General features: G+C 55.1%; 61 protein-coding genes, 1 tRNA gene and 2 pseudogenes (1 of these 64 only partly in view). 43 read left to right on the plus strand and 21 right to left on the minus strand.

Annotated elements, in window-relative coordinates:
* The 4 genes and pseudogenes from ACP7D9_RS28670 to ACP7D9_RS28685 all read right to left on the minus strand — a co-directional run.
* Positions 1-134: pseudogene (locus ACP7D9_RS28670) on the minus strand (IS3 family transposase); the annotation flags it as partial.
* 109 nt (positions 135-243) lie between these two features.
* The gene (locus tag ACP7D9_RS28675) at positions 244-933 is read right to left on the minus strand and encodes an endonuclease (protein ID WP_024012402.1); all 690 of its coding nucleotides are present in this window, start codon (positions 931-933) and stop codon (positions 244-246) included.
* Between the two features lie 4 nt (positions 934-937).
* Complete coding sequence (locus ACP7D9_RS28680; protein ID WP_101159978.1) at positions 938-1,207, minus strand: DUF1654 domain-containing protein; 270 nt, start codon at positions 1,205-1,207, stop codon at positions 938-940.
* A gap of 198 nt (positions 1,208-1,405) precedes the next feature.
* Positions 1,406-2,494 (minus strand): asparaginase, encoded by a 1,089-nt coding sequence (locus ACP7D9_RS28685; RefSeq protein WP_101159977.1) that lies wholly within the window; start codon positions 2,492-2,494, stop codon positions 1,406-1,408.
* A 337-nt stretch (positions 2,495-2,831) separates the two neighbouring features.
* On the opposite strand from ACP7D9_RS28685, the gene ACP7D9_RS28690 reads away from it, so the two are divergent.
* From ACP7D9_RS28690 to ACP7D9_RS28725, 8 genes are all read left to right on the plus strand, one after another.
* On the plus strand, positions 2,832-3,278 hold the full coding sequence (locus ACP7D9_RS28690) for a hypothetical protein (protein ID WP_426160331.1): 447 nt from the start codon (positions 2,832-2,834) through the stop codon (positions 3,276-3,278).
* 197 nt (positions 3,279-3,475) lie between these two features.
* Entirely contained in the window at positions 3,476-4,432 is a 957-nt protein-coding gene (locus tag ACP7D9_RS28695; RefSeq protein WP_313003682.1) for a sugar ABC transporter substrate-binding protein, read from the plus strand.
* A gap of 54 nt (positions 4,433-4,486) precedes the next feature.
* Positions 4,487-6,040, plus strand: a complete 1,554-nt coding sequence (locus ACP7D9_RS28700) for a sugar ABC transporter ATP-binding protein (RefSeq protein WP_426160332.1) — start codon at positions 4,487-4,489, stop codon at positions 6,038-6,040.
* A complete protein-coding gene (locus ACP7D9_RS28705) occupies positions 6,037-7,014 on the plus strand; it encodes an ABC transporter permease (protein ID WP_426160333.1) in 978 nt (325 codons plus the stop codon). The genes ACP7D9_RS28700 and ACP7D9_RS28705 overlap by 4 nt, the downstream gene beginning before the upstream one ends.
* A 3-nt stretch (positions 7,015-7,017) precedes the next feature.
* Positions 7,018-8,037 carry a LacI family DNA-binding transcriptional regulator gene (locus ACP7D9_RS28710; protein ID WP_101159970.1) on the plus strand — a complete coding sequence of 340 codons (1,020 nt, stop codon included), beginning with the start codon at positions 7,018-7,020 and terminating at the stop codon, positions 8,035-8,037.
* 24 nt (positions 8,038-8,061) lie between these two features.
* Positions 8,062-8,979 (plus strand): ribokinase, encoded by a 918-nt coding sequence (rbsK, locus tag ACP7D9_RS28715; RefSeq protein ID WP_426160334.1) that lies wholly within the window; start codon positions 8,062-8,064, stop codon positions 8,977-8,979.
* Entirely contained in the window at positions 8,976-9,380 is a 405-nt protein-coding gene (gene rbsD / locus ACP7D9_RS28720) for a D-ribose pyranase (protein ID WP_101159966.1), read from the plus strand. The genes rbsK and rbsD overlap by 4 nt, the downstream gene beginning before the upstream one ends.
* Positions 9,381-9,411: 31 nt before the next feature.
* Positions 9,412-10,440, plus strand: a complete 1,029-nt coding sequence (locus ACP7D9_RS28725) for a nucleoside hydrolase (RefSeq protein WP_101159962.1) — start codon at positions 9,412-9,414, stop codon at positions 10,438-10,440.
* 34 nt (positions 10,441-10,474) lie between these two features.
* On the opposite strand, the gene ACP7D9_RS28730 is transcribed toward ACP7D9_RS28725, so the two are convergent.
* Positions 10,475-10,675 carry a hypothetical protein gene (locus ACP7D9_RS28730; RefSeq protein WP_101159959.1) on the minus strand — a complete coding sequence of 67 codons (201 nt, stop codon included), beginning with the start codon at positions 10,673-10,675 and terminating at the stop codon, positions 10,475-10,477.
* A gap of 130 nt (positions 10,676-10,805) precedes the next feature.
* On the opposite strand from ACP7D9_RS28730, the gene ACP7D9_RS28735 reads away from it, so the two are divergent.
* Both ACP7D9_RS28735 and ACP7D9_RS28740 read left to right on the plus strand, forming a co-directional pair.
* The gene (locus tag ACP7D9_RS28735) at positions 10,806-11,108 is read left to right on the plus strand and encodes a hypothetical protein (protein WP_101159945.1); all 303 of its coding nucleotides are present in this window, start codon (positions 10,806-10,808) and stop codon (positions 11,106-11,108) included.
* Between the two features lie 166 nt (positions 11,109-11,274).
* Positions 11,275-11,592: an I78 family peptidase inhibitor gene (locus ACP7D9_RS28740; RefSeq protein ID WP_426160335.1), complete on the plus strand. Its 318-nt coding sequence runs from the start codon at positions 11,275-11,277 to the stop codon at positions 11,590-11,592.
* Positions 11,593-11,656: 64 nt separating this feature from the next.
* Here the strand turns inward: ACP7D9_RS28740 and ACP7D9_RS28745 are convergent, their stop codons facing one another.
* Together ACP7D9_RS28745 and ACP7D9_RS28750 are read right to left on the minus strand one after the other, a co-directional pair.
* On the minus strand, positions 11,657-11,869 hold the full coding sequence (locus ACP7D9_RS28745) for a cold-shock protein (RefSeq protein ID WP_003179963.1): 213 nt from the start codon (positions 11,867-11,869) through the stop codon (positions 11,657-11,659).
* Positions 11,870-12,159: 290 nt separating this feature from the next.
* Positions 12,160-12,462 carry a hypothetical protein gene (locus ACP7D9_RS28750; RefSeq protein ID WP_101159941.1) on the minus strand — a complete coding sequence of 101 codons (303 nt, stop codon included), beginning with the start codon at positions 12,460-12,462 and terminating at the stop codon, positions 12,160-12,162.
* 370 nt (positions 12,463-12,832) lie between these two features.
* Here ACP7D9_RS28750 and thrS point away from each other — a divergent pair, with 370 nt between their 5' ends.
* The 9 genes from thrS to ACP7D9_RS28795 all read left to right on the plus strand — a co-directional run bounded on the left by thrS (position 12,833) and on the right by ACP7D9_RS28795 (position 20,285).
* A complete protein-coding gene (gene thrS, locus ACP7D9_RS28755) occupies positions 12,833-14,755 on the plus strand; it encodes a threonine--tRNA ligase (RefSeq protein ID WP_024012407.1) in 1,923 nt (640 codons plus the stop codon).
* Positions 14,755-15,306 (plus strand): translation initiation factor IF-3, encoded by a 552-nt coding sequence (infC, locus tag ACP7D9_RS28760; protein ID WP_169432615.1) that lies wholly within the window; start codon positions 14,755-14,757, stop codon positions 15,304-15,306. The genes thrS and infC overlap by 1 nt, the downstream gene beginning before the upstream one ends.
* 60 nt (positions 15,307-15,366) lie before the next feature.
* Complete coding sequence (rpmI, locus tag ACP7D9_RS28765) at positions 15,367-15,561, plus strand: 50S ribosomal protein L35 (protein ID WP_002553160.1); 195 nt, start codon at positions 15,367-15,369, stop codon at positions 15,559-15,561.
* A 27-nt stretch (positions 15,562-15,588) separates the two neighbouring features.
* Entirely contained in the window at positions 15,589-15,945 is a 357-nt protein-coding gene (gene rplT, locus ACP7D9_RS28770) for a 50S ribosomal protein L20 (RefSeq protein ID WP_002553161.1), read from the plus strand.
* 109 nt (positions 15,946-16,054) lie between these two features.
* Positions 16,055-17,071, plus strand: a complete 1,017-nt coding sequence (gene pheS / locus ACP7D9_RS28775) for a phenylalanine--tRNA ligase subunit alpha (protein WP_101159939.1) — start codon at positions 16,055-16,057, stop codon at positions 17,069-17,071.
* Between the two features lie 26 nt (positions 17,072-17,097).
* Positions 17,098-19,476: a phenylalanine--tRNA ligase subunit beta gene (gene pheT, locus ACP7D9_RS28780; RefSeq protein WP_426160336.1), complete on the plus strand. Its 2,379-nt coding sequence runs from the start codon at positions 17,098-17,100 to the stop codon at positions 19,474-19,476.
* A 3-nt stretch (positions 19,477-19,479) separates the two neighbouring features.
* Positions 19,480-19,782 carry an integration host factor subunit alpha gene (ihfA, locus tag ACP7D9_RS28785; protein WP_002553164.1) on the plus strand — a complete coding sequence of 101 codons (303 nt, stop codon included), beginning with the start codon at positions 19,480-19,482 and terminating at the stop codon, positions 19,780-19,782.
* On the plus strand, positions 19,763-20,119 hold the full coding sequence (locus ACP7D9_RS28790; RefSeq protein ID WP_003179985.1) for a MerR family transcriptional regulator: 357 nt from the start codon (positions 19,763-19,765) through the stop codon (positions 20,117-20,119). Before ihfA ends, ACP7D9_RS28790 begins: the two co-directional genes overlap by 20 nt.
* Before the next feature lie 89 nt (positions 20,120-20,208).
* Positions 20,209-20,285: transfer RNA gene (locus ACP7D9_RS28795), tRNA-Pro, on the plus strand.
* A gap of 669 nt (positions 20,286-20,954) precedes the next feature.
* Here the strand turns inward: ACP7D9_RS28795 and ACP7D9_RS28800 are convergent.
* From ACP7D9_RS28800 to ACP7D9_RS28810, 3 genes are all read right to left on the minus strand, one after another.
* On the minus strand, positions 20,955-21,377 hold the full coding sequence (locus ACP7D9_RS28800; protein WP_426160337.1) for a hypothetical protein: 423 nt from the start codon (positions 21,375-21,377) through the stop codon (positions 20,955-20,957).
* Between the two features lie 109 nt (positions 21,378-21,486).
* Positions 21,487-22,221 carry a GIY-YIG nuclease family protein gene (locus ACP7D9_RS28805; protein WP_426160338.1) on the minus strand — a complete coding sequence of 245 codons (735 nt, stop codon included), beginning with the start codon at positions 22,219-22,221 and terminating at the stop codon, positions 21,487-21,489.
* A 260-nt stretch (positions 22,222-22,481) separates the two neighbouring features.
* Complete coding sequence (locus ACP7D9_RS28810) at positions 22,482-23,558, minus strand: helix-turn-helix transcriptional regulator (protein ID WP_426160339.1); 1,077 nt, start codon at positions 23,556-23,558, stop codon at positions 22,482-22,484.
* Positions 23,559-23,677: 119 nt separating this feature from the next.
* On the opposite strand from ACP7D9_RS28810, the gene ACP7D9_RS28815 reads away from it, so the two are divergent.
* The 18 genes from ACP7D9_RS28815 to ACP7D9_RS28900 all read left to right on the plus strand — a co-directional run bounded on the left by ACP7D9_RS28815 (position 23,678) and on the right by ACP7D9_RS28900 (position 40,091).
* Positions 23,678-24,043: a hypothetical protein gene (locus ACP7D9_RS28815; RefSeq protein WP_426160340.1), complete on the plus strand. Its 366-nt coding sequence runs from the start codon at positions 23,678-23,680 to the stop codon at positions 24,041-24,043.
* A gap of 68 nt (positions 24,044-24,111) precedes the next feature.
* Positions 24,112-24,657, plus strand: a complete 546-nt coding sequence (locus ACP7D9_RS28820) for a hypothetical protein (protein WP_426160341.1) — start codon at positions 24,112-24,114, stop codon at positions 24,655-24,657.
* 332 nt (positions 24,658-24,989) lie between these two features.
* On the plus strand, positions 24,990-25,988 hold the full coding sequence (locus ACP7D9_RS28825; protein ID WP_426160342.1) for an ATP-grasp domain-containing protein: 999 nt from the start codon (positions 24,990-24,992) through the stop codon (positions 25,986-25,988).
* An 81-nt stretch (positions 25,989-26,069) separates the two neighbouring features.
* Complete coding sequence (locus ACP7D9_RS28830) at positions 26,070-27,209, plus strand: trypsin-like peptidase domain-containing protein (RefSeq protein ID WP_426160343.1); 1,140 nt, start codon at positions 26,070-26,072, stop codon at positions 27,207-27,209.
* 72 nt (positions 27,210-27,281) lie between these two features.
* Positions 27,282-28,409, plus strand: a complete 1,128-nt coding sequence (locus ACP7D9_RS28835; RefSeq protein WP_426160344.1) for a phosphoribosyltransferase domain-containing protein — start codon at positions 27,282-27,284, stop codon at positions 28,407-28,409.
* Entirely contained in the window at positions 28,399-29,157 is a 759-nt protein-coding gene (locus ACP7D9_RS28840) for a trehalose phosphatase (RefSeq protein ID WP_426160345.1), read from the plus strand. Before ACP7D9_RS28835 ends, ACP7D9_RS28840 begins: the two co-directional genes overlap by 11 nt.
* Positions 29,150-30,244 carry a cysteine protease StiP family protein gene (locus ACP7D9_RS28845; RefSeq protein WP_426160346.1) on the plus strand — a complete coding sequence of 365 codons (1,095 nt, stop codon included), beginning with the start codon at positions 29,150-29,152 and terminating at the stop codon, positions 30,242-30,244. The genes ACP7D9_RS28840 and ACP7D9_RS28845 overlap by 8 nt, the downstream gene beginning before the upstream one ends.
* Positions 30,244-31,194 carry an HpcH/HpaI aldolase/citrate lyase family protein gene (locus ACP7D9_RS28850; RefSeq protein ID WP_426160347.1) on the plus strand — a complete coding sequence of 317 codons (951 nt, stop codon included), beginning with the start codon at positions 30,244-30,246 and terminating at the stop codon, positions 31,192-31,194. The genes ACP7D9_RS28845 and ACP7D9_RS28850 overlap by 1 nt, the downstream gene beginning before the upstream one ends.
* Positions 31,191-31,877, plus strand: a complete 687-nt coding sequence (locus tag ACP7D9_RS28855) for an HAD-IB family hydrolase (RefSeq protein WP_426160348.1) — start codon at positions 31,191-31,193, stop codon at positions 31,875-31,877. The genes ACP7D9_RS28850 and ACP7D9_RS28855 overlap by 4 nt, the downstream gene beginning before the upstream one ends.
* 73 nt (positions 31,878-31,950) lie before the next feature.
* Entirely contained in the window at positions 31,951-32,535 is a 585-nt protein-coding gene (locus ACP7D9_RS28860) for a TerD family protein (protein WP_426160349.1), read from the plus strand.
* Entirely contained in the window at positions 32,535-33,716 is a 1,182-nt protein-coding gene (locus ACP7D9_RS28865) for a TerD family protein (protein WP_426160350.1), read from the plus strand. Before ACP7D9_RS28860 ends, ACP7D9_RS28865 begins: the two co-directional genes overlap by 1 nt.
* Positions 33,717-33,761: 45 nt before the next feature.
* A complete protein-coding gene (locus tag ACP7D9_RS28870) occupies positions 33,762-34,211 on the plus strand; it encodes a tellurite resistance TerB family protein (RefSeq protein WP_426160351.1) in 450 nt (149 codons plus the stop codon).
* Between the two features lie 44 nt (positions 34,212-34,255).
* A complete protein-coding gene (locus tag ACP7D9_RS28875) occupies positions 34,256-35,254 on the plus strand; it encodes a TerC/Alx family metal homeostasis membrane protein (RefSeq protein ID WP_426160385.1) in 999 nt (332 codons plus the stop codon).
* A 32-nt stretch (positions 35,255-35,286) separates the two neighbouring features.
* Complete coding sequence (locus ACP7D9_RS28880) at positions 35,287-35,862, plus strand: TerD family protein (protein ID WP_426160352.1); 576 nt, start codon at positions 35,287-35,289, stop codon at positions 35,860-35,862.
* A gap of 83 nt (positions 35,863-35,945) precedes the next feature.
* Complete coding sequence (locus ACP7D9_RS28885; RefSeq protein ID WP_426160353.1) at positions 35,946-36,524, plus strand: TerD family protein; 579 nt, start codon at positions 35,946-35,948, stop codon at positions 36,522-36,524.
* Positions 36,525-36,696: 172 nt separating this feature from the next.
* On the plus strand, positions 36,697-37,704 hold the full coding sequence (locus ACP7D9_RS28890; protein ID WP_426160354.1) for a hypothetical protein: 1,008 nt from the start codon (positions 36,697-36,699) through the stop codon (positions 37,702-37,704).
* Between the two features lie 101 nt (positions 37,705-37,805).
* Positions 37,806-38,759 (plus strand): lysozyme inhibitor LprI family protein, encoded by a 954-nt coding sequence (locus ACP7D9_RS28895; protein ID WP_426160355.1) that lies wholly within the window; start codon positions 37,806-37,808, stop codon positions 38,757-38,759.
* A gap of 138 nt (positions 38,760-38,897) precedes the next feature.
* Entirely contained in the window at positions 38,898-40,091 is a 1,194-nt protein-coding gene (locus ACP7D9_RS28900; RefSeq protein WP_426160356.1) for a DUF4236 domain-containing protein, read from the plus strand.
* Positions 40,092-40,143: 52 nt separating this feature from the next.
* Here the strand turns inward: ACP7D9_RS28900 and ACP7D9_RS28905 are convergent, their stop codons facing one another.
* The 5 genes from ACP7D9_RS28905 to ACP7D9_RS28925 all read right to left on the minus strand — a co-directional run bounded on the left by ACP7D9_RS28905 (position 40,144) and on the right by ACP7D9_RS28925 (position 45,005).
* Positions 40,144-40,272 (minus strand): VWA domain-containing protein, encoded by a 129-nt coding sequence (locus tag ACP7D9_RS28905; protein ID WP_426160357.1) that lies wholly within the window; start codon positions 40,270-40,272, stop codon positions 40,144-40,146.
* Positions 40,257-41,783, minus strand: a complete 1,527-nt coding sequence (gene tnpC / locus ACP7D9_RS28910) for an IS66 family transposase (RefSeq protein WP_426160358.1) — start codon at positions 41,781-41,783, stop codon at positions 40,257-40,259. The genes ACP7D9_RS28905 and tnpC overlap by 16 nt, the downstream gene beginning before the upstream one ends.
* 62 nt (positions 41,784-41,845) lie before the next feature.
* Positions 41,846-42,181: an IS66 family insertion sequence element accessory protein TnpB gene (gene tnpB / locus ACP7D9_RS28915; RefSeq protein WP_426160359.1), complete on the minus strand. Its 336-nt coding sequence runs from the start codon at positions 42,179-42,181 to the stop codon at positions 41,846-41,848.
* A gap of 750 nt (positions 42,182-42,931) precedes the next feature.
* Positions 42,932-43,300: a VWA domain-containing protein gene (locus ACP7D9_RS28920; protein WP_426160360.1), complete on the minus strand. Its 369-nt coding sequence runs from the start codon at positions 43,298-43,300 to the stop codon at positions 42,932-42,934.
* A 451-nt stretch (positions 43,301-43,751) separates the two neighbouring features.
* A complete protein-coding gene (locus ACP7D9_RS28925; RefSeq protein ID WP_426160361.1) occupies positions 43,752-45,005 on the minus strand; it encodes a TerD family protein in 1,254 nt (417 codons plus the stop codon).
* 435 nt (positions 45,006-45,440) lie between these two features.
* Between ACP7D9_RS28925 and ACP7D9_RS28930 the strand changes: the two genes are divergently transcribed.
* The 6 genes from ACP7D9_RS28930 (at position 45,441) to ACP7D9_RS28955 (ending at position 51,872) form a co-directional block, all read left to right on the plus strand.
* Complete coding sequence (locus tag ACP7D9_RS28930) at positions 45,441-46,700, plus strand: hypothetical protein (RefSeq protein WP_426160362.1); 1,260 nt, start codon at positions 45,441-45,443, stop codon at positions 46,698-46,700.
* Positions 46,701-46,722: 22 nt separating this feature from the next.
* Positions 46,723-47,583, plus strand: a complete 861-nt coding sequence (locus ACP7D9_RS28935; protein WP_426160363.1) for an SH3 domain-containing protein — start codon at positions 46,723-46,725, stop codon at positions 47,581-47,583.
* 2 nt (positions 47,584-47,585) lie between these two features.
* The gene (locus ACP7D9_RS28940) at positions 47,586-49,568 is read left to right on the plus strand and encodes a hypothetical protein (protein ID WP_426160364.1); all 1,983 of its coding nucleotides are present in this window, start codon (positions 47,586-47,588) and stop codon (positions 49,566-49,568) included.
* Positions 49,569-49,580: 12 nt separating this feature from the next.
* Positions 49,581-50,792: a hypothetical protein gene (locus ACP7D9_RS28945; protein WP_426160365.1), complete on the plus strand. Its 1,212-nt coding sequence runs from the start codon at positions 49,581-49,583 to the stop codon at positions 50,790-50,792.
* Positions 50,793-50,868: 76 nt separating this feature from the next.
* Positions 50,869-51,345 (plus strand): hypothetical protein, encoded by a 477-nt coding sequence (locus tag ACP7D9_RS28950; RefSeq protein ID WP_426160366.1) that lies wholly within the window; start codon positions 50,869-50,871, stop codon positions 51,343-51,345.
* A 101-nt stretch (positions 51,346-51,446) separates the two neighbouring features.
* Positions 51,447-51,872: a hypothetical protein gene (locus tag ACP7D9_RS28955; RefSeq protein ID WP_426160367.1), complete on the plus strand. Its 426-nt coding sequence runs from the start codon at positions 51,447-51,449 to the stop codon at positions 51,870-51,872.
* Positions 51,873-51,998: 126 nt separating this feature from the next.
* On the opposite strand, the gene ACP7D9_RS28960 is transcribed toward ACP7D9_RS28955, so the two are convergent.
* The 6 genes and pseudogenes from ACP7D9_RS28960 to ACP7D9_RS28985 all read right to left on the minus strand — a co-directional run.
* On the minus strand, positions 51,999-52,538 hold the full coding sequence (locus ACP7D9_RS28960; RefSeq protein WP_426160368.1) for a DUF1523 family protein: 540 nt from the start codon (positions 52,536-52,538) through the stop codon (positions 51,999-52,001).
* A gap of 191 nt (positions 52,539-52,729) precedes the next feature.
* The gene (locus ACP7D9_RS28965; protein ID WP_426160369.1) at positions 52,730-53,905 is read right to left on the minus strand and encodes a hypothetical protein; all 1,176 of its coding nucleotides are present in this window, start codon (positions 53,903-53,905) and stop codon (positions 52,730-52,732) included.
* A gap of 209 nt (positions 53,906-54,114) precedes the next feature.
* A complete protein-coding gene (mvaT, locus tag ACP7D9_RS28970) occupies positions 54,115-54,531 on the minus strand; it encodes a histone-like nucleoid-structuring protein MvaT (protein ID WP_426160370.1) in 417 nt (138 codons plus the stop codon).
* Positions 54,532-54,910: 379 nt separating this feature from the next.
* Positions 54,911-54,994, minus strand: a pseudogene (locus tag ACP7D9_RS28975) (DNA repair protein RadC); the annotation flags it as partial.
* 24 nt (positions 54,995-55,018) lie between these two features.
* Positions 55,019-55,573 (minus strand): hypothetical protein, encoded by a 555-nt coding sequence (locus tag ACP7D9_RS28980; RefSeq protein ID WP_426160371.1) that lies wholly within the window; start codon positions 55,571-55,573, stop codon positions 55,019-55,021.
* Positions 55,570-55,668: the 3' end of a RecQ family ATP-dependent DNA helicase gene (locus ACP7D9_RS28985; RefSeq protein WP_426160372.1), read on the minus strand. 4,587 nt of this gene lie beyond the right edge of the window; the window shows 99 of its 4,686 coding nt (coding positions 4,588-4,686); its start codon lies beyond the right edge, outside the window; the stop codon is at positions 55,570-55,572. Before ACP7D9_RS28985 ends, ACP7D9_RS28980 begins: the two co-directional genes overlap by 4 nt.

The following is a 55,668-nucleotide window of genomic DNA, read 5'->3' on the forward strand; positions in this document are numbered from 1 at the left end:
GTCGACCGACCCTGGATCCCATAACGTCGTTGAGCCTCTTTATAACTCAGTTCGCCCTTTTCAACCTGATCGACGACCGCTAATTTAAAGCCCAGCGTGTAATCACGTTGACTGCGCCTGTTTCCTGATTCCATTGGTTCCTCCTGAGGATAGGTCAGAAGGTGTAAACCTTATTCAGGACGAGACACGGACATGAAAAAGGCCTCGAGCATAACGCTCGAGGCCTTTGTATTTGTGCTGCGATCAGCCGCAGGCTTTCAGATTCACCGAGCCGACAAATTCATTGCCGCGCCCCATCACGCACGCCACGCTTTGGTTGCGCTGGCGCTCCCAATCCTGCACCGGGTAAGTCTTGTCCCACGCTTCGTACAACTGCCGATCCTGCTTCGACAGACGCAACCCGTATTGTTTGCTCATATAAAAATACGTACGGGCTATCATGCCGCGAATCGAAGGGCGGGGCATGACCTTCTTGGCCTTGAAGTCGACCTGAGTCAGGCAGGATCCATACTGGCCGGATTGTACCGGCAGCCAGCCGTAGCTGAAGTTACTGCGGTCGCCGTTGACCTCCCCAATGCTCGGCACCAGGTTGTGCAAGTCAGCTTCGGCTTTTTGATACACCGGATCGTAGCGTGTGCAGTTCTTGCGTCCGCCTTGCTGCCAGCATTGTCGCTGGTGACCGATCTGCCAGGCCGGCACGATGTGCTCCCACTCGATTCTTGAAGCGCGCTTGGCGTTCTTGCGCGGCACGTAACCGCAAGCTTTCAAATCGACCTTGTTGCCGGTGTACTTGCAGCCGCAGTAAAACTCGGTTGACTGCGGAGCATAAAGTTTCCACGCGGCTTTCTTGGCTTCCGAAAAGGTTCGTGGGGCGCCAGCCTGGGCGCCCATGGCGAAAAACAACAACAGCAAAGCAACACAGCGGACACTCATTGAATCAATCTTCCTTCGGCACAACCCAAAAAATCTGCACGCCACCGTCATCGCGATAAGCGAGGGTGACGTTGTCGTTCTCGTCGATCTCCTCGAGCAGGCGCTCCCAGTCATCCATCGGCTCATCCGGTAAACGGAAAATCAGTGCGGCTTTGGCCTTTTGCGCGGTGGGGGAATTGATGATTTTCTGAACGCGCATACCCATGCGTTCGTAAGCGTCAGGAGCAGCAGGAGAGGTGACCACGAGGTTATCCTTATTAAGCTGTACGTGCATACAGTATTTAACTGTAAGCAATTTCGCAACCGCTTAAAATTCAAGAAAATCCTCTGACACCAGGTTTCCGATTTTGGTGTAAGGCTTGGCGAGTTTTTCGTGGGAGAAATGCTTGAGGGTGTAAGCGAGGCACCACCTGCCAAGTCCGGGCAGGTGGTGAGCAATTGCCTGATCAAGGACTGATCAGGCGAAGATCAATCAGTATTCCCAGAACATCCGTTGCAGTTCTTTGCTGTCGTTGGTCTTGGTCAGCGCGACCATTGCCAGGATGCGGGCTTTTTGCGGGTTCAGATCGTGAGCGACAACCCAGTCGTATTTGTCGTCAGGCTGTTCGGCGTTACGCAGGACAAAACCGCCGGCGTTGACGTGGGACGAACGAATGATCTGTACGCCATCCTTGCGCAGTGCTTGCAGGGACGGAACCACGCGGGAGGAGACCGAGCCGTTGCCAGTGCCGGCGTGGATGATGGCTTTGGCACCGGATTGCGCTAGTGCCTTGTAAGCGGTATCGCTGACATTGCCGTAGGAGTAGGCGATTTCTACATCAGGCAGGCTTTTGATGTCCTTGATGTCGAATTCCGAGTCCATGGTGTGACGCTTGGCCGGCATGCGGAACCAGTAGGATTTGCCTTCGACCACCATCCCCAGCGGACCCCAGGCGCTTTTGAACGCTTCGGTCTTGATGTTGATCATTTTGCTGACGTCGCGACCGGACTGGATCTCGTCGTTCATGGTAACCAGCACGCCTTTGCCGCGCGCTTCTTTGCTGCTTGCTACGGCGACGGCGTTATACAGGTTGAGCATGCCGTCCGCCGACATCGCAGTGCCTGGACGCATCGAGCCGACGACGATGATCGGCTTGTCTGTCTTCTCGACCAGATTCAGGAAGTACGCAGTTTCTTCGAGAGTGTCGGTGCCGTGGGTGATGACGATACCGTCGACGTCCTTGCTGTCAGCCAGTTCCGAAACGCGACGACCCAATTGCAGCAGGTTGTCATTGGTGATGCTTTCCGAAGCGATCTGCATCACTTGTTCGCCACGTACGTTGGCCAGTTTGCTCAACTCGGGAATGCCGGCGATCAGTTGTTCGACGCCGACTTTCGCTGCCTGATAGGTGGCGCTGTTTGCGGCACTCGCACCGGCGCCGGCGATAGTGCCGCCCGTGGCCAGGACAACGACGTTGGCCAGTTTGGTCTGGGTTTCGACTTCTTTTGCCTGAATGGCAGTGGGCAGGAGCAGGAGGAGGGCCAATGCGCCCGGAATAAAGGTATTGAAAGCAGATTTCATTATTTTTCTCTCTAGTTGTGAGACGGTGCTGGTGCAGGTTCATCTAGATGCGCCCCAAGCCGATCTGAACGCTTGAGGTGCAGGGAGGAGAGCAGGATTCATACCATGCGTAATGTGCCAGCGGAAATTGTTTAACTCGATGATTTACATCAACATTTGTCGAGGGTCAGGGTCTTGCTGCGGGCTCGTCCATCCGGGATTCCGAACAACAGGCGGATTCTTGTTCGGCTCGCCGATAGGCAATATTTTGAATTGCCGGCCGCGTGACAAATTACCGCTAAAGAAATGTGGCTTCAGGCCGATGCGTCCTCAAGGAAACCAAATCTTAGGAGCTCACATGTCACTGACGGTCGGTTTTGCCAATCCTGCTGCAGTCATCATCGGCGGTAAAACTGCAGCGACGATCACCACCCTGAACGACGCGACCAATGAGGCATCGAGTCAAGCGCTGGGTACCGAGAAGACTGAAAAAAATCAGGTCAGAACCGGTGGCGGTCCTGTTCAGGAGGACAGCAAGGCCGAGAGCGACGGGAATCAGAGCGTCGCCGTTAAAACACTGCTCAAGCGCATGCAGGAACTGCAGAAACAGCTTCAGGAACAGCAGCAGCAACTGGCAGCAGCGCAGGCTGCAGGCTATCCAACGCCCGAAGCCAAGGCCCAGGCAGTTATGTCCATTCAGGGGCAGATCGCGCAGACCAGCGCGGCAATGATGGAAGTCGCCGGTGCACTGGTGAGGGAAATGTCCAAGGGCGCCAGTGGTGGCCTGGTCAACACCACCGCATGATGTCGATGGGGCCAATCGGCAATTAGCCCTGCGATAAATGACGATTTCTGATTATTGACAAATGTCGGCGGGATTCCCATAGTTCGATCTACGCAAACGTTTGCGCGGCTTTAGCGGGTCGGATGCCCATGCAGCCGTGATGTAGCTTACGTCAGCGCAAACGTTGCTCACAATAATCATAAGATCGGAGTGAATCCATGAAGCTGCCCTTCGCCGCACGTCTTCTTGCTGTCGCTATGCTGGCTACTACAGCCGCTGCACTACCTGTCTCCTCGGCATTCGCCGAGTCCCCGGAAAAACCCAAAGTCGCGCTGGTCATGAAATCTCTGGCCAACGAATTCTTCCTGACCATGGAAGACGGCGCCAAGGCCTACCAGAAAGAACACTCCGCCGATTTCGATCTGGTGTCCAACGGCATCAAGGACGAAACCGACACTGCCAACCAGATCCGTATCGTCGAGCAGATGATCGTCTCGAAAGTCGATGCTCTGGTGATCGCGCCGGCTGACTCGAAGGCCATGGTGCCCGTAATCAAAAAGGCCGTTGACGCCGGTATCACGGTGATCAACATCGACAACCAGCTCGACCCGGCCGTGGTCAAAAGCAAAAACATCAATGTGCCTTTCGTAGGTCCGGACAACCGCAAGGGTGCACGCCTGGTTGGTGAATATCTGGCCAAGCAACTGAAGGCGGGCGACGAAGTCGGCATCATCGAAGGTGTGTCCACCACCACCAACGCGCAGGCGCGTACGGCCGGGTTCAAGGATGCGATGGAAGCCGCGCAGATCAAAGTAGTCTCGCTGCAATCCGGTGATTGGGAAATCAACAAGGGCAACCAGGTTGCCTCCTCGATGCTCAGCGAGTACCCGCAGATCAAAGCGCTGCTTGCCGGTAACGACAGCATGGCAGTCGGCGCCGTTTCCGCAGTCCGCGCCGCCGGTAAGGCTGGCCAGGTTCAGGTCGTAGGTTACGACAACATCAATGCCATCAAACCAATGCTCAAGGACGGTCGTGTGCTGGCGACGGCTGACCAGTTTGCAGCCAAGCAGGCCGTGTTCGGCATCGAAACCGCACTGAAGATCATCAAAGGCGAAAAAGTCGACAGCGGTGCCAACGGCGTGATCGAAACACCGGTCGAGCTGGTCACCCAGTAAGTCATCTGCGACACAATGGCGCTCGTCCGTCCGGGCGAGCGCATGGAGATTTCTATGTCAGTTTCCGCCCCGAACGCTGTCCTCTCGGTCAGCGGTATCGGCAAGACCTATGCGCAACCGGTGCTCACCGGCATCGATCTGACGCTGATGCGCGGTGAAGTACTGGCGCTGACCGGCGAGAATGGTGCCGGCAAAAGTACCCTGTCGAAGATCATTGGCGGTCTGGTTACACCTACAACCGGCCAGATGCAATTTCAGGGCAAGGACTACCGTCCGGGCAGCCGTACCCAGGCAGAAGAGCTTGGCGTGCGCATGGTCATGCAAGAACTCAATCTGTTGCCGACGCTTTCGGTGGCGGAAAACCTGTTTCTGGATAATTTGCCGAGCAGCGCTGGCTGGATCAGCCGCAAGCAACTGCGCAAGGCGGCGATCGAAGCCATGGCGCAAGTCGGCCTCGACGCAATCGACCCGGACACGCTGGTCGGTGAGCTGGGTATCGGTCATCAACAGATGGTCGAAATCGCGCGTAACCTGATCGGCGATTGCCACGTACTGATCCTCGATGAGCCCACGGCGATGCTCACGGCGCGCGAAGTCGAAATGCTCTTCGAGCAGATCACGCGTTTGCAGGCTCGCGGCGTTTCCATCATTTATATTTCCCACCGCCTCGAAGAACTGGCGCGGGTGGCGCAGCGTATCGCCGTGCTGCGTGACGGCAATCTGGTCTGCGTCGAGCCGATGGCCAACTACAACAGCGAGCAACTGGTTACCCTGATGGTCGGTCGCGAGCTGGGCGAACACATCGACATGGGGCCGCGCAAGATCGGCGCTCCGGCGCTGACGGTTAGGGGCCTGACGCGTTCGGACAAAGTCCGCGACGTCTCCTTCGAAGTGCGAGCCGGGGAGATTTTCGGCATTTCCGGGTTGATCGGGGCAGGGCGTACGGAGTTGTTGCGGCTGATCTTCGGGGCCGATGCCGCCGACAGCGGCACCATCGCGCTCGGCTCACCGGCGAAGCTTGTAAACGTTCGCTCGCCTGTCGACGCTGTGCGCAACGGCATCGCTCTGATCACCGAGGATCGCAAGGGCGAAGGGCTACTGCTCAGTCAGTCGATCAGCGCCAACATCGCCTTGGGCAACATGCCTGAAATCTCCAGTGGCGGCTTCGTCAACAATGGCGATGAAATATCCCTGGCACAGCGTCAGATCGAGGCCATGCGCATCCGCAGTTCGAGCCCGACGCAACTGGTCTCGCAACTGTCTGGCGGCAATCAGCAGAAGGTCGTGATCGGCCGCTGGCTGGAGCGCGACTGTTCAGTACTGTTGTTCGACGAGCCCACTCGCGGTATCGACGTCGGCGCCAAATTCGATATTTATGGCTTGCTCGGCGAATTGACCCGTCAGGGCAAGGCGTTGGTAGTGGTGTCCAGTGACTTGCGCGAATTGATGCTGATCTGCGACCGGATCGGCGTGCTCTCGGCGGGGCGTCTGATCGACACCTTCGAGCGCGACAGTTGGACCCAGGATGATTTGCTTGCTGCCGCATTCGCCGGCTACCAAAAACGTGATGCGTTGCTCAATGAAGCAGCGCCTAGGGATCTCCCATGAAAACTGCATCCTCTGCCAGTAAACGTAGTGGCAACTTCTTCGGCCTGGGTACTTATCTGGGTCTGGCCGGTGCCTTGCTGGCGATGATTGCGCTGTTTTCGGTCCTGAGCAGCCATTTCCTCTCGTACAACACTTTCAGCACCCTGGCCAACCAGATTCCTGACCTGATGGTGCTCGCGGTGGGCATGACCTTTGTGTTGATCATCGGCGGCATCGACCTGTCCGTCGGCTCGGTGCTGGCGCTGGCCGCGTCGACCGTCAGCGTTGCGATTCTCGGCTGGGGCTGGAGCGTTTTGCCGGCGGCTCTGCTCGGCATGGCGGTGGCGGCTTTGGCTGGCACCATCACCGGTTCGATCACCGTGGCCTGGCGAATCCCGTCGTTTATCGTCTCCCTCGGCGTGCTTGAGATGGCCCGTGGTGTGGCGTATCAGATGACCGGGTCGCGTACTGCGTACATTGGCGATGCGTTTGCCTGGCTGTCGAATCCGATCGCGTTCGGCATTTCCCCATCGTTCATCATCGCTTTGCTGATTATCTTCATCGCGCAAGCAGTTTTGACCCGTACTGTTTTCGGCCGCTACCTGATCGGCATAGGCACCAACGAAGAGGCTGTACGTCTGGCCGGGATCAATCCCAAGCCATACAAGATTCTGGTGTTCAGTCTGATGGGTCTGCTGGCGGGCATCGCTGCGCTGTTTCAGATTTCGCGTCTGGAAGCGGCTGATCCGAACGCAGGTTCGGGCCTGGAACTGCAAGTGATCGCAGCGGTGGTTATCGGCGGTACCAGCCTGATGGGTGGGCGCGGTTCGGTGATCAGTACCTTTTTTGGCGTGTTGATCATTTCCGTGCTCGCGGCCGGACTCGCACAGATTGGTGCGACGGAGCCGACCAAGCGCATTATCACCGGTGCGGTAATTGTTATCGCCGTGGTGCTCGACACCTATCGCAGTCAACGCGCCAGTCGCCGGGGTTGAACCATGGCAACGATCAAGGATGTAGCGGCGCTCGCGGGCATTTCCTATACAACCGTGTCGCACGTGGTGAACAACACCCGGCCGGTCAGTCAGGAAGTGCGGCGCAAAGTGGAGGCGGCGATCAAAAGCCTCGACTACGTACCCAGTGCCGTGGCGCGCTCGCTGAAAGCCAAGACCACCGCCACCATCGGCCTGCTGGTGCCGAATAGCCTCAACCCGTACTTCGCTGAACTGGCGCGGGGAATCGAGGATTACTGCGAGCGTAACGGCTACTGCGTGATCCTCTGCAACTCCGACGATAATCCGGACAAGCAGCGCAGTTATTTGCGCGTGTTGCTGGAAAAACGCATCGACGGTTTGATCGTCGCCTCCGCGGGCGGTGACAGTGGTCTGGCGGAAGGGCTGGCGGGGGTGAAGACGCCGATGGTCATCGTCGACCGGGGCCTGGAAGGTGTGAATGCCGATCTGGTGCGCATCGACCACGAATACGGCGCTTATCTGGCCACCCGTCACCTGCTCGAGCTGGGGCACCGCGACATCGCCACCATCGGCGGTCCGGCCAGTACCAGCGTGGCGCAAATGCGTCAGGCCGGTTACTGCCGAGCGCTGCAAGAGGCGGGGATAGAGGTGCGCGAAGAGCGCATGCTGGACAGCGATTTCACCAGTACCGGTGGTTACAACGCCGCTGCCCGGCTACTCGAAAGTAGTCCGCCCAGCGCGATTTTTGCCGGTAATGACATGATTGGCATCGGTGTGCTGCGCGCAGCGGCCGAACGAAACGTGCGGGTGCCGGCTGAGCTGTCGGTGATCGGCTTCGATGACATTCAGATGAGCCGTTATGTCTATCCGGCGCTGACCACGGTAGGCCAGTCGATCCTGCAACTGGGCGAGATGGCCGCCGAGGTGCTGTTGCGCAGAATCGCTGCGCCTGACTCAGGTGCCGATCAACGCATCGTAACCCCGAGCATTGTGCTGCGCGAATCGACTGCGCCGCTGTCCGGCGTGTTCACCGAATATCGCTGAAACCGAATTGATGAGTAGTGATGTATGCCAGCAAATGTAGTGGTAATAGGTAGCCTGAACATGGACCTGGTCACCCGGGCGCCACGGCTGCCACGCGGCGGTGAAACGCTGATCGGTCATTCTTTTGCTACCGTGTCGGGCGGCAAGGGCGCCAATCAGGCGGTTGCTGCTGCGCGCTTGGGCGCGAGGGTGGCGATGATCGGTTGTGTGGGCAATGACGACTATGGCGTGCAACTGCGCGAGGCGTTATTGACCGAGCACATCGACTGTCAGGCCGTCAGTGTCGTAGAGGATTGCAGTGGCGTGGCGCTGATCGTAGTCGATGACAACAGCCAGAACGCCATTGTGATTGTCGCCGGTGCCAACGGGGCGATGACCCCAGCAGTTATCGACCGCTTTGATGCAGTCTTGCAGACTGCCGATGTAGTGATCTGTCAGCTTGAGATCCCCGATGCGACAGTCGGGCATGCGCTCAAGCGTGCGCGTGGGTTGGGCAAAACCGTAATCCTCAACCCGGCGCCGGCCAGTCGTCCCTTGCCAGCAGACTGGTTCGCCGCGATTGATTACCTGATTCCCAACGAGAGCGAAGCGGCTGCATTAAGCGGGTTGGCGGTCGACTCGCTGCAGACGGCTGAAACGGCTGCCACTCATTTGATTGCCATGGGTGCCGGCAAAGTCATCGTCACCTTGGGCGCGCAAGGATCGTTGTTCGCCAATGGCGAGGGCTTCGAGCATTTCCCCGCAGCGACGGTGAAGGCGGTAGATACCACGGCAGCGGGTGACACTTTTGTTGGCGGTTTCGCCGCGGCGCTGGCCAGTGGCAAGTCTGAGGCCGAGGCGATTCGCTACGGTCAGATCGCCGCTGCGCTGTCGGTTACCCGTGCCGGTGCGCAACCGTCCATTCCAACCATGTCCGAAGTACAGGCGTTCAGACCCGCATGAAAAAGACTCCTCTGCTCAACGTCGCGCTGTCGCGACTGATCGCGTCTCTCGGTCACGGTGACATGCTGGTGATCGGTGACGCCGGTTTGCCGGTGCCACCGGGTGTTGAATTGATCGATCTGGCGCTCACCCATGGCATCCCTGAATTCGTCAGCACACTGAAAGTCGTGCTCAGCGAAATGCAGGTGGAAAGCCATGTACTGGCCAGGGAGATCTTCGACAAGCAACCGACGGCGCTAGCTGATCTCGATGCATTGAATGAAGAGGGTGCGCTGGGGCGCAGGGACCTGCTCACCCATGAGCAGTTCAAAGTGCTTAGCCGACAGGCAAGGGCGATCATTCGTACAGGAGAATGTCAGCCGTACTGCAACATCGTTCTGGTCGCCGGGGTTACATTCTGATTTCCGATTTCACCTGCACAAGGAATGCGCCATGCAACGCTATGCTGAAAAGTTCCACCAACTGATCCGGAGCCTGCTGCTTTTGTCCGTGATAACTGCGACCGGCGCTCAGGCGGCGGAAAAGATCGACCTGATTATCGACACCGATCCCGGCGCTGACGACGTGGTCGCCTTGCTCTTTGCTCTGGCGTCACCTGATGAACTGAATATCCGTGCGCTGACGACCGTTGCCGGCAATGTGCGACTGGACAAAACATCCCGTAACGCACGGCTGGCTCGCGAATGGGCGGGGCGCGAAGACGTGCCGGTTTACGCCGGCGCGCCGAAACCACTGATGCGCACGCCGATCTACGCCGAGAACATTCATGGCAAGGAAGGCTTGTCGGGCGTCACGGTTCACGAGCCGAAGAAAGGCCTGGCGAAAGGGAATGCGGTCAACTATTTGATCGACACCCTGAAGTCCGCCAAGCCGCACAGCATCACCATTGCCATGCTCGGTCCGCAGACCAACCTGGCGCTGGCATTGATCCAGGAGCCTGAGATTGTTCAAGGCATCAAGGAAGTGGTGATCATGGGCGGGGCGCATTTCAACGGTGGCAACATCACCCCCGTTGCCGAATTCAACCTGTTCGCTGATCCGCAGGCTGCTGAAGTGGTTCTCAAGAGCGGCGTGAAGCTTACGTACCTGCCGCTGGACGTGACGCACAAGATCCTCACCAGTGATGCGCGGCTGAAGCAGATTGCTGCGCTGAACAACAATGCAAGCAAGATCGTAGGCGACATTCTCAACGAATACATCAAGGGCGATATGGAGCACTACGGTATTCCGGGTGGCCCGGTGCATGACGCCACTGTTGTGGCGTATCTGCTCAAACCGGAGCTGTTTACCGGACGAGCGGTCAATGTCGTGGTGGATAGCAGGGAAGGGCCGACATTCGGGCAGACCATCGTTGACTGGTACGACGGATTGAAAGCACCGAAGAACGCGTTCTGGGTTGAAAATGGTGACGCCCAGGGTTTCTTTGATTTGTTGACCGAGCGCCTGAAACGCCTTAAATAAGCCTGCTAACCGGCAGGCCACGGCCTGCGGGTTTTCATTGTGCCTGCTCGGCCGGTACGATCGGGTATCGTTCGAATACCTGATTGATAAATTGCTGCGCCGCCTCGATTCCCAGCTCCTTGACCAATAGATCAATGCCGATCAACGCCAGCTCTTCCGTCGTGCCGGGGCTGTAAGAGCTGTGTCCGTCTGCCCATTTGGCGTTAATGGCGGCGTCGATACTGAGGCTGGTCATGAGGAGGCTCGAAAGGTCGGGATGTATGTTTTCGAGTTAACCATTTTGCGCGTCGTTAGGCACTGCGACTTAGGCATGAGCGGGGCACTATGCGACACTTGGTCTTTCACGGTTTTTCAGGGACACCGCTGTGCAGATTGACTTGAATTCTCCCGATGGCCTGACTCTTGAGGCTGTACGCCAACTATTGGCCTCGGCCAGCGATGACGTACACAACCAATTGCGCGTGACTAAAGGTGGCATCGCTTATCTGTCCACCGTGACCGGCGGACAGGATATCGACGGTCTGTTGTTTCGCCTGGAAACGTGGGCGAAGGGCTCGGGCTATGTGGGCAATGTCGCAGCCAGCGATGAGGTCTGGGTTATGCAGATCTTCAACGCGCTTAAGGACAACTGGCCAAATCCGTCCGATGACTACATCGACGTTTATTGAGCTGCATTAATATTCAGTCACGATTGTTTGCTGAGTCAGGCGGTGCTGCTCAGGCACACTCGGCATTTTTCCGCTCGTGGGGCAGACATGGCTTCGGCAGTGAAACCAAACGCCGAGCTGGCGGTCGCACGATCTCTGCTTAAACATTTGAAAACAAGGAGGCTTCATGCCTTTGAAGTTCGCGACACTGGGTGCACTTATGGCCGCTGCTCTGTTGGCCGGTTGCAGCACAACCTCCAGCGAGTCGGCAAAGGAGCCCGTGACGGCTGTTTCAGGTAATAGCCGCTGCGAAGCATCGGCAGCACAATTTGCCATCGGCAAAAAGGCGTCCCCTGAGTTGCTGGATCAGGCGCGCGCCAAGGCTGGGGCGCAAAACGCGCGCTTCCTCAAGCCAAACGACATGATCACTCTGGAATATCGCTCCGATCGCCTGAATCTGAACACTGACAACAATCTGGTGGTTACCCGCGTCAACTGCGGCTGAGCACTTTGTTTCAGGCATAAAAAACCCCGTCACCAGGACGGGGTTTTTTTAGTGCGCCAAGAAATTACTCTGGGCGGACTTGTGCAGCTTGCATACCCTTTTGGCCTTTCTCAGCCACGAAAGAGACGGTCTGGCCTTCTTTCAGGCTTTTGAAACCGTCGGATTCGATAGCTTTGAAGTGTACGAACAGGTCGTCACCGCCACCTTGAGGAGTGATGAAGCCGAAGCCTTTTTCATCGTTGAACCATTTAACGGTGCCGGTTTGGCGATTAGACATGGTGTATCTCCAAGAAACATATATTTTCAGTAGTACTGTGCTGCTCAGGCCAACTGGGCACACCCGGGTATCATAGTCGAAATGTTCGCTTTGGTAGCCCCCCGGACGTGCTGTTTGCCAATCAGTCGTGTTTTCTTCACCGCCTGTTTTTGCTGTAAGCCCCGGTTTGAAAGGCTTGCAGCGAAACGTAAAGACGATAAAAAAACCTGTAAAACCTGCATAAATCGTCTGAAAAGGCTCATTTCCAACACTTTTTTTCGCCTTTCAGCCGATCAGAATGCTCGGTTTGATTATTTTTTCGCTGGGGTATTTGCCTTGCATTTGGCGATCTGGCCAAGGGCTTTCTGTTGCAGTTCAGGCGTTGCCTTGTTGTCCATCAGTGCCTGAATATCGCTGGCCGGATAGGACTTGATAGCGTCAGCACCGCAAGCGCAGTGGGACTTCGCTGCGGCAGCACCGATCTGTTGGGTGGCAGCCTGGGTGCACTGGGCCATGTACTTTTCGCGCTCGCCTTTGGGCCAGTCGGCATGGGCGCTCAGTGGCAGCAGCAGAACGACGGGGGCGACGACAGCGAATAAGCTTTTCAGACGCATGCGAGGATGCTCCTTGTGGGTCAATGTCTTGTTATCTGAGGGCGCAAGGGCCGATCAAGTTCAGCACTCTGGCATAAAAACGGACAATCTGCCTTCTGCCAAATCAGGGCGTAGGCGACCGCTCATCTGTGCTAGCATGCCGGGCTCAAGCGTTCTCAGGCTTCGGATGACCTTCAGTCACGAAGCGGTCGGCGTGCGAATATTTCCGATTTGAATCCCAGTCACTCTGGTTCGGTTTTCCGGTTGGCCGCAAGGCTCCTGCCGCTGTAAGGCAGGCGTTCGTCATTGAATGGCCTGGATCGGATCTTGTACTGGCTCATCCCAACCCACGTGACCTTTGGTAGGGGTCACCACTAGGAGAGGAGGCGCCATGCCAACTATTACTCTTCCCGACGGCAGTCAACGTTCATTCGATCACCCGGTTTCCGTAGCCGAGGTCGCTGCATCCATTGGTGCAGGGCTAGCCAAAGCCACGCTCGCCGGCAAGGTCAATGGCCAACTGGTCGACGCCAGCGACATCATCAGCAGCGACGCGACCCTGCAAATCATTACGCCAAAGGATGAAGAGGGGCTGGAGATCATTCGCCACTCTTGCGCGCACCTGGTTGGCCACGCGGTCAAACAGCTGTACCCGACTGCGAAGATGGTCATCGGCCCGGTCATCGACGAAGGCTTCTATTACGACATCGCTTACGAGCGTCCTTTCACGCCGGAAGACATGGCCGCCATCGAGCAGCGCATGCAGCAGCTGATCGAGAAGGATTACGACGTCATCAAGAAGGTCACTCCGCGCGCTGAAGTGATCGAAGTGTTCAAGGCTCGCGGCGAAGATTACAAGCTGCGCCTGGTCGAAGACATGCCGAACGAGCAGGCCATGGGTCTGTACTATCACGAAGAATACGTCGACATGTGCCGGGGGCCTCACGTCCCGAACACACGCTTTCTGAAATCCTTCAAGCTGACCAAGCTGTCGGGTGCCTACTGGCGTGGCGATGCCAAGAACGAGCAATTGCAGCGCGTCTACGGTACTGCCTGGGCTGACAAGAAGCAGCTGGCGGCCTACATCCAGCGCATCGAAGAAGCCGAGAAACGCGACCACCGCAAGATCGGCAAGCGTCTGGGCCTGTTCCATACGCAGGAAGAGTCGCCGGGCATGGTGTTCTGGCATCCGAACGGCTGGACGCTGTACCAGGTGCTTGAGCAGTACATGCGCAAGATCCAGCGTGACAACGGCTACCTTGAGATCAAAACTCCGCAAGTCGTCGATCGCAGCCTGTGGGAGAAATCCGGGCACTGGGCCAACTACGCCGACAACATGTTCACCACCCAGTCGGAAAACCGTGACTACGCCATCAAGCCGATGAACTGTCCGTGCCACGTGCAGGTGTTCAATCAGGGCCTGAAAAGCTACCGCGAGTTGCCGATGCGTCTGGCCGAGTTCGGTGCGTGCCACCGTAACGAGCCGTCGGGTGCTTTGCACGGCATCATGCGCGTGCGAGCTTTCACTCAGGACGACGCGCATATCTTCTGCACGGAAGAGCAGATGCAGGCCGAGTCCGCTGCGTTCATCAAGTTGACCATGGACGTCTATCGCGATTTCGGTTTTACCGAAGTCGAAATGAAACTGTCCACTCGTCCGGAAAAACGCGTCGGTTCCGACGAGCTGTGGGATCGCGCTGAAGCTGCATTGGCTGCAGCCCTTGATTCTGCTGGTCTGCCGTACGATCTGCAGCCGGGCGAGGGTGCCTTCTATGGGCCCAAGATCGAGTTCTCGCTAAAAGATTGCCTCGGTCGCGTCTGGCAATGTGGTACCTTGCAGCTCGATTTTAACCTGCCTGTCCGTTTGGGCGCTGAATACGTCTCCGAAGACAACAGCCGCAAACACCCGGTGATGCTGCACCGCGCGATCCTCGGCTCGTTCGAGCGTTTCGTCGGGATTCTGATCGAGCACTACGAAGGTGCGTTCCCTGCCTGGCTGGCGCCAACGCAGGCGGTGATCATGAATATCACTGATAAACAGGCAGATTTTGTTGCAGAGGTTGAAAAAACTCTCAACGAAAGCGGATTTCGTGCCAAGTCCGACTTGAGAAATGAAAAGATCGGCTTTAAAATCCGCGAGCATACTTTGCTCAAGGTTCCCTATCTTTTGGTTATCGGAGATAAGGAAGTCGAGATGCAGACTGTCGCTGTGCGTACTCGTGAAGGTGCTGACCTGGGCTCGATGCCCGTCGCCCAGTTCGCTGAGTTTCTCGCGCAAGCGGTTTCCCGGCGTGGTCGCCCAGATTCGGAGTAATTATTATTAAGCGTGAAATGAGACAAGATAAACGAGCTGCACCGAAAGCCCCGATCAACGAGAATATCTCGGCACGCGAGGTTCGGTTAATTGGCGCTGATGGCGAGCAGATTGGCATCGTCTCGATTGATGAAGCGCTTCGTATCGCTGAAGAAGCAAAGCTTGATCTGGTGGAAATTTCCGCAGACGCAGTCCCGCCTGTTTGCCGGGTGATGGACTACGGCAAGTCGATCTTCGAGAAGAAGAAACAGATTGCCGCGGCGAAGAAAAACCAGAAGCAGATTCAGGTTAAAGAAATCAAGTTTCGTCCAGGGACGGAGGAAGGGGATTACCAGGTAAAACTGCGCAACCTGGTACGTTTCCTGAGTGACGGGGACAGGGCCAAGGTATCCTTGCGATTCCGCGGCCGTGAGATGGCCCACCAGGAGCTGGGGATGGAACTCCTCAAGCGGGTTGAACAAGACCTGCTCGAGTACGGTTCGGTCGAACAGCATCCTAAGATGGAAGGACGCCAGCTGATCATGGTCATCGCCCCGAAAAAGAAGAAGTAATCAACAGGGCACGGCAGGCCTTCTGATTATGTTTATCAACTGAATGCGGAGTATCCGAACATGCCAAAAATGAAAACCAAAAGTGGTGCTGCCAAGCGGTTTCTGAAAACTGCTAACGGCATCAAGCACAAGCACGCTTTCAAGAGCCACATCCTGACTAAAATGTCGACCAAGCGTAAGCGTCAACTGCGCGGTAGCAGCTTGCTGCATCCGTCTGACGTGGCAAAAGTCGAGCGCATGCTGCGCCTTCGTTAATTTAGTCAAGAATAGAGGAAGTAACTCATGGCTCGTGTAAAGCGTGGCGTCATTGCCCGTAAGCGTCACAAAAAAATTCTGAAACTTGCTAAAGGCTACTACGGCGCACGCTCCCGCGTATTCCGTGTTGCCAAGCAAGCGGTAATCAAGGCAGGCCAATACGCCTACCGTGACCGTCGTCAGAAAAAACGTCAGTTCCGCGCTCTGTGGATCGCTCGTATCAACGCCGGTGCTCGTGTTAACGGTCTGTCCTACAGCCGTTTCATCGCTGGCCTGAAAAAAGCGTCCATCGAGATCGACCGCAAGGTTCTGGCTGATCTGGCAGTGAACGAAAAAGCGGCGTTTGCTGCGATTGTCGAGAAAGCTAAAGCCACATTGGCTTAAGTACCCCCGACAGTCACCCGGCCTCACCTTTGTGAGGTCAGGTGTTAAACGTCATAAATAGGGGAAGAGCCTTCAAGCTCTTCCCCTATTTTGTATCTGGAGTCTGTACATGGAAAACCTGGATGCGCTGGTCGCTCAAGCACTAGAGGCTGTGCAAAGCGCTGAAGATATCAATGCCCTGGAGCAAATCCGGGTTCAATACCTTGGCAAGAAGGGCGAATTGACTCAGGTGATGAAGACCCTGGGAAATCTGCCGGCAGAAGAGCGTCCGCAAGTCGGCGCGCTGATCAACGTTGCCAAGGAACGTGTTACAGGCGTTCTCAATGCGCGCATGGCCCTGTTTGAAGAAGCCGAACTGGCTGCCAAACTGGCTGCAGAATCCATCGACGTGACATTGCCGGGCCGTGGTCAGACCTCTGGCGGCCTGCATCCGGTCACACGGACGCTGGAGCGCGTCGAGCAGTTCTTCACCCGCATTGGCTACGGCATTGCCGAAGGCCCTGAGGTCGAAGACGACTACCACAACTTTGAAGCGCTCAACATCCCAGGCCATCACCCGGCCCGGTCGATGCATGACACCTTCTATTTCAATGCCAACATGCTGCTGCGCACCCATACCTCGCCGGTACAGGTTCGCACCATGGAATCGAAGCAGCCGCCGATCCGCATCGTCTGCCCAGGCCGCGTGTATCGCAGCGACTCCGATATTACTCACTCGCCGATGTTCCACCAGGTCGAAGGCCTGCTGGTTGATCGCGATATCAATTTTGCCGATCTCAAAGGCACCATCGAAGAATTCCTGCGAGTGTTCTTCGAGAAAGAGCTGGCGGTACGTTTCCGTCCATCCTACTTCCCGTTCACCGAGCCATCCGCCGAAGTCGATATGGAATGCGTGATGTGCAGCGGTAAGGGCTGCCGCGTCTGCAAGCAGACTGGCTGGCTGGAAGTGATGGGCTGCGGCATGGTTCACCCGAACGTGCTGCGCATGTCTGGCATTGATCCGGAAGAGTTCTCCGGCTTTGCTTTCGGCATGGGCGTCGAGCGTCTGGCCATGCTCCGTTACGGCGTGAACGACTTGCGTCTGTTCTTCGACAACGACTTGCGGTTCCTCGCGCAATTTCGCTAGTCGTAACGAATTCTTAGGAGAGCAGGATGAAATTCAGTGAACAATGGCTGCGTGGCTGGGTTAGCCCGCAGGTAGATCGCGACGAGCTGGTTGCCCGTCTGTCGATGGCCGGTCTTGAGGTCGATAGCGTTACGCCGGCCGCCGGTGTATTCAGCGGTGTGGTGGTGGGTGAGGTGCTGAGCACCGAACAGCACCCCGACGCCGACAAATTGCGTGTGTGCCAGGTCAGCAATGGCGCGGAAACTTTCCAGGTCGTATGCGGAGCGCCAAACGTGCGTCCGGGCCTGAAAATTCCATTCGCCATGATCGGCGCAGAACTGCCGGGCGACTTCAAGATCAAGAAAGCCAAGCTGCGCGGCGTCGAGTCCAACGGCATGCTGTGCTCGCAGGCCGAGTTGCAGGTCGGTGAAGGCAACGACGGCCTGATGGAGCTGCCGGCCGATGCGCCGGTGGGCGAAGATTTTCGTGTGTACCTGGATCTGGAAGACGCCAGCATCGAGGTCGATCTGACCCCGAACCGTGGTGACTGCCTCTCCTTGGCCGGTCTGGCCCGTGAAGTCGGCGCGCTGTACGCCGCGCCGGTAACGCGTCCTGTGGTGGCCACCGTTCCTGCCGCTCATGACGAAGTGCGCTCGGTCGAAGTGCTCGCGCCAGCCGCGTGCCCGCGTTATCTGGGTCGTGTGATCCGTAACGTTGATTTGTCCAAGCCGACGCCGCTGTGGATGGTTGAGCGTCTGCGTCGCGCCGACGTGCGCAGCATCGACGCTGCCGTCGACATCACCAACTACGTGATGCTCGAGCTGGGTCAGCCGCTGCATGCGTTCGATCTCGCCGAAATCAATGGCGGCATTCGCGTGCGCATGGCTGAAGAGGGTGAGAAGCTGGTTCTGCTCGATGGTCAGGAAGTCAGCCTGCGTAGCGATACGCTGGTCATCGCCGACCATACTCGCGCCTTGGCGATCGCCGGTGTCATGGGTGGCGAGCACAGCGGTGTTTGCGCGACCACGCGCGATGTGTTTCTGGAATCCGCGTTCTTCGATCAGATTGCTGTTGCCGGTAAGGCCCGTTCCTACGGCCTGCACACCGACGCTTCGCATCGTTATGAGCGTGGCGTTGACTGGCAACTGGCCCGTGAAGCCATGGAGCGAGCCACGGGCCTGCTGCTGGAAATCACTGGCGGCGAAGCTGGTCCGATCATCGAGACTGTCAGCGAGCAACATCTGCCGTCGATCGCTCCAATCACTCTGCGTGCCCAGCGCATCGCGCAAATGCTCGGGATGGAAATGGATTCAGCTCAGGTTGAAAGCCTGCTCAGCGGGCTGGGTCTGAAGATTACCGCCGATGGAGCAGGGCAGTGGCGCGTTGAAGTGCCAAGCCATCGCTTCGACATCAGCCTGGAAGTCGATCTGATCGAAGAGCTGGCCCGTCTTTATGGCTACAACCGTCTGCCGGTTCGTTACCCGCAAGCGCGTCTGGCACCACAAGCCAAGGCAGAAGCGCGCAGCGATCTGCCTGAGCTGCGCCGTCTGCTGGTTGCTCGTGGTTACCAGGAGGCGATCACTTACAGCTTCATCGATCCGCGTCAGTTCGAACTGTTCAATCCGGGCGTCGAGCCTCTGTTGCTGGCCAATCCGATTTCCAATGACATGGCTGCCATGCGTTCGTCGTTGTGGCCGGGCCTGATCAAGGCGCTGCAACACAACCTCAATCGTCAACAGGATCGCGTGCGTCTGTTCGAAAGCGGACTGCGATTCATCGGCCAGCTCGAAGGTCTGAAGCAAGAGCCGATGTTGTCGGGTGTGGTGTGTGGCAGCCGCCTGCCGGAAGGCTGGGCACAGGGTCGCGATACGGTGGACTTCTTCGACGTCAAGGCTGACGTGGAAGCGGTGCTGGGCTTCGCCGGTGCGCTGGATTCGTTCACCTTTGCTCCGGGCAAACACCCGGCGTTGCACCCGGGCCAAGCCGCGCGCATCGAACGCGAAGGTCGTGAAGTCGGTTTCATCGGCGCCATTCACCCTGAATTGTCGAAAGCGCTGGGCCTGGATCGTCCGGTGTTCGTCTTCGAGCTGGTTCTGGCGGAGGTGGCTCTCGGTAAAATGCCGAAATTCCACGAGTTGTCGCGCTTTCCTGAAGTGCGTCGTGACCTTGCACTGATCGCGCACAAAGACGTCGCGGCCTCGGCGGTGCTGGACGTAATCCGTGAAAATGCAGGCGAATGGCTCACAGAGCTCAGGCTGTTTGACGTATATCAGGGTAAAGGTATTGATCCTGATAGAAAAAGCCTTGCAGTCGGCTTGACCTGGCAGCATCCATCGCGCACTCTTAATGACGATGAGGTGAACACGACGACGCAAAATATCCTCACCTCGCTCGAACAAAGGTTGAACGCCACGTTAAGGAAGTGACGTATGGGGGCTTTGACGAAAGCTGAGATGGCGGAACGTCTGTATGAAGAGCTGGGCCTGAACAAGCGGGAAGCCAAGGAATTGGTTGAACTGTTTTTCGAGGAAATCAGGCACGCTCTTGAAGACAACGAGCAGGTAAAATTGTCCGGTTTCGGCAATTTCGACCTTCGGGACAAACGCCAGCGGCCTGGCCGCAACCCGAAAACGGGGGAAGAAATCCCGATCACGGCTCGCCGTGTGGTCACCTTTCGTCCAGGGCAGAAGTTGAAGGCCCGAGTTGAGGCTTATGCTGGAACCAAGTCATAACGACGAACTCCCCGTCATCCCGGGCAAACGCTACTTCACCATTGGTGAAGTCAGTGAGCTGTGTGCCGTAAAGCCACACGTGCTGCGCTACTGGGAGCAGGAGTTTCCTCAGCTCAATCCCGTCAAACGCCGCGGAAACCGCCGGTATTATCAGCGCCAGGATGTGCTGATGATCCGGCAAATTCGCGCGCTCCTTTACGATCAGGGTTTTACCATCGGCGGTGCACGTTTGCGCTTGTCTGGCGACGAAGCCAAAGACGACACTACCCAGTACAAACAGATGATTCGGCAGATGATTGCCGAATTGGAAGACGTGCTGGTTGTACTCAAGAAATAAAAAGCTGCGTTTGAATACTTCCAGTTTTCAAACGCTTGCGATATATTCTTGAGCGTTCTTCAAGGTGGAGAACGAAACGCAACATCAGTCGGGGCGTAGCGCAGTCCGGTAGCGCACTAGCATGGGGTGCTAGGGGTCGAGTGTTCGAATCACTCCGTCCCGACCATATTTTTCAATGACTTAGCCCGGTTCGGAAACGACCGGGCTTTGTTGTTTCTGGCGTTTGATCATTTTGGTCACCGTTGGGTCACCGTTAGCAAAAAGCTCGTAGAATTCGCCATACAGGGCTTCGTCGCGTTGAGGTCTGTCAAAGCTCCAGTCCTGACTGTATTAGCTGCGGTCTGTTCCTTGTCGCGATCTTTCTCTTGACCGGCACTGGCTGATATCGGCACGACGAGTTGTACTCAGATCTCTTTTCTGATCATCACCTGAAGGATATGGCAGATCAGGGTGAGGTCGATCATCAACTGTGTAAGGCAGGTGTTTTCGTCCTGCGGGTGGCAGAGTTCCGTACCATCCGCAACAGTGAGGTGCTTTTGGCGTCAGTCAAAGGGCCTGGGAGCAGTGTAGGCGGGACCCCTTTGCGTTGGCATTAACTGAGTGGAGATCATCGCATGGTGAACGTTGTAGGGGGGGGCGATTTTTCTGGTGTTCGGAGGAAGGCCCGAGATGGTGTAGTCAGACAAAGCTCGAAGCGACTGCCAAAGTACGGCTTTCTCGAAACGAGTTAAATTGAGTAGGTTCGATGTAGCTGCGCGCCCATCCATCGTCAGGGCATGCAATGGCTGAGGCAATGGGCGCTTAAAGGAAAGCGCCCGGCGCAAATTCCTTTTAACTACTCATTTTCGGCTACAGCGCTGAAAGCGAGGTCTTTTATCATTATCACGCCTGGAGTTACACACTCAGCGGCGTTAATAAAAAGCTTGCCAGTGCTGAAATCTTGGGTGTACTCCACCTTCCATGTGAAGAGCTGATTTGCTTCGGTGGTTTCACCCCGCGACGTAGCGAAGAACGAAGTTTCGAAGTCGACGTCGTCCTCATCATAGGCTTGTTGACTTGTCTGGACAGTATCACCTTGCTTCAAGGTGTTGGAGTCAACCTGAAACTCCTCATTTTGAAGGCTGATCACAGCCTCACCCATACCTTCGATGTAAAACCCCATCCGATTGCACTCCTTGGTTAGAGTGGAATTGTAAGGGTGAATCAAGGGGCCAAGCCAGCATTTCGAAAACTGGTGCTCAAGCTGGTTGCTTGCCATGCTTCTCTACCGTAACCGTCCGGGCAAGACACCTTCCTAACACGCGATCCGCTTGTGGCAATTGTTAACCACGATCATGTAGTCAGAACGCAACACGAATTTAGAGGTCTTAGAATCGGTCGTCGTCGAGCAGTTGTTCGAAATCTTCGAGGTCTTTTTGCGTAAGCAAAGTGCGCGCCGTTTCGACCTTGTGTTTAAGTCGCAGGCGATGAAGTTCATTGCTTCGCGCCAATCTTTCCTGATTTTCCTGCCATAACCGTTCTTGTCGTTCCTTCTCAGCGCTCCGTATCCTTGCAAGGAGGTTCTCAATGTGTGCTTTGTAGCGCATGTCGCCCTGGGTATCCCGTTGCGCATGCTGCTTCTTGGGTAAGCACAGATCAATGACCTTGCCGATTCCCAAAAAGATCCATCTCAACGGCAGGGCAATAGTCAGAACCACCCTCTCCAATGCATCGTCCAGCTGCATCCGCTTGCGCGCCATATGCTCGGATTGGTAGTGGCGCATCATGCCGGCTAAGCGAACCTTGGAGCGAGTGTGTTCCGACTGCGCCTGCATGTAGGTATCGTCCATCCCCAGAATGTCTTCATAATAGAGTTCGGACTGACCATTACCGCACAGTGGCATATCGGGCGCGGCACTGAAATTGCCAAAAGCGGCCTTGTAGTAGAAGTGCGCATGAAGCTCCGTTTCAACATCGAAGGCATCGTCCAGGTAGGCGAAGCACAGAATGCTGTCGATGAATGCCTCATCACCTTTTCCTTGGTAAGCGAGGCGCTTCTCTACTGAATCCAAAGTGGTGAAGCCCAGCTTATAGAATATGCCTAGCGGGGTTTTGAGCCGCACATAGAGGCTGCAACGGATATTCCGCTGCAGCTTCTGACCGCGCCGAGTGAGAGGAAAAGACCGCCATGATCAAAAAAGCGCGGAAACAGACTAACGCTGCCAGTGGTAGCAGCTCCGATTGAATGGCTGCGTGCATCCGACTTGGAAAAATACGAGTCTGCGACAACGACCTGCACCATGAATTGCGGCCCCCTCTTGCTGTACCTGCGTCGCAAAGAGCGCCTGTTCTTGCCCTTCTATATGCGTCGAGACACGGCGTCTTATTGTTCGTACGTCTCCACCGCAGCGATGAGCATCTTGTGAATATGATCTCTCAGGGCAATGGGTTCCAAAACCTCAATATCCGCTGCGTTCGCCATAAGAAAGAGTCGTAGCCCCTGAGTGTCTCGAGTATTACAGGTCAGCAACCACTTGTTCCCGTAAGGCTCCAGCTTTTGGTCTTTTTCGAGCGGATTTTCAGTAAGCCGGGTGTACAGGTTGGGGCTTAGACGAAGACGCGTTAACTGGGGAGGCGTGTACACGCTCACAAGGTCTTTCTGCGCTTCCTCTGAGTGAACATCGTAGCCTTCAGGATCATTGATATCCCTCTTACCAGGCTCGACCTTTGTGATTCGATGAAGCATGAGCGCACAGAGTTTGTTGGGCCCATTGCTGCTGTATTTACCACGGGGCAATTCAGGGTCAGGCTCTTTACCCAACCACTTCTCTTCAACGACATAGGCAGAGAGGTAAATATTAGAGTCTTGATGGGACAACCCCAGTGGCTTGAGTTGGTAGATGCACTCCACTCCGTCGGCATCACGAGGAAGGTACCCAACCTCTAAGGGCGAGTCCTGCCTGATTGCCTTCTGCAGGCGCTTGAGATGTTCGGGGTTGTGCTTTCCAGGCAGCAGTACGGTAAATCGAGTCCCGGAGGTTATACGCTTACTGTAATCGAGCTTTCGTATGCAGCCGTCTTGCATGACCAGTTCAGCGTAGTCCCGCAGGCCCTTAAGCTCATCAGTTGCTGACTGCAGGCCAAAACGCTCGGCGTGCTGGAAGATCGCAGTGAGGGACATTGCGTCTTCAGGTGATAGTACTAACGAGTGGCTTCGACCAACCGCTTTCCATGTCAACACTCTCCTGTCCTCTTCCCATTCTTCAGATACAACGTAGTCAAGCTCTTCTAGAACCTTCAAGTCCCTAAGGGTGGTTTTTTCGTGATGGTTAGCACCGCCATAACTGTTTTTCTTAACCCAAATTGCCAGTCGCTTGTGAATATCTGCGGTTTTGATGGCTTTGCCTTCTGCGTGAAGGATTTGTCGCAGGTAATCACGGCGGTGAGCACGATTTATCATCTTTTTTTACTGGTTGTGCAATTAGGGACAGGAAGTGTCCCTATTTGACTGCATGATGTTTCACATTGGCAAGGCAATCACGTTGCCAAGCGCGGGACAGGCGGATAAAGGAGGCATCAATGAGCGACATCGAGATGTTGAAAACGCTGATGTATCAGGCTGCGACCGGGGGAATCAGCGCTCTTGATCTGCGCCGACGGGTAATGCAGGAAGGGGAACAACTAAGTGAGGTCGAATTTCAGTCGATCATTCTGGGGTTACAGGAGGAAGACCGCCTGTGTGGCCAAGAGGTCGACGGTCAGTGGATTTACACCTCGATCGACAAGAACGATCCTGGTTATACCCCTCTGGAGTACAGTCCACAGTTTGCCGAACAGATCATCGCGGCATCGTGTGGGGAATTCAGAGAGATCGACGTGGATGAAATGATCAGCCAGCTTGATGAAATGATTGCGCAAGCGCGATCACGCAAAAACGAAAAGTAAAAGCCAGCGACTGGGCAATGTAAGCCAACCTCACCACTCGCTACTGAACTGTAAAAGGAAGTAAATCCATGATTACCGATGTGACTTCGGCCATTTTCAAAGCCAAGCCTGGCCTCCAAAAATACTTGGCACTGATGGATCAAGTGGAAAAGGTGAATGTCTCCACCGATGCGGCGTTTCAGCGAGCCTATAACGGGTTTTATCGAGTCCGCAGTCGGACGGCATCCTGGTATTCCACCTATTACAACCTCATGGAGGAATTGAAAGGTTCGAAGCCCACCTTTGGCAACGTACTAGACCGAGTGTACGAAGTCACTGGGCGTTACGAACCATCGTTTTCCAGCAAACTGGTGGCGACGCTATGTGCTGACAAACCTGTGTGGGACCAGCATGTCCTTAAAAACATTGGTGAGAAGGCTCCAAGCTACACCGCTAAAAACAAGATTAGCGAAGCCAAACTCCGCTATGCGGACATCGAAAATTGGTACAAAAAATTTCTGACGTCCGATAAAGGGGCCAATTGGATCGAGCAGTTTAACAAGCTGATACCCGAGCACGACAAGCTTACCGATCTCAAGAAAGTGGATCTAATACTCTGGCAGACGCGCGGCTAATGGTCTGATTGTTGGCGTAGAAGGAAGGATGCGGGTGAGCCGCAAGGGGTCGACCGTACCTGCCACAAATTACTGAGTGACATTGGGGCAGGAGCCTGGGAACTCCCAGTGATGTTCCGTACGTTTTCGGGTTTGTATTAAGGTGCGCTCAAAATTGCTCTGTGACAACCTTCTACATCATCACTAGCGATAGACTGCTATGTGGGCGATCCACATCGCCCTTGAAGTGATTCCTCGCGACGTTATGTTCCAGTTCAAAGATCGGATTCGAGCGCTTTGCCTTCCAATCCTTCGACTCAGTTAGTGCGCAATTATCAGCGAGGTTTACAAATATGATTTGGTTTCTCGAAGGGCAATCCAGTCAGCGCGACATCATTCTTGGCGCACGCGAAGCGTTGCCAGCAGATGTGAAAATATACGCCTCCCACCGGGACGATCGCCCCGAAATCACTGCCGGAGCCGACGTCAGTTTCAAAGAGCCTCGCGGGGCTGAAGAGCGAATCGCATGGGTGATTTCTACTGCAAAGGCTCATGACATCAAAGTAGTTCTGGTAGGGCGCCAGGGTGGGATATTTGAGCAAGCAAGGCACCGTTTCGAAGAAGCTGGACTGGTGCTGGTAACAGGTGGAATGTCGATGCGAACATTCGACCTGGTCGACGACAAAAGCAAGTTCACCGCTGAAGCTGAGCGAGCAGGCTTGGCCTGCGTGCCGGCGATCACCGCATCCAACGCCGAAGAGATGTTTGCTGCGTACGAAACCCTCTCTGCTTCTGGAGAGGTCTGTGTCAAACCTGCAGTCGGCATCTATGGCCAGGGCTTTTGGCGCTTCAAAGCAGACGCAGATCCGTTCCGTTCCTTCGCAGATCCTGATGCACGGGTGGCAAATTTCACTACCTACATGCACGCATACAGTGCCGGTGCCAATCCGCCGCCGATGCTCGTGATGCCGTACATGGCTGGCAACGAATGTTCGGTGGACATGGTTTGCGAAGCAGGCAAGGTAGTCGCGTTCGTTGGGCGTAGAAAAACCGGCGTTCACCAAATTTTTCAACGCGAGGGCGCTGCGGTTGAGCTTGCCATCAAAGCTGCAGAGCATTTTCAGTGTGACGGAATCGTGAACGTACAGACGAAAGATGACGCAGAAGGTAATCCTCATCTGCTTGAAATCAATCCTCGATACTCTGGTGGCGTTGGCTATACACGCGAGACGGGGGTCAATTTGGCCGGATTTTTTGCCACACGACGCCTGGGTTTGCCCGAGCCGACTACCATCTGGCGGCCAAATGTTCGTGTGAAGGGGATCACAGTTGCAGTCGTGGCATCATATTGACATAGTAATGTCACTACTTTGATACCATGTTCACATCAACGCTGATTCAATAGGCCATCGCAGTCAAGGAGAGATCAAGGAATGATGGTGCTCGCGCCTGGCGCAAACACCGCGGTATCGGGCGCACGGAGTGAATGGACTCTGGAATGCGGAAACTCCTCGGCTATCGGGGAGTTCGCAGCGATGGCCATGCTGCCGGTCGACGAAAAACGCCGCCCTAAAGGTGAACCTGCTCTCTTTCAAACGACTCAGTCGTGGATGGAGTGGGGCGGGGACCAGTCCAAAATCATCTGTAAGTTGAACCTGGACGATCTTCCTTTCGGAAGCGATCGAATACTCGTCATCGCCTATACGTTTTCCGCGGCAGGTCCTGTAAGTGAGCTGCGCTCATTGACTATGGTGGTCGACAACCAGTTCGGGCACAGCCTCGATCTTCGGGATAACGGTGAAGCAGCGATCATCATCGGTGAGTTCTATAGCCGAAATCAGCAATGGAAGTTCCGGGCATTAGCGGAAGGCTCCGCCTATGGCCTGGCAGCGCTCGGTCGTCGAATAGGCATCGACATCAATGATGCCCACCCCAAGGGCCGGAGCAGCTCTGGTGAACCTGATCGTTCGCGCACTGGAGCTACTGGCACCGGATTCGCCGTCTCACCGAACCACGTCCTCACTTGTGCCCATGTAATCGAGGGTATGAATGAGGTCTTCATTTCGTCCTTTGAGGGTCGATATCGCGCGGAGCCCGTTGTGGTGGATCAGCGTAACGATATCGCCCTTCTCAGGGTGATGGAGTCTCCACTCCTCAAAGCTGTGTCCTTCAAAGAGGGCTTTGGCTGTGACCTTGGCGAGTCAGTTGTCGCTTTAGGTTTTCCAATGTCGGGCTTCGCCGGCGGCGGGGTGCATGTAACTCAAGGAGGAGTGTCGGCTTTGTTTGGCCTGCACAACGATTCAAGCCTTCTGCAATTCACCGCAGCCATCCAACCTGGCTCCAGCGGTTCTCCCTTATTTGACTCTTTAGGCGCTGTTGTCGGCTTGGTTACGTCGACAATGCCTGATGCTCAAAACATGAACTTTGCCGTTAAAGCGTCATTGCTCATGTCCTTTCTCGACGCATGCCGTATTGAGCCGAGCAAAGCATTCAGCAGCAAAACATTCTCGACTGCTGAATTAGCTCGTACAGCCCAGGCATCAATGTGGCGCGTCGAAGCCCGGAATTTTTAACGCTCTATTTGACTTGATGAAATCGGCGCTGACGTTAGGTTATCGACCTCACGCCAACCTAGGAATTTGTTCATGGAAAGTAACGCCGTTACACAAGCGCTAAGCGCCCAACTGATGCGCGGGCGTCTCGATGTCACAGTCGATGCCATACATATCGCCCCGGACTCTCTGTTCGGCTTCGCCGAGCGCCGAAATCCTAAGCGTGCGTTCCTGTTCGTGTCCAAAGTACTGGGCCGCCATATCCCTGTACGTCCATCGATTATGAATGCGAGCTATCAAGGTCTCGCGGACCAGATCCCCGCAGACCTTCCAGGCCCTGTACTGGTTATTGGTATGGCTGAAACAGCCGTGGGTCTCGGAGCGGGTGTACATCGTGCTTACAGCGCGACTCGCCCTGACACCATTTACATGGTCAGCACACGTCATCCGACCGGTAAAGAACTCTTTGCCCGCTTCGAAGAAGAGCACAGTCACGCGAGCTCGCATTTGTTCCACAAGCCGGTCGATCCTGATGTTCTGGAAATGATGTTGAACGCCCGCTCGCTGGTGCTGGTCGACGACGAAGCTTCCACTGGCAAAACCTTCATCAATCTTCACCGTGCCTTGGTCGATGCTGGTCTCACCCAAGTGGAGCGCGTGGTGACGTGCGTGTTGACGGATTGGTCCCGCGATGCGGTGCGCCAAACCCTCGGCGATTCAGTGCATCAGGTTTCCCTCCTGCAGGGTGCTTATACCTTCCATGAGGACGCTGACGCGCCCCTACCGGAAATGCCGGCAGTGGGTACCATTGAGCCCGGGGAGTGGCCAATATCGGCAGAGAATGACTGGGGGCGTCATGGGGTTCGTAATGTAGCTGACTGCTTGGCTCCGGATCTGCAGATCAAAGCCGGTGAGCGTGTGCTCGTGGTGGGTACCAGTGAATTCGTGTGGCGACCGTTTTTGCTCGCTGAACGTTTGGAACATGCCGGCGCTGATGTTCACTTTAGCTCCACCAGTCGCTCTCCAATCGCGCTGGGTCATGCCATTGGCCACGCTTTATCGTTTGCAGACAATTACGGCCTCGGCATCCCCAATTTCCTCTACAACGTCAGCCCCGGCCAGTTCGACCGTGTCCTGATCTGCACGGAAACTCCCGCAGAGGCAGTTTCTGCTGGGCTGATTGAATCCCTGAACGCGGAGGTGATTGTTGATGGTCAATAATCGCCCCCTCGCCTTAGTCGATCTCGACGACACCCTGTTCCAGACTGCACGCAAGATGCCCGAGGGCACGGCGCGATTTGCGGCGACTCTGGATGTGGAAGGGCAGCCAAATGGCTACATGAACACGGTTCAAAAGTCCCTTGTCGAGTGGCTACTTGCGTCGACAGAAGTGCTACCTGTCACCGCTCGCAGTGTCGAAGCGTTCAGTCGTGTGCAGTTGCCGTTCAAACACGGTGCTGTCTGCTCCCATGGCGGCGTGATCCTAGGTGCTGATGGCAAGCTTGACCAGGAATGGCAAGCACGTATGTCCGATGTGCTCTCAAGTTACCAAGCGCGGCTACCACTTCTGAGTGAAGCAACACTGGTCATCGGCAAAGAGCTGGGCATCTCGTTGCGTGGCTGGGTTGTGGAAGAGGAAGGACTGCGTCACTACGTGGTCACCAAGCACAACGAATCCGATGACAGCGTTCTGCAAACGGTATTGGCTGAAGTCCGGGCCCGGGGTTTGCTAGAAGGGATGCACATACACGCCAATTCCAACAACTTGGCTTTCCTACCACTGGGTCTGTCGAAGCAAGTGGCCGTTCAAGAGTTGTTGCGTCGCGATCGCGAAGCCAACGGTGAGCGCCCTGTTTTGGGGTTTGGCGACAGCATCACTGATCTCGGATTCATGGGCGAATGCCATATGTGGGCAACCCCAGCGCGGAGCCAACTTGCCAAGTTGGTGGGGAGCGCTATCGATGACTAACGCCATTGCGAATCTGGAAACTGTGGGCAGCGGCAGTTATGCGTCGGATGACGTTCAATTCCTGCTACAGGCTGTGGAGTTGGACCCGACTGATGTCGAGGAGAAGGAGCGTCTGATTCAATCGAAGCAGAAGCACTACTCCGAGATGATCAGCATGGAGAGTGCTCCAAGCGATCTGCACAAAGCGCTGTATCAGCGAGCCCTAGAACAGAATGGCGCCCGCATGGCCATGGACGTCCAGTCCCTGGCGCTGGCGCTGAGCGAGGAATGCACAGGGCCGTCGATCGTACTGGTGTCCTTCGTCCGCGCCGGTCTACCGCTGGGTGTCCTGCTACGCCGGGCGTTGCTCGATATGGGCCGGGACGCACACCACTATGGCATCAGCATCATCCGAGACCGTGGGATCGACAAGGTTGCGCTGGAAGCAATCATTGAAGAACACGGCGCCGAAAATATCGTCTTCGTCGATGGCTGGACAGGGAAGGGGGCCATTTCTGGCGAGATTCAGCGAAGCCTGAACGGTGACTCCCGTTTCCCACAAAATCCGCGTCTTGTAGTCCTCGCAGATCCGTGCGGCCGAGCCTGGTTGTCCGCATCGGCAGAAGACTGGGTTATCCCGTCCGGCATCTTGGGTGCAACGGTGTCAGGATTGGTTTCTCGCTCTATCTGGCCTACCGACGGCGGCCTGCATGGGTGTGTGGTTTACGACCATCTACAGAAGTACGACGTCACCCGCGATTTCATCGAGCACATCGAAGCTGAACGTAAAGTTTTGGGGACCGTTCTTCAGGCGTCGCCGTGGACAGACGCTCAACGGTTTGAACTCCAGGGCGCAGCCACACATGTTGTGTCGTCGCTGGCCACACGCTTTGGCATCACCAATCTGAATCGAGTGAAGCCAGGCATTGCTGAGGCAACCCGCGCCGTTCTGCGCCGGGTCCCAGACCATGTGTTGGTTCGAAGCCGCAGCGACAGCGATGTGCAGTTGCTCATGCACCTGACAGAGAGTGCTGGGGTAACCGTTGAAGAGGTTGGTGCTGCATTGGGGCCGTACCGGGCCGTGACCATCATTCGGAGTGTGAGCTGATGAAGATCCTTTCGCCTTATGCTCTTGGTGCCACGCTCTACATGCCGGCCACCCGCGTGGATCTGCTGGACGTTGTATTCCGCCACAAGCTGCCAGAACTTCGTTCCTTGGTGGTCTGCCTGGAAGACGCCGTTGCCGAGATCGATGTCGATAGTGCCTTACGGAATCTTCATGGACTGCTGACCGCTATCAATGAACGGGGTGGGCGGCCGGCCGATGGGCCGCTGTTGTTTGTACGTCCCCGAGATTCGGATATGGCAGCGGTGCTGAATGAGTGGCCACTGATGGCCCGCGTTGATGGATTTGTGGTACCAAAACTGACGCTGCGCAATCTCGGTAAATGGGAACACGCTGTTACGAATCCGGCGCTGTACCTCATGCCGACGCTGGAAACCACAGACGTGTTCAACCCGGGCGCAATGGTTGAGTTGGGCCAGGCACTGAAAGCCAACTTGGACAAACGCATCATCGCCTTGCGCATCGGTGGGAATGACCTGATGGGAAGCCTTGGCCTTCGCCGGAACCCGGACACTACGCTCTATAACACGCCGATGGGTTACGTAATCCCAATGCTGGCCGGGGTGATGGGCTCACAAGGTTTCGCGTTGACCGCACCGGTGTTTGAGCAGCTCGCGTCACCGCATTTACTCAAGGAAGAATTAGAACTCGACATCTCCCACGGCTTGGTTGGCAAAACAGCAATTCATCCAACACAGATCAGCACGATCCAGGAAGCGCTGCGTGTAAGTCTTGAAGACCTCAACAGCGCAAAGTTGATTGTCAGTGATGTAGCGCCTGCAGTGTTCAAGCACAACGACGCGATGTGCGAGCCAGCGACCCATTACAAGTGGGCGGTGAACATCCTTGAGCGGGCAGAGTGGCATGGCGTCCGTCATGCAGACGTAGCACCTGCTGAAGCGACCATTCGTTTGGCCGAGGCCGTTCGATGAGACGTGAAACGAGCGAGGCCGTTGTGTCTGTAAAGCAGGTGCTATCAGTGTTCGATTTCGACGGAACGCTGACCCGGCACGATAGCTTCGTTCCTTTCCTGAAGTTCGCCTTCGGTACCCGGGAATTTAACCGTCGCATTCTGCGCCTAGCGCTGCCCGGCGTTAGATTCCTGGCTCGGAGAATGAATCGCGATGAACTTAAAGCACGGTTAATCAGTTCGTTTCTGACCGGCGTTGAGGTCGAATGGCTTCGGAAGAAAGCCGTGAATTTCTGCGGGGTGTTTTGGGATGAGCTCATGCGACCTACAGGATTAAAATCCGTCGCGGCTGAGCTTGAGGCTGATGCACAGGTGACTCTCTGTTCTGCATCGCCGGCCCTGGTACTCCAACCGTTTGCCGATCGATTGGGTGTGAAGCTGATCGGTACAGAGCTTGAAATTATTGATGGTCTTCTGACCGGTCGCATTGCTGGCAGCAACTGCAGATGCGCAAACAAAGTACTTAGGCTTGAGGCCGTTTATGGGCCCTTGGATCAATATCAACTGAGGGCGTGGGGAGATACGCGCGGAGACCACGAGTTGTTGGCTGCCGCGCAAGAAGCACACTGGCGACATTTTCATCCCGTCTGGCGTCGTGGACGTCTGCGGGTAGGTAAAAGCGAAACCCGGGCGGGAACGCGATAGCGCGCACCAACCTGCAAGTGAGGATCAATTCAGATCACCACTTGAACACTGATGACCAACAAGGAGCGTAACGATGGCACTTACTCTGAGCAAACAGCAATCCATTTCCCTGGAAAAGACTGCCGGCAGTTCGCTGTCCAGCATTAGCCTTGGTCTGGGCTGGGACCCGGTAAAAGCAGGCTTTCTTGGGAAGATGATGGGTGGTGGCAACGAAATCGATCTGGATGCTTCCTGCATTCTGCTCAACAGCGATCTGCAAGTAATTGACCTGGTATGGTTCCGTCAGCTGAAGTCTCAGGATGGATCGATCAAGCACTCCGGTGACAACCGTACCGGTGATGGTGATGGTGACGACGAAACCATTCACGTGGACCTGCAACGTCTTCCAGCTTCCGTGAAGTATTTGGTTTTCACAGTGAACAGCTTCACTGGCCAAAACTTTGAAAAGGTCGAAAACGCCTATTGCCGAATTGTAAATGCAGGCAAAAACAGCGAGCTGGCTCGATTCAACCTTTCGGAGAAAGGCCGCCATACCGGAATCGTGATGGCGTCCTTGACTCGCCAAAATGGCGACTGGGAGTTCAAAGCAATCGGCCAGACAACCAACGGTCGCACCGCTGACGACCTCGTAAACTTGGCCGTTCAGGCGTTGCGCTAATGGCGACTCTCGTACCTGGTGGAAATGCGCCGGTTGCCAGCGGCCAACTTCGTGTTGATATCAACTACTCGCCAATCCCGGGGGCAGACATCGACGTCTCGGCCTTCGCACTGGGCGCCTCAGCGAAAGTCCGTGGCGACGGCGATATGTGCTTCTATGGCCAGCCTCAAATTTTGGGCGGCGCTGTGCACCTAACCGAGTCCTCGGCTGGGCGCGTAGTGTTCACCGTGGATACGAGCCGCCTTGAGTCGGCAGTTGAGAAGGTGGCACTTACCGCCACAATCTACGAGAACAAGGCGAGCTTCGAACGCGTGTCGCAACTTTCGGTTGTGGTGTCCGGCGGAATTGAAGCTCAAATCCCCACTGGCGGTATGAAAGAAACAGCGCTCATCCTTGGCGAGTTTTATCGCCGCAATGGCGAGTGGAAATTCCGCTGCGTGGCCCAGGGGTTTAATGGCGGCCTTGAACCGCTGGCCAAACACTTTGGTGTTGAAATCGCTGCCCCATCGCCGGCGCCTGCTCCTGCACCCGCGCCAGTGGTACAAACGCCACCGCCCGCAGCACCGGTCGTACCTAAGTCCACGATCAGCCTGAGCAAAGTCACCCTCGATAAAACACGATCGTCAATCAGTCTTGAGAAGACGGCAGCCGGGTTCGGCGAAATCAGGGTGAACTTGAATTGGAACCAGGGCAAATCCGGAGGCTTTTTCAAGCGTAGCCAATCTGTCGATTTGGACGTTGGTTGCCTGTACGAACTTCAGGACGGAACAAAGAGCGTTGTTCAAGCCCTCGGGGAATCTTTCGGCAGTCTCAATCGCGAACCTTACATCCAGCTGATGGGCGATGACCGCACTGGCTCTGTATCTGGTGGTGAGTGGTTGCACATCAACGGGACTAAATGGAGTGAAATCCGCCGCATCTTGGTCTTTGCCTTCATCTACGAGGGCGCGCCGAACTGGCGAGAAACCGACGGTGTGGTGACCATTCACATTCCTGGTCAGCCCGACATTGAGGTGCGTCTCAATGAAGAGGGTGGTCGTGAGCCGATGTGCGCCATTGCGATGCTTGAAAACGTGAACGGCGCCGTTAAGGTCTCTCGGCGGGTGGACTTCCATCGCGGGCACAGACTCATGGACCAAGCTTACGGCTGGGGCATGAGGTGGACTGCAGGGTCCAAATAGAAATTGTGGCGGGGTCAATCGACCCCGCCCTTGGGGGAACACAACATGGTTGCATGGTTAAAAGAAAACGCGACTCTGGCTCGTGAAAAGCTGACCAACGAAATCGGCAAGCACAAGCATTCCAAATTTATGGAAGCCTCGACGGCGCTCTGCGCACTTGTCTCGGCTGCGTCCGGAGGGGTTTCCTCTGAAGAAAAGCAGAAGATGGTGGGGTTCATTAACAACTCGCCGGAGCTGAAAATCTTCAACATGTCCGACGTGATCAAGTCGTTCAATGGGCACTGCGAGAAGTTCGAGTTCGACTTTCAGTTGGGTCAGGCAGAAGCATTGAAGGTCATCGCCAAAATCAAAAATGATCCGGGCGCCGGCCGGCTGTTAGTCCGTGTCGGGTGTGCCATCGGTGCGTCCGATGGTGACTTCGATGAAAAAGAAAAAGCGGCGTGCCGTTTGGTTTGCGCTGAGCTGGGCCTGAATCCAGCCGATTTCGATCTTTAAGGAGCAGTACTTTGGATACTCACATCGGATTTCCCCCGCTTACCATGGCGGTGTTTGCTGGCATCGCGCTCGGCGCGCTGCTGCTCGACATGATCACCCATCGCGGTGACAAACCGGTTTCGCTAGCTAAGGCATCGATCTGGTCGATTTTCTGGATCGCTATCTCGTTGGCATTTGCCGGTTTCCTCTACGTTCAGCACGGTCCTGAAGTCGCCAGCCTGTTCGTAACTGGTTACGCGCTGGAGAAAGTCCTGAGCGTCGACAACCTGTTTGTGTTCATGGCGATTTTCGCCTGGTTCAAAGTGCCGGATGGCATGCGTCACCGCGTTCTTTACTGGGGCATCATCGGTGCAATCGTGTTCCGCGGCATCTTCGTTGCCATCGGTACCGGTCTGTTGGCGTTCGGTCCTTGGGTGGAAATCGTCTTCGCCGTGATCGTTGCTTGGACCGCAGTCATGATGCTGCGCGCCGGCGGTGATGACGAGGAGGAAGAAGACTACTCCAAGCACATGGCTTACCGCTTCGCACAGAAGCTGTTCCCTGTATGGCCGAAGCTCTATGGCAATAACTTCTTCGTCAGCCGTAAGCAGCTGCAGGTTGAGCTACAGAAACCTGAGAACAAGGGCATGACCCTGGCAGCCAAAGGGACATTGTTTGCAACCCCTCTGTTCCTGTGCCTTGTGGTGGCTGAAGTGTCCGACGTACTGTTCGCGTTCGACTCTGTACCCGCGGTGATCGCGGTTAGCCGTGAGCCCCTGATCGTTTACTCGGCCATGCTGTTCGCAATTCTGGGTCTGCGTACCATGTACTTCGTGCTCGAGGCGCTGAAACGCTACCTGGTCCACCTGGAGAAATCTGTTGTTGCGCTGTTGTTCTTCATCGCCGTCAAACTCGGCCTGAACGCAACCGACCACATGTTCCACCACGGCTATACCATCGATGCAAACACCAGCTTACTGATCGTTATGGTCGTACTGGCTATAGGTGTCGTAGCTAGCCTTGCCTTCCCGGGCAAGGAAGAAGTTCAACCGGAAAACAACTGAGTTACATGACTCAACACAAGGAGTAATACACAATGGCACTGACTCTTCAAAAAGGCGGCAACCTGTCCCTGACGAAAACCGATCCAAGCCTGTCCAAAATTCTGGTAGGCCTGGGCTGGGACCCTCGCGCCACTGATGGTGCAGAGTTCGACCTGGACGCCAGTGCGCTACTGCTGGGTGCTAACGGGAAAGTACGCAGTGAAGCGGACTTCATTTTCTACAACCAACTGAAAAGCGTTGACGGTTCGGTTGAGCACACCGGTGACAACCGTACCGGTGCGGGCGATGGCGACGACGAAGTTCTCAAGGTAGACCTGAGCCGCATTCCGGCTGACGTCGACAAAGTTGTCTTCATCGTTACCATCCACGATGCTGAAGTACGTAAGCAGTCCTTCGGTCAAGTCGGTGGCTCCTTCATTCGAGTCGTCAACGATGTGACCAGCGCCGAAGTTGTTCGTTACGACTTGGCTGAAGACGCTTCGACCGAAACTGCAATGGTCTTTGCTGAGCTTTATCGCAACGGCGGTGAGTGGAAATTCCGCGCAGTTGGCCAAGGTTATGCCGGCGGCCTGCGAGCTCTGGCCAATAACTACGGCATGAATTTTTAAACAGTAACCTATTGATTTAATGGGTTTTTATTTATAGGCCTTGTACTCAGGGCCTAATCATCAAAATACGAAGGATTCTCATTATGGCGGTCTCGCTGGTTAAAGGTGGCAACGTATCCCTATCTAAAGAGGCCCCGGGCCTTACTGAAGTAACCGTGGGTCTGGGTTGGGATGCACGCGTAACCGACGGTTCGAAATTCGACCTCGATGCTTCGGTCTTCATCCTGGGTGAAAGTGGCCAAGTCTTGGACGATGCTAGTTTCATTTTTTACAATAACAAAAAATCGTCTGACGGCTCGGTTGAACACCTGGGCGACAACCAGTCGGGCGAAGGCGCTGGCGATGACGAGCAGGTCAACGTTAAGTTGACCGGCCTGGCAGCCGCCGTGAAAAAACTGGTTTTCGCTGTGACCATCCACGACGCTGAAGCACGCAAGCAGAGCTTCGGTCAGGTTGGCAACGCGTACATCCGCGTAGTGAACAAGGCTGACGGCAAAGAACTGGCGCGCTACGACCTGAGCGAAGACGCCTCGACCGAAACCGCCATGATCTTCGGCGAGCTGTATCGCAATGCTGAAGAGTTCAAGTTCAAGGCGATCGGCCAAGGTTTCGCTGGCGGCCTGGCTCCTTTGGCTAAATCGATGGGCGTGAACATCGGCTAACCCACATGGGTTGAAAGAGCCCCCTCTGCTAATTGGGGGCTTTTTCTTGCCTACAGAAAGACCACCAAGTGGTTCCTGTGGGCTGTAATAGATCAATTCATTTTTCACTGGAAGCGACTGCTGTCGATCGCTACGGCAGTTCACCTGTTCGCGGTACTAAAAGGATATTTGGATGGGCATGTTTCGTGGGGTTGTGACTGTAGGCGTCTTGGTGTCCCTGTCAGGCTGCGGAGCCTACACCGACTTCAAAGCCAGCAATGCAGTTCAAGAATACAGGCAGACATGCTTTGGCAATTACACGAACGAGTGCGAAAGCAAACTGGTCGATACGAACATTGTCCTGCTTGAGATCGCTCGCAGCGGCATCGACCGGCAGAAGGAAAGCATTATAAAAATCGGTGGCAAGGATGGATTTGAGCTTTTCTCGAAAATTGCTAATGAGCAAATTGACGACTTGATCGAACAACAGGAAAACAAACGTCCAGGTTTTTTTGCGCGCTGGGTCCTGGGTGAAGGTCAACCATTCACGAATACCCACAACCTGCTCTTAGACATTTCAGACATGCAGGAACTTCACGCGGCCGTGCTTAAAAAAGTCAGCGCCAGCATTCAGGCGAAAAAAGCATCTGTGAAGCCTGAGGAGCCAATGTCGGAGACCGCGGCAATTTTGTTGGGCAAGACCCCTCCAGCTCCTACCCAGGTTCAGGCCGCTCCAAGTGCACCGACAACCCCACCAGTTACTCAGGCCGTGGAACCGGTAGCTCAGGCTAAAGCAGTGGTGCCATCCGACCTGGCTGCATCTGCAGATCGGATGATCGCGAATGAAATCGCCCAAGATGGCGGTGATGAATACAAAGACGCCCGTCAGGTCATCTTTGCTGACTTGAATAACGATGGCATCCAGGATGCTGTGTTGCTCTACACAATCGAAGGTCAGGGCGGTGGCAATGGCTACTTCCAATCACTCGCCGCGTTCATTGGTGGTTCGGCAGGTTGGGATTTTCGCGGTAAAGCCGTCGTCGGCAATGGCGTACAGGACATTCAGGTCATCGATTCCCAGACCCTCAAGCTGACAGTTCTCTCCGTCGGCCCGGATGATGCGGATTGCTGCCCGAGTGTTCAGAGCACGGAAAACTATAAGTGGGACGGCACGACATTTCTTCAGGCCCCCACAACGTAAGCCAACTATGTAAGCAGGTCGCCTAGCCGTGAGCATGCGAGCGCGGTTAGGCAGGACTCTGGCGCAACGCTTGAGCAATCCAAAAGAAGGGAAAATCGAATATGTCGCGCTTCAACATTGGCTCTGGCCTTATCGCCATGTTGTTCATGCTCTCAGCCCACTCCAATGCCACAAGCTTTGACTGCGTCAAGGCCTCAAGCTTTGCTGAGAAATCCATTTGCACAGATTCTGCGCTCAGTCGCCTTGATGAGGCGCTGAACTCTGAATATGTCCGGTCAATAGATCGAGCGGCGGATAAGGCACAGGCCCGTCAAGACCAACGTGAGTGGTTGCGCCGGCGCGACAACTGCAAGACTGCCAACTGCGTAGCTTCATCAATGACAGAGCGCCTCAATGCGCTGGCACGTACCAAGATCGATCAGCCAACAAAAGCGCCTACCGAAATTACCAGTACCCGGGTTGACCAAACCGCAACAGCTGCGATTCCAAAGCCCGTTGCTTCAGCGCCTGCCCCCGCCACGGTGAAGCCGGTGACTCCACGAAGCGCAGCGGAGGATCACCAGGCGTTCCTATACTTGAAGATCGGCCTGTTCGTTATGGCAATGCTGCTGCTGATCTGCATTTACTTGCATCGCAGGGGGACCATTACGATTTACCAGGACTACACCGATGCGCTTTGGACAAGCTTGACTCCCATCTTGGGAATCGGAGCTTATTTCGTTGCGAGCCTCTGGTTGGAGGTACCACGTAACTACTCCATTATTGCTGCCTGTGTTCTCGGCGGGCTGATGTCGTTGCAGGTGCTTGTTCAAACGTACAGAAGCAACGGCTTCTGGTTTTTCCTACCCTCCCTCTTTGCAAAAGTCACTTTGCTGACGTTCTACTTCCTGATGATTGCTCTCCTGCTCTGCGGTGGGGCCCGAACCAAAAGTGAAGCTCGGCGTCGTCGCGGCTTGGCAGTTCTTGCCACTACCGTGTTCGTTTTCCTCTCTGGCTGGATTTGTCGCAACCGCCAATTCAGCTCGATCGACGATTACATTGCCGGTCGGGCGTAAGCCTAAATCGGTGGTTAGGCTATTGCGATTTGCGCAACCCCGATGTACATGAACGTCGAACCCTGTGTGCGAACGCCACAGTCGAAGCAGACAACTCAAAAAATAAAGTAACTAGGAATACAGGATCAAGGAGCAGTCATGGGGTTTCGGTTTAGTAAGCGAATCACGATTATGCCTGGCGTACGCCTTAACATCAGTGGCAAGGGTGTAAGCACTTCGATCGGGCCTCGCGGACTGAGTATGACGATGGGGCGCAATGGCACCTATATCAATGCGGGGTTGCCCGGTACCGGCCTTTCATACCGTGAAAGAATCGACAGACCTAGCAGACCGAGAAGCTCCCAGCCGGCCCCCGCCGGAAGCGAGTACTCGGGCCAGGTCAAAGTCAAAGTAAACGACGATGGAACCTTGTTGATTACTGACATGGATGACGTCGAGCTGCCGCCCGCGGTCATCAAGCGGGTTAAGAGTGAGATGGCAGATTCCATACAGGACCTGCTGATGAAAGCTGCCGATAAGGTCAATCAGGATCTTGAGTCCTGCTTGGGCGTGCATCTGTTGACGCCACGCCCTGGGTCCTTGCCGGTCATTCCAGCGTCGTTCGCCATCGAAGAACCGATGATGCCCGTTCAGCAAAAGCCGGGCTTGCTGGATCATGTGATGCTTCGCAGTGCGAAGATTGAACGCGAAGCGGAGTCCGCTGAGGAGCAGTATCGTCTTGACCTGGCCAACTGGCAGGAGACGCGGGACGCCCATGAACTTGAACGCACCGAGATTGAGAAAGCGTTTCGGCTGGCTGCAAAAGGCTACAGCGCTCAGATGGAGCGTGCATTGGACTATGTGTTGAGCGGAATTGCCTGGCCAAAAGAAACCCAAGTGGCCTACGAGTTCTCCCACGACGTTACAGGTGTCGCGCTCGATGTTGATTTGCCTGATGAGGGAGATATTCCCCAGCGCAGCGCTGAAGCCCGTGGGAACGGCAAACTCACCTTCAAGAATCGGTCGGATGCCCAGGTGCGCAGGGATTTTGTCGCGCTGTGCTATGGCTCTCTGTTTCGAGTTGTAGGTGAGGTATTTGCTCTACTGCCAGCCATCCAGAAAATTCTGGTGTCGGGTTACATCCAGCGAGACAACCTTGCTACGGGAGCAGTGGACGATCACTACGTACTCTCGGTTTTGGTAAGCCGAGATCAGTGGGATGCGATTGATTTTAATCGGCTCGATGCGATCGATCCTGCAGCAACTTTGAATGCGTGTGGTGCAGTAGTAAAGCTGGACCGTTCGGCACGTTTTGTTGAGGTGACGCCGATGGATATGGCAGTCCTTAACTGAGATGGTGGCCCCGCGGCGGTCATGCGCCGTCGCGGGACTACCGAGAAGTGGTTTACCGAAGAATGCCTTTAGCCTTTGCTTCTTTTAGCCACATCGGGAATTCCTGCATCAACCGATCGTACAGCTGCTCTTCGGTAAGCGTCTGCCCAACACACCTTGCGTAAGTTAAGCGGGCACCCACTGATGCGGCAGTAACTGGCCGATCTCACTCGCCCGCTGCGCCGGCAACCGAGTTAGCACGTCTTTGAGATAGGCATACGGATCATGCCCATTCATGCGCGCCGACTGGATCAAACTCATAATCGCCGCCGCCCGCTTACCGCTGCGTAGTGACCCGGCGAACAACCAATTCGAGCGTCCAAGAGCCCACGGCCGTATCTGGTTTTCGACCGCGTTATTATCTATGGGCACTGCGCCGTCCTCGATATATCGAGCCAGTGCGCCCCAGCGCTTTAGGCTGTATTCCAGTGCTTTGGCGACAGCCGATCCTTCGGGCACAAGATCGCGCTGGGCCAGCATCCAGGCATGCAGTGCATTGAGTATTGGCGCCGCTTTTTCCTGACGTATTCTCCAGCGATCTTCGTCAGTCATATCTCGCGCTTGCCGTTCGATTTCGTACAACCCGCCAATCGAGTGAAGCGCTTGTTCGGCCAGTTGGCTTTTGTTGGTCGCATGCAGATCGAAGAACTTGCGGCGGGCATGCGCCATGCAGCCGATTTCAGTGATGCCTTGCTGGAAGCTTGCTTTGTAGCCGGCGAAGTCGTCGCACACCAACTTGCCATTCCACTGGCCAAGGAAGTTGCGCGCATGTTCGCCCGCACGGCTAGGGCTGAAGTCATAAACCACTGCCTTGAGCGGCGAAAACGGCGTAGTGCAGTAAGCCCAAACGTAGGCACGATGGGTCTTCTTCTGGCCCGGCGCGAGCATCTGCACCGGCGTTTCGTCAGCGTGGATCACGCTTTGGGCAAGTACCGTTTCGCGTAACGCATCGACAAGCGGCTGGAGCTGCACGCCGGTTTGGCCGACCCATTGCGCCAGTGTCGAGCGAGCAATTGCCAGGCCGGCACGGCCAAAGATTTTCTCTTGCCGATACAGCGGCAAATGGTCAGCGAACTTGGCCACCATCACATGAGCCAACAGGCCTGCGGTCGGGATGCCTTTGTCGATCACTTGCGCCGGTACCGGTGCCTGGATAAGCGTTTCACACTCGCGGCAGGCCCATTTTCCACGTACTTGTTGCTCGACCGTGAACACGTCCGGCGTGTAATCCAGCTTCTCGCTGACGTCTTCGCCGACGCGCTGAAGCTGGCAGCCACACACGCACTGGGTGTTCTCTGGTTCGTGACGGATCACCGTTCGTGGAAACTGCGGCGGCAACGGCGCACGCTTGGGCTGCTGACGCGATTCGGCTGGTGCGGCAGGCGGATTGACCGCCTTTAACTCAGCCTCGATTGCTGCGATGTCAGTATCAAGCAGGTCGTCGAGCAGGCTGCCCTGATCAGGGCTAAGTTGCTCGCTGCGCTTGGCGAACTTGTGCCGTTTGAGCAGTGCGATTTCGTGTGTGAGCTGTTCGTTGACCGTTTCGATCCGCTGGATCTTCTTGCCCATCGTGTCGACCTGCGACAGCAACTGCGCAGCGAAGGCGCGCAGTTGATCGGGGGTCATATGATCGAGATTGGGCGAGGAAGTCATGCCGTGGATTTTACCAAAGCAGGTCGCTTGCGGCAGTAGGTCAAGGCGCGAATTACAGCCTTTTAAAGCAGTGTGATTGCACCGCCAGCGCCAACCCTTTGCCAAGGTAAACCGAGCACCAAGGCATGAAGTTGCTCGGCATCCAGCTCCATTTCACAGCCTTGTCGAATGCCAGGCCAATGAAATTTGCCTTGGTTCAACCGACATGCAGCCAGCCAAACGCCAATCCCGTCATGCACCAGCACTTTCATACGGGTAGCGCGGCGATTGGCGAACAGATATGCGCAGTGCGGCTTCGCCGCACCGAACACCGTAATCACTCTGGCCAGAGCTATTTCAGTGCCGGCACGCATGTCCATGGGTTCGGTGGCGAGCCAGATAGCATCGATGCGAATCATTGCATGAGCCCACGGACAAAGCGGGCGCATCCTTCAGGATCAGAAGTTGGCCATTTCACTGTGATCGATTGATCACCAAACGGTAGATCGATGACCACCGACGTTTCAGTCGGCCGTTTGGGCGTAGATTTCACTGGAATAAAAGCAGGTAGCATCGCTGGCGGCTGATCTCGGTAAAGCGGCATCCACTTTCGAATTATCGCTCAACGCCCCGAAAACACGGCTGATTGAGTTCGGTCGTTTTGCTGTGATGAATCGTAGGAAACGAGGTTTGAGAAAGCCGGACACTTTTGATTTTCTGGGCTTCACACACTGCTGTAGTGTCAGTCGACGCGGTGACTTTCAAGTGCTGCGACTAACTGTCAAAAAGCGTATGCGTGCGACGCTTCTGGCTATCCGTGAGGAGTTGAATCGCCGACGTCATGACCATGTCCGGGTTCAAGGGCAATGGCTCAAACGCGTAGTGAGCGGTTACTTCAACTACCACGCGGTGCCGGGAAACCTGATACGTCTTGGTGGTTTTCGTCTTGCGGTCTGCCGTCTATGGCGGCAAGCCCTCAAACGTCGTAGCCAGCGTAATCGGCTTCAATGGTCACGCTATGGACGCCTTGCTGACTTCTACATACCTAGACCCAGAAATGCACATCCTTACCCTGAGGATCGCTTCACGTCACATACCCGAGGCAGGAGCCGTATGCGGTAGTTCCGCACGTACGGATCTGTGCGGGGGGCGGCAGGTAACTGCCGTCCCTACCGCGACCGCTCTTCGGTCATGTCGTGGAGATCATCCAGGGCAAAGAACCCGCAGTTGTCTACGACTCTCCCGGGCATGGTGTCCAGCTTTTCAAAAATTCCATAGTTTTTGCCCGCCAGGCCAACGTATTGCCAGAAAATCCCCAGCTTCGCGGCATCCACCATTAGTTGCGTGATTTTGCGATTTTCGGATACCCCGCCGTCGCTGATGAACACCACGAACATAGGGGTTCTGTCTTTCGACGCCTGGAATGACTCAACCACCTTTTCGATGGCTCTCGGTTCGTCGTTGTAGCGCCGACCGACGTCCCACTTGGTCCAGCCGCCTTTGTCGTTTTCGATGAAATTCTGGTAGGTTGATTTCAAACTGACCACCTGTGGCCATCTTCACACTGCTGCAAGGCGTAACGGTCTGATTGAAGAAAACCATTTAACGATCGTCAGAAAGCTTGCCTTGGGCGTCGACACCGAAACATACGTAGTCGATTGAGCTGGGACTTTCGATGTTGACGGAGAGTGAGAGGGAAAGACCGTGATTAATATTTGCCAGCGGCATGCGCTGGCCTTGGGTGATCTGCAGGCATGGTTCCTGGGACGAATAGGGCAAGACATGAGCGGCCTGTTAGGTCGCAGCGGGAAAATTCGAAAGGTAGAGATGTGCATTCGCTTCGTGGACACAGGGCAGTTCAGCAGGATTTTTAAGGTACGCCGGTGTATCTGACACGGGAGTTGTTTGGTATCCCCGCGGCCGGCGAAAGCCGTCGCGGGAGCACCTGAAGCGTCAAAGTCTGCTGTGTGTGCCTGCCAGCACGTTTGGTTAGACGTACTGTTTTTTACCGCTCCTTTCGATTGGGTGTCCTTTAAACACTTCTGGACCGTCCATGGTGAGCTCAATTCGATCCGCCTTCCGGGTCAGCCAAGGGGTGGCTTCACTGCTTGCTTTAGAAGTAACGCCGGATGGGCTGAGAAGGATATTGTCATGGTCGATTTCGATTTGACCGATCACATAGGTATAAATCATTGAACTGAAGAATCCGCTCTTGAATTCGTAGGCACACTCCACGACCTGGTCGCCATATTCCATCCGCATCTTCGGTTTTAGCGATGCCACTGACACGGCCCCATTGTCTACCGCTGAATAAACGCTGCAGACCAGAGCTACCTTGCCTCCCATGAGCTGCGAGATCGCTGGGTTAATTTCGACGGTTTCTACACCAGGAGCGGAGTCACTGGCGCTCACTACGTCACCGGTATGAAAAACGTAGGGCTCTACGTCAAAGGCACCACGCTTGTCGGGTGCCTGGATGATGGACATTCGGCCATCAGGACGAAGGATGCCTATTCGCAGATCGAGGTCGTCGTTGTCAGAACCGTCGCCGTTATCAACCCACGTTGCACTGACCCGAATCACTTTTGGAGCAGACGGGCCTTTTTCGAGGGAGACCTTGTGGCTGGTGCCGGGCTTGTCCAGCTTAACCACAGTCTTGGTCATATTGACGGGCTTCGAAGGCGATGTAGGAGCGACTGCTGGCGCAGACGGAGCTTCGTCTTCCACCTCGACTCCATAAAAGCCACAGAGTCCGGCGAGGCCTGAGGCGAACCCTTGCCAAACGGATCGAGCCTTTAGCTGGCCGTTCCGGACGTACAGCTCAAGCACGATGATGCCCGTCTCTTGAGAGAATGGTTCAGGAGCAAGTTCCAGAATTTGGTCCCCGGCAATGACGGTCGACCGTAGTTCTTTGACTGCATCGAAACCGCCGGCGCTGCCATCTTGCGTCAGGGTGATGGCAATCTTCGTGATGTTTGATGGGAGACGAGACGAGTCGAAACTGATGCTGTGACTGACAATGCCGTCACGAACGACAGGCGCGAAGAATGAGGCCGCGCCTGAAGAGTGCTCAGGCGCATTGAAGAAGACCATGCCGCTGTCATCTACCACCTTGCCTGTTTCGGTGACGAGAAACGCAGTCAGATTTACGTCCAGATTATTCCCTGCGGCATGAGTAACTTCCACGCGCCCTTGGGTGGTGGAGATTGTTGTGTTTTCGCCGGGTTTGAGTGACTGATTCAAATGATCTCGCCTATTCCATGGGGTTTGGCAGCGTCTGTTCATGCACTGCGCGTTCAATTTTTAGGGCGAAGGCCCGATTAAGGGAACGATCCCTTTTAGGGTCTTACCGCATCGATGCAGTGTAACGGCTTGTTCACCGGCGACCGCCGAGACAACCAATCTCTACTTCATGCCTGAAATTGATGGCATTACCACACGTTCCCGATACCTAAATTTGGATGCCTGGAAAAAGTTGAGGCCCAACATTGAAAGTCTTCTGAGTCCCGTTAAGTTCTGATCGTAGGTAACGAAAGCTTTTGCCCGGCGCGCTTAATTGAAATGCGACAGGGCATTTTGAGTGGTGCCATCTCCAGCTAGATGGCAATATGCTACATCTATTTGCGCTCACCCTCATCATCCAGGGACTGGCGTTTATTTCTGGCAAGGATCAGTTGGATGCTAATCGCACTTGTGGTTTTGAACGCCCTTTATTTGGTATGTAGTCTCCTTTTCAACGCCGAGCTTCTCAACTTTGCTGGCGCTGACATCCCCCTCCGGAAACTCGAAGTCCTTGAGACGTACAGCCAGATTCTGGCCGCGACGAGCATGTGCTTGCTGGTATGGCGAATCTGCTATCGACGCTATCAAGGCAAGGGGAGGGTGCTGTGGGTTTGGCTTGCCGCATCGACTCTTGTTGTCACACCGCTGACGTGGTGGTTTCAGGGGGCGGCTCCTGACTGGATCGCCGAGCAATTCCCTGGCTCGCTAAGGGTTAGTAGCCTCTACGCATACGTCACCAAGAAGGGGTTGCTCTACGACTCCCTGACAATCCCTCAAATCCCCTACAAGGCCTACAAGGACCATGGAGAGGGGAAGGCTTTTGTGGCCAATTTGGGTGTACTGATGAGCGTACAGGGGGCCTACGTAGAGCGCATTGACAAGAATTTCCAAGGCTTTGCTGCAGCGGTTTTTCGTGGTTATACCGCCCGCAACGGAGACGCGCTTTATGAGCGTCTTCAAGAAACAGTTTTGCCATCCATCAGTGACATCAGTAGGGCGTATGCGCAACTTGAAGGCTTTCGTGCAGGAGGCATTCCGGGGAGTGAATGGCGGCCCATCAAGTTCCCGGATGCTGGAGAAGATCTGGGTTACGAGCCGACCGTTGATGAGTATGCCCGGTCAATCAATCCCGGTGTGCGGACACGAGAGGCGTTGGCCAATACCGTCGAGGTTCGTCACATGGCAAAGCACAAGCTCGGCCCCCTCTACGTTAAGGGCATGAATCTTCTTGCCACGCGTGACCAGTACCAGGCCTATCTGCCAGGCATAGCCGACAACATGGCCTATGACGTCGCTCACACCGACATCCACGGTGCTCAGGGTCTGAACGTTGTGAAGAACATGTGGTTCATCCCATTTTCTTTGCTGAGCGGCCTGTTCTTCGGTGGCATCAGTCTTGTGGTCTTGATCATCTCGGGTATTGAGGCGCGTCGAAGCTTGCCTGGGCGCATTCGTTTCGTTCGACCTGTCGCCGTCGTTTCGATCGTTATGCTGCCTCTCATTGTGGGCAACTCGATTGTCGATAGCCCCGGCTACCGAGATGCGTTCAGAAGTTTGGGCAAGCAGCCGGTAGTGCTTGCAGCAGTTTTTCATTGGGCCATGTCCTCGGAAGCAATGCTTTACAACATCACAAGGCCTCTGCTGAAAGCAGAGTGACCTACACAAAGGGAGAGTCACCGTGCGTAAAAAGTTTCTCGTTTCAGTGTTGGCATTGGCTATTGCAGCATCAACTTCTGGATGCGCTGAGCTTGGGATCGACAAGCGAGAAGCCGGCACCGCAATCGGCGTCGTTGCTGGTGCGGTCGTTGGGCAGTTCATTGGTAAAGGTAACGGTCGGATCGTTGCGACGATTCTCGGCGGTACACTGGGCGGCTTCATCGGTAACAAAATCGGAGCAAAACTCGATGAGCAGGACAGGCAGGCACTTGCGCTACGCACCCAGGATGTTCTGAATGCGTCTCCAGCCAGCGCCACTGCAGCACCGGCGTCCTGGACTTCGTCTCACTCAGGGGCAACCGCGCAGATCGTGCAGGGGCAGGAGTTCACCCAAACCAAAACGGTTGAAGTCAAGCGCGCTCCGAAAATCGTGGCCGTGCCAACGATGAAACTGATTAACGAACAATACCTGACCAAGAGCAGCTCCAACGTTCGTTCTGCGCCCAACAAAAGCGCCGAGAAAGTGGGCGGCTTGAAACCCGGTACCGAGTTCACCGCAGTGGGCTCAACAGGTGACTGGATTCTGGTTGGCCGTAAGGGTGTGACCGTTGGATACGTTAACAAGGACCTGGTTGAGCCAAAAGCTGAAGCTGTGGCGAAGAGTGTGAAACCTGCGGCCAATCTGGACGAGATGAATGTTTCGGCCGACAAAGAAACCAAGGCTTTCGACCTGGATTCAATTCCGAGTTTGCCAACTCAACAAGTAGCAGCAGAAACCTCCTGCCGCCCTGTGACCGTGAGCTTGAAAGCGGCTAATGGCGACACCGAGCAAGAGCAAAACACTTTCTGCAAACAAGCCAACGGCACCTGGGAACTAATCTAACCATGAAAAACCGCGCACTCGCTCTTGTAGTGGCGAGTGCTTGCGGCATCGCGCCGCAAGCATTTGCACATGAAGTAGCGTATAGCAAGACCGAACAGATCCATGTCGTCGTCGATGGTGAAGCAACCACTTGGTGCAAACCAGAAATTGCCATCACCATGCAGCGTCCGACCTGGGAAGACCTCAAGCCGTTAAACACGCTCTTGTCGAAGCTTCCGTACATTTTGGGTCAAGAATGCCCAACCGCTAAGGTGACTTGGAAAGCCGTCGATGCAAAGGGGGCGGTTTACGCCACTGGCGCGGGCAACGCTACCAATTTGGGCCTGGCCACGCTGACTACACCACCGGCCGCGCCGGCGGTTGCGGCGCCTACTGCTCCGGCAGCCCCCGTGGCCGCCCCCACCGCTCAACCTGCGGCACCCGCAGTAGCGGCTGCGCCCGTAGCTCCAGTCGCTGCGCCTTCTGCACCACCAGTTGCTCCGCCTGCTGTCGCTGCATCAGCCTCGGCCCCTGTGTCGGCCCCAGTGCCACCACAACCGACCCCTGTCGCTGAGCCTGCTCCAGTTGCAGTGCAACCTGCGCCGGTTGCTCAAGCGCCTGTGGCTGTAGCTCCAGCTGCTCCAGTAGCCCCTGTAGTCGCTGCACCTGTCGAGGCACCTCCTGCTACCGATCCTAAGCCTGCTGCTCCTGTAGCAACACCGGCTGCTGTTGTCGCAATGCCTACCGGTGACTTCGGGCGCTCCTTGGTTCTCGCCAATCAAAACTTGATGGAGATTACCGATGGCAGCGGATGCAAATGGCTCCTCAGCAAATCGATTACCAATGAAAGCGATGCTGGGCTGTCTTTCGCTGCAACACCAGCTATGCCTTGTGGTGTATCCGGATACGCCGAAGGTACCTTCGAAAAATTGCGTTGGTCGATCCCGAACACTTACCGCGGCGACACGTGGTCAAAAACCACCGTGCATCCAAGTGGCCTGATGTTCAACCAAGCCCTCGTTCCCGCCGTGAAAGGAAAGGCTCTGTCCTTCATGAGCAGTAAAGCTGACCAAGCGCTCTTTCAAGTAGGCGAACTGTCTGCGCGCGGGATGAAGGTCTACCTGGCCTTTGAGCGATCCAATTATCGTGTTCTGACACCTTTCGGGAATGATCCGTACTACGTTGTCATCGGCTCGGATGAAGCGTTTGCTCTGGATGCAGTTGAGTTGAAGCGTGCAGTTGTCGAGGTCTACCAATTGATCAAGGCAACGTCTCCATCCACTGTCGGAGTGTCGAACCTGTTCTTCGCGAAAAACCTCGAAGCGCTGTATCCGGAAGGCTATTCCAACGACACCAAAAACAACATTTTCCGTGGTCGGATGGGCGAGAACCGCGGTGAGCTCTACTTCGATGCCCGCGAAGGCACCAACTATGCCCTACGTCGTGAAGAAGTGCGCCTAAGGGAGGCGCGCCGCCTGCAAGAGCAGTTGGCGGAGACACACACTCGTGTGTTGAACCGTTACGAGGCGCTCAAAGAAGGCATGAAGGAATACGAAGGTCGTGAAACAGAGGCCTTGGCGAAGATGGCAGGAATCAAAGTCTCCTTCGGATCGCCAATCGCAATGCTTAATCCCTCGTCGTCGCAAACTGCAGTGCCGATGATGATCCATGTGACAGGTAAGTCTGGCGACTTCTACGAAGTCGACTTCCCGCGCAAGGGACGTGTTCAAGCTGATGGCGAACTGGAAAAACGGTGGTACGTGGTGCCGGCGGCCAACATGACCCCGTCTCTGCCTCTTGAAGATGGTAAAGCCGTTCCGACCTTTCGGGTGTACACCTCAGAAAGTGCCTGGGCATGCGAACAAGATCACTGTGCTGATCGTGTCTCGTTCGGCGCCGTCCTGGCCAAGGAGTTCCCGAATGCCGGTATCGACTTCAGTTGGACCCCGGAAGTCTCCCAGAAGTATGTGGATGCCTGGCAGCAAGCATCCGCTCAAATTCAGTAAGGCCTTGCCACTATGAAAACGATGAACAAGAAGCACATCCTCATCGCTGCGGCGGTGGCGGGTATTGCGATCCTAGCAGGAGGCGCAATGCTTTCTAGCTCTTGGAAAAAGCAGGCCCTGAGTTATTACGACGAGCTTAAAGAACAGTTTCTGCTCGAGAACGTTTTAAGCGAAGGAGATATTTCGTATTCCTTCTGGTCCGGAAACCTCACTGTTGAATCTCCAGAAATTCGACTGGTTGCGGCGCAAACCAACGGGGCCGAGAAATTTCTCACTGGTCTTATGGGGTTGATGGGCGACAAGTCCTCGGGCTCCGGTGAAACCGGTCTAGTCGCCTGGTCGAGGTACTTGCTCACATCCGCGACGGGTAACGGGAATGCGGGTGGCGTGTATCTGAAAGCAGACAAGCTCAAGGTAAGCCGCAGCGGTGACGACAAGAAAGGCGAGATTCATGTCCAGTTGTTGGGAATGGACATGGGAACGCCGTACGTGTCGCACAAAGGCTCTGAGATTGTCTTGCCCGTCGAAGTCGCCGATGAGATTCAGCCCCGCGGCGAGATCGGTCCATATGGCAGCGTCGTCAAGTCCCCCTACACCTGGGGAAGCAACGTGGTCCAGCGTCTCCCATTCACTGGCGCGTTCATCACAGGTGCGACTGGCGAATTCGGCACCAAAGTAGATCTGGATTTCCTTGTGCAACGTTCGAACGACGGCGAAGGCTCCATCAAGTTTGTCGTTGTTCATCGCAATGACGGTAGCGAAATCGGGCGGATTGTTCGAGAGGCCAAGTTTGCTTCGCTTCCTCAGTTGGATGATGTCCAGGCTCAGCTCAAGTCAGCTTTCAACGGTTTCATCATGGGTGCTTACAGTACTTCGATGGGGCAAGCGGTGATTGCCGAGGCGGTGGGCGAGTTTGCCCGCAAGACCAAGGTGGCGAGTTACTCCCTCACGTATAAGGATTTCGATCAGTTGAAAGATCGATTTGACGAGTACAAGTCCGCCACGAAGGGCCTGGAGTTCGCCGGGTTCTGTGCCGAGGCTGGGTTCTCTCCTTATGAGAGCGACTTCGGTACTAAGGCCAAGGATCACAGCGATTCGGAATGCGCGATCGCACAAAAGCTGGCCACCGATGGAAAATTTGAAGAAACCTACATTTTCAAGGAAGACAAAACATTATTCGCCGGCTTGTTCGTGAGCAAAAGCTTCGCGCTTGAGACGAACTGATCAGCTTAATCCCACTACCTGGTGTGCGGTCCGCCGTACGCCAGGTCTCCCCAAAATTCACAAGGGCAGGCATTTCATGATTAAGGCTTCTAAATGGGCAATTTCGGCGCTGTGCGCGGCGCTACTGGCTGGCTGTGGTTCGAGCCAAGACAAAGCTGAAGAGTTGGTCGAAAAGATGGGCCTGGACTCCCAGTACAAAATGGTCGTGCAAATGGCCACAGCAGGTTACGCGACTAAATATCGCGAAGTCCCGCCTGAGAAAATCAGGGCTGTGATCGAGGACAACATTTCTCAGGATCTGCTGAAAGAGACTCTGGTCGAGATATACACAGACCATTTTGATGCCGATGAGCTTGAGCTCATGATCAAGGCTAACAAGAACCCTGCCGATGCCATGAAAATCATCATGGGCTCCAAAGACGGGATAAAGCTCGCGCAGAAGTCCGTTCAGGTCCAGGCGGAACTGCAGCAGGACATGGCCAAGGCTTTCGCAGATCGTGATGAGGACATCATTGACGAGCTGGATGATCTCCAGAAAGAAGCCCGCGGCTGATCCGTTCAAGGCCGGCTCGATGCACTGGGTAATCCGTACATCGAGCCGGTGGTAAGCATCAGTAATACCAGGCTGTTGCTGGTAATACATGGTTGTGAGTGATGAGACTATTTCTTGTAATTCTGATGATGCTCAGTGGCTACGCCCATGCTGGTTGCGGGAGCATCAACGATGATGATCAGCGCGCCTATTGTTACGCCACAGATGGGAATGGCAGCTGCGCAAGCATCAAGAATGACGATCTTCGGGCCGCCTGCTACGCGGAAGCTGGCAACGGAAGCTGCGCAAGCATTCGTGATGATGACAAACGCCGTTATTGCTATGCGAAGCAGGGCAATGGCAGTTGTGCGAGCATCAATAACGATGACTTGCGTAACACTTGCTACGCGGAGTCAGGGAACGGTAGTTGCGCGAGCATCCGTGACGATGACCAGCGTAACCTGTGCTACGCCAAGAAAGGCAATGGCAGTTGTGGGAGTATCAAAAATGACGATCTTCGTCGCCAGTGTGAGATGGTGAAACGCTGAACGGCGCATACGACGAACTCGAAATTGCCCTCAAAAAAATGCCAGTCAGGCAACTGACTGGCATTTTTATTTTCTACGTCTTCCTGCTCATAGTACCGGAGGTAAATCCCAGCCGATGTAGGCTAGTCAACCAAGGACTTGACCTCTGGGCCGCTTCAAACGTCGGCTAACGAGGATCAGTGCAACCAAGATCAGAAGCGTGCCCGCACCGAGGAATATCGTGTTGAACCACGGAAACGGTTCTTCACGACTGGTAGTGGCTTCAATGTCGGTGATGTTGGGAAACACAGACAAGATCTGAATGCGCCAGCCGTAGTAACGAATGAGGGCCAGCTGCTGGGAATCCCGCGAATACCCCTGAGCCTTTGCCTGTACGTCCGCCGAATCAAACTTGAAATACCAGGGAAAACTCCAGCCTGTATCTTCGTTCCGGTAGACGGTTACAGCCTTCGTTGATGGGTGTTCGGTATTGATGAAATACACATCCCGGGTTGGGCCGTCGGCGGGGTTTTCTGCATTGATGACGCCGTCATCGTCAACTCGCTTCACTTCAACACCGGTGATGGAAACCACATCGTACTGCGGCAAGACGTAATACAGACCCAGCGCAGCACCGGTGACCACGATCAAGATCGCGCCGATAACCACCCCTTTAATCCACTTCATGCTTATGCTCCATTTTTGATGGTCGGATTCTGCCCCAATTCGCTGGAGGGGTTCCGCATTTTGCAGGTTCGATGCAACTAAACTTGGTTAGCAAATGTGTAGCGCGACTGAGATAGTGAAGTGTGCAAAAAGCCCAAGATTTCTCCTGGGCTTCAAATGCTCAACTCGTACGTGGACGTGCGTCCATCGGCCTAAGCCAATTCTGGTGTCGTATCAAATTCCAGGCATTCGGAGAGTGAGGTGAACTCGGGACGCCTGCACACCCACGCGGTGAATGCGGTGTACGCCACTGCCAAGCCCGTGATCAATGCCATCTTTTGCTTAGACTCTCGGCGATTTCTTGCCTCAGCTCGCGCCTGGGATTCGCCCTTGCGCCTGGCGCTACCCGAAAACAGTGATGCGATCAGCATTCCAATCACGACATAGAACACCGAAATAAGGGTGAGCTTGGCGATAATGACGAGAGTGATGCTCAGGGCCCCCTGGTTCGCGCGGAAGGTAGCGTACACGGCATATGCGATGGCCAATAGAATTCCGGTCATTAAGGCGATCCCTTGGGCGAGTCCGGGCAATTCAAGCCAACGCAGAACTAACGCCACAGCAGCACCTATCGCCGGCAGCGCGTTTGTGATCGCCCCATCGGTGTAGTCGTTATAGATCGTGGCGGCTTCTGTATGGTGTCTCCAGATTGCCCAGCAGGTTAGTAAGGCGCCTATTAGCAGGGTGTACTTCCATGCTGGACCGGCGAAGAAGGCCTGCACCAGTCGTTGCACAGCTGGTTTCTCCGCAACTTGCTGTGCTGCAGGGCGCATTTGCTGTGGGGAGGTCGCATAGCTTGGGGGCTGGTAGGAGGGCGACGTTTGTGCCGCTTGCGGCGGGGTTTGACTCGCCTGAGCTTGTTTCTTCTGACTAGATTGCTCTCGTAGGTGCCGTGCTTGTTCCTGAGCGATCCGGTATTCTTCAGCTCGATGGGCGTTTGCCAATTCTTCAGCCTGGCGCTGAGCTTTATATTCTTCCTGGCGCAGCTTTTCCTCTGCAGCGTATGCCTTACTCTTCTCAGCGCTTGAGTAATTATTCAGAAAGGTGACACGAGCACCCAAGGTTTTATCGAGACACTCCTGGGTTGTGCATTGATTCCGCACGGTCAACCATTCTCGTTGTGACTGACGGAGCTCGTCCGGATGCGCTGCATCAGCAAGTGCTTTTCGATATGAGTCGGCAAGAATGCTGTCGACGGTATTCAGATAACCGTCCTTGCAGATGCTGGTCTCGGCGAAACCTGAAGCTTTAGAGCAGTCAAAGCTAGCTGCCATTGAGTTGCTGGCCACCAATGCCAGCGTCAGAGCTAGAGCGTTGCGAATCATCATTCAGTTCATCCTTAAGTCCATTTTCCATGCTCAAAGCCCGGCTTAGCAGTGATAGGCCGGCAATGAGAGTTCAGGAGTGTGTTTATAAAATTCTATTCGCCGATCTGTGTCAGTTGGCCAATCAGAAGCGGCTTGGCCGGTAGCAGAGGAAAACATTCCGGAATAAAAAAGCAAGGGAGAGCCCCTGGCTTTTATCGAACGGGGCCCGGTCAGGTCATCGTGACATCGTGTCTATGTAACGTGACATTTGGGGGCGGATACTTACTAACCCAGCATTCCACAGTGTCGGAGCCATAGGTTTTTTTCCATTCTTTTAGACCCTTATGGTTGCCACCTTTAATTTCGATGACTTCACCGTTATGCGGGTTTTTGTATTGCTTTACTTTGCGAGCAGCGCGCAGGTTGCCGGACTTGGTGGTCGGAGCGGCGCCTTTGGTGACTGCTTTCGGATCGAGAAGGGCGATTACGTCACGCAGACTTTTGCTGTACTCACCCATCAGGGTTTTCAGCTTGGTTTCGAATTCAATTTCTTTTTGCAACCCGTCGTTGGTCTTCAAAGACTCCAGACGACCCTGGAGCTCTTTGATTGCTTCTTCGGTGGCACGATATTCATTAATGAGCGACATGACTTTTCCTTAGATAGGGTTCCCATCCTGGGCTCTACAGACAAAACCCCGGTCGCCGAGTGGCAACTACCTTGGTCCCGCGGAGGTGTTAATTCTGTTGAGAAGCTGAGTTCTCAAACTCGGCGTATAGATCTTATTGAGTTGTCTGGGACGAGGGTCAATGGAGTGATGTCAAAATAACATGAGCCAAGTGTGCCACTATTGGATTTCAGAAGTCCATATGTCGTTGATGTGTTGGCGCTCGTGCCGAATTGACCCACGTGCTGACGCAAGACTGACCCATCTCCAAAACCGCACAAATCCGGCAAAGGTAATAGCTCGCGAGGTATCAGACTGGGTCACTCACATCTCGGCAACAGGGTCAATTCCGCGTCGGCGCCAACACCCGGCCTTTAGATAGACGACTCATCGCCAGCTGTTGAGCCATCTGCAGAATGTCGGCCTCAGTGACAGGCGACTCCATGACATAATAACCAACGTCTTCTCGCTAGTGCAGTAAGACATACGCGAGACATGTGATACCTCCCGCCAGCGCGAGCATACCCAAGACAGTCATTGCCTTAAGCGACTTGAGTGACGCCTGATGAGCGCGATTGGCCTGTTCAATCTTCTGCGCCATTTCACTAATCGTATAGTTTAACGCTTCATTAGCAGCTTGACGTCCTTCCTCGTACTGGACCGGGGTCAGGAAATTGAGCTCGGTAAGCTCCAGTAGGATTTTGTCTCGCCCATGCTCGAACTGGTCGGGGGAGAGAATCTTCAGCTCGTCGATGATTCGCAGAACTCTATCCTGGCCTTTTTCCAAGTGAGTCAGCTTCTTTTCGAGATCGGAAAAGCGTTTGTCAAAGTCATCAAACTTGCCGTAACTGTCCTTGATGAGTTGCTTCTGCTCATTGGACAGTGATGCTAGGGCGCCATTGCTTGCAGCAATCTCCGAGCGCGCATCGTTTATCACTCGCAGAATTCCATTGAACTCCGTTACTTGGGAGGCTTGCTCCTCAAGCGAGCCTATGACTTTGTTCAGTTTTTGTAAGTCGTTCACCACTCGATTCCTTTATAAATAGTCGTGAGCTTGGCGAGCCTCGTAAGCAGGGGAGTCAAAAGCTGATGGTAGGAATAGGGATCCTCGAATTCGGC

This window comes from Pseudomonas sp. TSRC2-2 (genome assembly GCF_049897785.1).
In the GTDB taxonomy this organism is placed as follows: Bacteria; Pseudomonadota; Gammaproteobacteria; order Pseudomonadales; family Pseudomonadaceae; genus Aquipseudomonas.

Coding starts and splice junctions, on each gene's coding strand:
- ACP7D9_RS28855 (WP_426160348.1), top strand. CDS start 31,191: ATGAGACGTGAAACGAGCGAGGCCGTTGTGTCTGTAAAGCAGGTGCTA.
- thrS (WP_024012407.1), top strand. CDS start 12,833: ATGCCAACTATTACTCTTCCCGACGGCAGTCAACGTTCATTCGATCAC.
- ACP7D9_RS28885 (WP_426160353.1), top strand. CDS start 35,946: ATGGCGGTCTCGCTGGTTAAAGGTGGCAACGTATCCCTATCTAAAGAG.
- ACP7D9_RS28705 (WP_426160333.1), top strand. CDS start 6,037: ATGAAAACTGCATCCTCTGCCAGTAAACGTAGTGGCAACTTCTTCGGC.
- ACP7D9_RS28675 (WP_024012402.1), bottom strand. CDS start 933: ATGAGTGTCCGCTGTGTTGCTTTGCTGTTGTTGTTTTTCGCCATGGGC.
- rbsK (WP_426160334.1), top strand. CDS start 8,062: ATGCCAGCAAATGTAGTGGTAATAGGTAGCCTGAACATGGACCTGGTC.
- pheT (WP_426160336.1), top strand. CDS start 17,098: ATGAAATTCAGTGAACAATGGCTGCGTGGCTGGGTTAGCCCGCAGGTA.
- ACP7D9_RS28740 (WP_426160335.1), top strand. CDS start 11,275: ATGCCTTTGAAGTTCGCGACACTGGGTGCACTTATGGCCGCTGCTCTG.
- ACP7D9_RS28680 (WP_101159978.1), bottom strand. CDS start 1,207: ATGCACGTACAGCTTAATAAGGATAACCTCGTGGTCACCTCTCCTGCT.
- mvaT (WP_426160370.1), bottom strand. CDS start 54,531: ATGTCGCTCATTAATGAATATCGTGCCACCGAAGAAGCAATCAAAGAG.
- ACP7D9_RS28960 (WP_426160368.1), bottom strand. CDS start 52,538: ATGAAGTGGATTAAAGGGGTGGTTATCGGCGCGATCTTGATCGTGGTC.
- ACP7D9_RS28845 (WP_426160346.1), top strand. CDS start 29,150: ATGACTAACGCCATTGCGAATCTGGAAACTGTGGGCAGCGGCAGTTAT.
- ACP7D9_RS28730 (WP_101159959.1), bottom strand. CDS start 10,675: ATGACCAGCCTCAGTATCGACGCCGCCATTAACGCCAAATGGGCAGAC.
- ACP7D9_RS28750 (WP_101159941.1), bottom strand. CDS start 12,462: ATGCGTCTGAAAAGCTTATTCGCTGTCGTCGCCCCCGTCGTTCTGCTG.
- ACP7D9_RS28875 (WP_426160385.1), top strand. CDS start 34,256: ATGGCGGTGTTTGCTGGCATCGCGCTCGGCGCGCTGCTGCTCGACATG.
- ACP7D9_RS28810 (WP_426160339.1), bottom strand. CDS start 23,558: ATGATAAATCGTGCTCACCGCCGTGATTACCTGCGACAAATCCTTCAC.
- ACP7D9_RS28870 (WP_426160351.1), top strand. CDS start 33,762: ATGGTTGCATGGTTAAAAGAAAACGCGACTCTGGCTCGTGAAAAGCTG.
- ACP7D9_RS28840 (WP_426160345.1), top strand. CDS start 28,399: ATGGTCAATAATCGCCCCCTCGCCTTAGTCGATCTCGACGACACCCTG.
- ihfA (WP_002553164.1), top strand. CDS start 19,480: ATGGGGGCTTTGACGAAAGCTGAGATGGCGGAACGTCTGTATGAAGAG.
- tnpB (WP_426160359.1), bottom strand. CDS start 42,181: ATGATTCGCATCGATGCTATCTGGCTCGCCACCGAACCCATGGACATG.
- ACP7D9_RS28955 (WP_426160367.1), top strand. CDS start 51,447: ATGAGACTATTTCTTGTAATTCTGATGATGCTCAGTGGCTACGCCCAT.
- ACP7D9_RS28745 (WP_003179963.1), bottom strand. CDS start 11,869: ATGTCTAATCGCCAAACCGGCACCGTTAAATGGTTCAACGATGAAAAA.
- ACP7D9_RS28695 (WP_313003682.1), top strand. CDS start 3,476: ATGAAGCTGCCCTTCGCCGCACGTCTTCTTGCTGTCGCTATGCTGGCT.
- ACP7D9_RS28800 (WP_426160337.1), bottom strand. CDS start 21,377: ATGGCAAGCAACCAGCTTGAGCACCAGTTTTCGAAATGCTGGCTTGGC.
- ACP7D9_RS28690 (WP_426160331.1), top strand. CDS start 2,832: ATGTCACTGACGGTCGGTTTTGCCAATCCTGCTGCAGTCATCATCGGC.
- ACP7D9_RS28700 (WP_426160332.1), top strand. CDS start 4,487: ATGTCAGTTTCCGCCCCGAACGCTGTCCTCTCGGTCAGCGGTATCGGC.
- ACP7D9_RS28950 (WP_426160366.1), top strand. CDS start 50,869: ATGATTAAGGCTTCTAAATGGGCAATTTCGGCGCTGTGCGCGGCGCTA.
- ACP7D9_RS28850 (WP_426160347.1), top strand. CDS start 30,244: ATGAAGATCCTTTCGCCTTATGCTCTTGGTGCCACGCTCTACATGCCG.
- tnpC (WP_426160358.1), bottom strand. CDS start 41,783: ATGACTTCCTCGCCCAATCTCGATCATATGACCCCCGATCAACTGCGC.
- ACP7D9_RS28865 (WP_426160350.1), top strand. CDS start 32,535: ATGGCGACTCTCGTACCTGGTGGAAATGCGCCGGTTGCCAGCGGCCAA.
- ACP7D9_RS28815 (WP_426160340.1), top strand. CDS start 23,678: ATGAGCGACATCGAGATGTTGAAAACGCTGATGTATCAGGCTGCGACC.
- rbsD (WP_101159966.1), top strand. CDS start 8,976: ATGAAAAAGACTCCTCTGCTCAACGTCGCGCTGTCGCGACTGATCGCG.
- ACP7D9_RS28725 (WP_101159962.1), top strand. CDS start 9,412: ATGCAACGCTATGCTGAAAAGTTCCACCAACTGATCCGGAGCCTGCTG.
- ACP7D9_RS28685 (WP_101159977.1), bottom strand. CDS start 2,494: ATGAAATCTGCTTTCAATACCTTTATTCCGGGCGCATTGGCCCTCCTC.
- rplT (WP_002553161.1), top strand. CDS start 15,589: ATGGCTCGTGTAAAGCGTGGCGTCATTGCCCGTAAGCGTCACAAAAAA.
- ACP7D9_RS28890 (WP_426160354.1), top strand. CDS start 36,697: ATGGGCATGTTTCGTGGGGTTGTGACTGTAGGCGTCTTGGTGTCCCTG.
- ACP7D9_RS28880 (WP_426160352.1), top strand. CDS start 35,287: ATGGCACTGACTCTTCAAAAAGGCGGCAACCTGTCCCTGACGAAAACC.
- ACP7D9_RS28900 (WP_426160356.1), top strand. CDS start 38,898: ATGGGGTTTCGGTTTAGTAAGCGAATCACGATTATGCCTGGCGTACGC.
- ACP7D9_RS28895 (WP_426160355.1), top strand. CDS start 37,806: ATGTCGCGCTTCAACATTGGCTCTGGCCTTATCGCCATGTTGTTCATG.
- ACP7D9_RS28825 (WP_426160342.1), top strand. CDS start 24,990: ATGATTTGGTTTCTCGAAGGGCAATCCAGTCAGCGCGACATCATTCTT.
- ACP7D9_RS28945 (WP_426160365.1), top strand. CDS start 49,581: ATGAAAACGATGAACAAGAAGCACATCCTCATCGCTGCGGCGGTGGCG.
- ACP7D9_RS28965 (WP_426160369.1), bottom strand. CDS start 53,905: ATGATGATTCGCAACGCTCTAGCTCTGACGCTGGCATTGGTGGCCAGC.
- ACP7D9_RS28860 (WP_426160349.1), top strand. CDS start 31,951: ATGGCACTTACTCTGAGCAAACAGCAATCCATTTCCCTGGAAAAGACT.
- ACP7D9_RS28940 (WP_426160364.1), top strand. CDS start 47,586: ATGAAAAACCGCGCACTCGCTCTTGTAGTGGCGAGTGCTTGCGGCATC.
- ACP7D9_RS28820 (WP_426160341.1), top strand. CDS start 24,112: ATGATTACCGATGTGACTTCGGCCATTTTCAAAGCCAAGCCTGGCCTC.
- ACP7D9_RS28830 (WP_426160343.1), top strand. CDS start 26,070: ATGATGGTGCTCGCGCCTGGCGCAAACACCGCGGTATCGGGCGCACGG.
- pheS (WP_101159939.1), top strand. CDS start 16,055: ATGGAAAACCTGGATGCGCTGGTCGCTCAAGCACTAGAGGCTGTGCAA.
- rpmI (WP_002553160.1), top strand. CDS start 15,367: ATGCCAAAAATGAAAACCAAAAGTGGTGCTGCCAAGCGGTTTCTGAAA.
- ACP7D9_RS28790 (WP_003179985.1), top strand. CDS start 19,763: ATGCTGGAACCAAGTCATAACGACGAACTCCCCGTCATCCCGGGCAAA.
- ACP7D9_RS28710 (WP_101159970.1), top strand. CDS start 7,018: ATGGCAACGATCAAGGATGTAGCGGCGCTCGCGGGCATTTCCTATACA.
- ACP7D9_RS28930 (WP_426160362.1), top strand. CDS start 45,441: ATGCTAATCGCACTTGTGGTTTTGAACGCCCTTTATTTGGTATGTAGT.
- ACP7D9_RS28835 (WP_426160344.1), top strand. CDS start 27,282: ATGGAAAGTAACGCCGTTACACAAGCGCTAAGCGCCCAACTGATGCGC.